We start from the raw sequence: 53,870 nt of genomic DNA on the forward strand, positions 1-53,870 counted from the left end.
AAAGACACCCAGACCACCACCTGTACCGGTGTTGAAATGTTCCGCAAGCTGCTGGATTCCGGCGAAGCTGGCGACAACATCGGCGCCCTGCTGCGTGGTATCGACCGTGAAGCGGTTGAGCGTGGTCAGGTTCTTTGCGCACCTGGTTCCGTGAACCCGCACACCAAGTTCGAAGCAGAAGCCTATATCCTGACCAAGGATGAAGGTGGCCGTCACACGCCGTTCTTCGCGAACTACCGTCCGCAGTTCTACTTCCGGACCACTGACGTGACCGGCACTGTTGAGCTGCCTGCGGGCACCGAGATGGTGATGCCTGGCGACAACCTGAAGTTCAACGTTGAGCTGATCGCACCGATCGCGATGGAGCAGGGCCTGCGCTTTGCTATCCGCGAAGGCGGCCGCACTGTTGGTTCCGGTGTTGTGTCCAAAATCGTTGAGTAAGGGTGGCTTTGCGTAAGCAAAACGCCCGTTAGGCGACCGGGGCTTTCAAGCCAGCTTGAAAGCGCCCGAAAGCCAAGACGGTTGAAATACGAAAGAGCCGCCCCAAGGGGCGGCTCTTTTGCTTTGGGCGGAGAGTTTGAGATCCTTACTCTGCGACTGAATTGTGCTAGGCTCCCCTGTACTCAAACGAGCAAGTCCTTGGTGTGACATTTGAAAAGCAGATTGTTGGAACCTCGACATTTGTCATGCGCTGCCATTGGCGCAATAGTTGGCCTGTTGGCGACACACGGTCCTGCGCAGGCCTGCGGGTTTCATGTCTACGCGCCAACCGAAACACTTGTGGAGCGCCTGATGGATGCGCCGAGCGTGGTTTTGGCCGGAGCTGACCGAGAATCTCCGTTTCGGTTCGCCATTGAGAGGACACTGGTGGGCGCAAATGAGAGGCAGACGCTGCCGGGACTCGTGGATAGCCGCACGCGGCGGGTGATGAAGGTCAATCCTGACGCGAAGGTTTTGTTTCTTAAGGATGGCGAAACTGACGATTGGGAGCGGTCTATACTGGTCGATGCCAGCAACCGCGCTGTTGTTGAGCAAGTGGTGCATCGCCTTGCTGAGTGGCAGCAGGGGCAGGACGAAGATATGTTCCGGCTGTTTTCTGCCTTGTTGCTGCACCGCGATGAAAGGGTTCATCAATGGGCGCTGCGTGAGTTGGATCGCGCCGAATACAGCACTTTGCAGGCTTTAATGCCGGTTGTTCCGACCGCCTTGTTGCTGAGGGATTTGAACCTGCCGACAGAACGCGGTCTTAAGCCGATCAGATTGCTTCTTCTAGGGCTGAATGGTGGCGCTGAGCATGCGGCATTGTTTGAGGCTGGTGTGGCGCGAAATCTGACCTCGATTGGTCCACTTGCCGGAGTGAACTCGGTGGCTTGGATGGAAGTCGCCGGTGTTGCGGCGGTGGAAGCCTTGGTGGACCGGTATCTTGTATCGGAGGCCGCCTTGCCTGTGGCGCAGGAATTGATTGTCGAAGCACTCGCGATTCAAGCACAAACCCCGACCGGTGAGCTGCGTGCTGCGATTGAGGGTGCTTTGACTGAGGCGGTGCAATCGCACCCCGAGATCGCGCCCATGGTGGCGCGTCAGTTCGGAGCGCGTCTGGACTGGTCAATGGGCGAGGCGCTGGCCAAGTTGAATGTTTCGGGCGTTTCTATCGAAGACATGGAAGCGGTTGAGCGCTATGTGACCTTTGGTGCAAAACGTGGTGTATTTGACTAAGGGGCTCCAAGCCTCGGCCACATTCAGCGATTGCGAGACCCTTTGGCGTCCGTCGGTCTTTGAACGTTATTAAGAGTGAGCCGCCAACGCGACGATATCCCAAACAGACATTAACCCCTTGCCACTCGCGTCAGCCCCCGATATATCGCGCGAGTTCTCATTGAGAATTTGAAGGCGGGGTGATTCCCGCCTTTTGGGTTCGATGAGGGTTTGCGGTGGTCGCAGGTCCTCCTCTCAACTCCCACGCCTACAAAAGGCTGACGTAATGCAAAGTCAAAATATTCGCATTCGGCTGAAGGCTTTTGATTACCGTGTCCTGGATGCCAGCACACAGGAAATCGTAGCAACCGCAAAGCGCACAGGCGCAACGGTTCGCGGCCCGATCCCGCTTCCGAACAAAATCGAGAAGTTCACCGTTCTGCGTGGTCCCCACGTTGACAAAAAATCCCGCGATCAGTTCGAGATCCGTACGCACAAGCGTCTGCTCGACATCGTTGATCCGACCCCGCAGACCGTGGACGCGCTGATGAAGCTCGACCTCGCGGCCGGCGTGGACGTTCAGATCTCGGTATAAGGAGAGTATCAGATGCGCTCCGGTATTATCGCGAAAAAAGTGGGCATGACCCGCTTGTTCATGGAAGACGGCAAGCAGATCCCTGTGACCGTTCTCCAACTCGACGGCCTGCAGGTTGTTGCACAGCGTACCATCGAGAAGGACGGCTACACCGCTGTTCAGCTCGGCGCTGGCTCCGCCAAGGCCAAACGCACCTCCAAAGCCATGCGTGGCCACTTCGCAAACGCGAAAGTGGAACCCAAGCGCAAGCTGGCCGAGTTCCGCGTGTCCGAAGATGGCTTGATTGAAGTGGGTGCGGAAATCTCCGCAGAGCACTTCCTTGAAGGTCAGAAAGTGGACGTTGCGGGCACCTCGATCGGTAAAGGTTTTGCCGGTGCCATGAAACGCCACAACTTCGGCGGCCTGCGCGCGACACACGGTGTCTCGATCAGCCACCGTTCGCACGGCTCGACTGGTCAGTGTCAGGATCCCGGTAAGGTTTTCAAAGGCAAGAAAATGGCCGGTCACATGGGTGCAGTCCGCGTGACCACGCAGAACCTGGAAGTCGTCAAAACCGACGCCGACCGTGGTCTGCTGTTCATCAAAGGCGCCGTACCTGGTCCGAAATCCGGTTGGGTTTCCGTCAAAGACGCCGTGAAGAAAAAAGCGCCTGAAGGTCTGCCTTTCCCGGCTGGTCTGAAAGTTGCTGCAACTGAAGCACCTGCGGAAGAAGTTGCCGCGGAAGGTGGTGAAGCATGAAACTTGACGTGATCAAACTTGACGGTTCCAAAGCCGGCTCTGTTGAACTGTCTGAAGACCTGTTCGGTCAGGAGCCCCGCGCGGACATCCTGCACCGTGTGGTTCGCTGGCAGCGTAACAATGCTCAGGCTGGTACTCACAAAGTGAAAACCCGTTCTGAAACTTCTTACTCGACCAAGAAGATCTATCGCCAAAAAGGCACCGGTGGCGCACGTCACGGTGACCGTAACGCGCCGATCTTCCGCGGTGGTGGCATCTACAAAGGTCCGGTTGTGCGTTCGCACGGTCACGACCTGCCGAAGAAGTTCCGCAAACTTGGCCTGAAGCATGCTCTGTCTGCGAAAGCCAAAGCGGGTGAACTGGTTGTCATCGAAGACGCTGCGACTGAGGGCAAGACTGCTGCTCTGGCCAAACAGGTGAAGAACCTGGGCTGGAAACGCGCTCTGGTCATCGACGGCGCATCGGTCAACGAAGACTTCCTGAAAGCATCGCGCAACATCGAAGGTCTGGACATCCTGCCGACGATGGGTGCGAACGTCTACGACATCCTCAAGCGTGACACTCTGGTGATCACCAAAGCGGGGATCGAAGCTCTGGAGGCTCGTTTGAAATGAGTGCGAAGGCAGAACATTACGACGTGATCCGCGCGCCGGTCATCACCGAGAAATCCACCATGGCGTCCGAAAACGGCGCAGTGGTTTTCGAAGTGGCGATCGACAGCAACAAACCGATGATCAAAGAAGCTGTTGAAGCGCTCTTTGGTGTAAAGGTCAAAGCGGTCAACACCACCATCACCAAGGGTAAAGTCAAACGTTTCCGCGGCCAGCTTGGCAAGCGTAAAGACGTGAAAAAGGCTTACGTGACCTTGGAAGAAGGCAACACAATCGACGTGTCCACCGGTCTGTAATAGACGGTCTTCTTTGAGAAATTGAAAAGCCCCCTGCCAGAGATGGCGGGGGGCTTTTTGTTTGCGGCACGTTCTTGCGGAGTGATTGGAGGCTCCGCCCTTTAGGTGTCAGCTTACGCGGCCATAAAATGTCAGTCTGGCTTCTTCGGACAGGGATACTCCGGGCTCTGAGTTGTATGCCAGAACCGCGAGCATTCTGGTGCGTTCTCCTTCGTTGGGAGCGACCCGATGCATCGAATTGCGGCCACGGAAGAAGACCAACGTTCCGGCCTCTGCGATCAGTTCCTTGACCGGTGTGGTGCCGTCCAGAATGTCGCCGACGGCGTCAAAGTTCATGTCACCCGCGTCAGCATCCCGAACGTTTTCCACATATTCGAACTGCCCGCCTTTTTCGGGCGCTTGTACCATGAGTGTGATCGCAAAAGACGAGTTGTCGAAATGCCAGCCCAGCTCTTGGCCTGTGCGCGCGAAATGCAAATTGATCGACGAAAGCGGGTCGGCGTATTGATAGACCGCCTCTTCGCCCAGCACCTCACAGAGAAAGCTTCGGAAGTCCTCGGAGTTATAGAGTGACCGGAGGGCGGAGTCCTGCGGGATCAAATCGTCGGTGATGCAGCCCTTGGAGGAGACAACCAGCCGATTGCGGGGATGGTCCTTTGCGTAGGCCGGATCAGGTGCGCTTAGATATACGGTGTGTTCCTCGGTTTTGGCGTAGACCTTGTCCTGATTTACGTCGCCCTCTTTGCGAATGGTGTCGATTGCCATCGGAGTCACAAAGCCGGGCATGGATAGCACGCCGGTTTGGTCGAAGGTGTCTTTGCAAGATTGGCGGAACGCTTGGTCCGCGAGCGGGTAAGTCTTGAGGTCGACAATAGCATCAAGGTTCATAGAGGTCTCCGGCAAGGTCGCAGTGTCGGTTTCGCAGATGTTAGCGGAAATCCCGCGGTCGAGCATACCCAAAAGCGGCAGGGCGATGTGGGCGAGTTTTGGTGTTGAGTACAAAGCGGTCAACACCACGAACACCAAAGGGAAAGTCACACGTTTCCGCGGCCAGCTTGGCAAGCGCAAAGACGTGAAAAAGTCTTATGGGACCAAGGAAGAAGGCAATACGATCGACGTGTCCACCGGTCTGTAATTGATGGTCTTATTTGAGAAAAAGAAAAGCCCCTACATGAGATGGCAGGGGGCTATTTTAGTGCTTATCTTAAGGGGTGTGTAGTGGTAAATTACAACCAATTGTTGATCGGAGTTTACCATGAGACCCAATATTCTTACTATCGCCATTTTGCCTGCGGCTGTAGCAATCGTCTCTATATGTATCGCCGACCTATTGCTAAGGCAGGACTTTATCCAAAGTTTCAAAATTGACGGATCTTTCGCAACGTTGACTGAAAACGGAGGGGGCAATGAGGAGACTTCTCACACCGGCTCTCAGACAACGTCGCCGAGTGTGCATACAAGCTCAGGAATTGTTGAGTTGTTAAGGGTGCTTATTTGGCCTTTGACTTTGATCTTGGGCCTGATTTTCGTGGCATACAACCGTCGCCTCGGTCGAGTCCTCGGATTGGGAACTCAACTGATCAGGAAAATCAGTGCAGGTGGAGTCGAGATTGAAATCAATTCGGAAACGCTACAACTTGTTCAGCGCGAACTAAGGGGTACTTTCCAAGAACTCGTTGATGGTTCGGCCGAAGAATATGAACGACTATCTTTAATTCAAGATATTGGAGAGCACCTTAAGAACGTGGTGATTGAAAATGGTTTGAAAGATACCCAGGATATGCGTGCAACCGTTCATGTAAACGATGTGATCTTTCCCGAGTATCTATATCAGCTAGTTGACTATTACCCTAAGGGAGGAGGGGCTCATCGTAGAAATTCGCAACGGTTCGGCATTATCGGGCGTACTTGGCGTACCGGAAAGTCCCACGGTACTGGGAATGCCCTTTTCGGCTACGTTTCTGTTGATGCATTGGTTGAGAATTGGGGGATGACCGAGGAGGAGGCTAGAGGACAACTCAGTGGGCGGCCTTCAAGCTTAAGCATAGTCGTCAAACATGAGGGAATCCCGGTCGGGATCGTTTTTGTTGACTCAACTGCCCAGGACGCTTTTGGTAATGATATCGAGGCGACGGAGAAATCGAAGAAAATTGAGGAATCAACTTCGGTTAAAGGGCTGGCCAAAGCGTTAGCGGCGGTTCTAGCGCCGCTCAGAACAGCCGCGCCGAGTTTGAGTATTCTCGGTAAGAAAGGTTAGCGCAATGAACGCCTATGAGGCCGTGGCAAAAGAATACTATGATCCTGGACTACATCCGACCTGTGCGGCTTTGAGGGATTTAAGTCTGCAAGCAGTCAATGCTTGCGTTTTAAAGCTTCCTACACAGGGTGTGTTAGTTGAAATTGGGGCCGGAGATTCCATTTTAGCTCCGATCGCCCTGAAAGGAGAAGCCCTGCATCGCGTAGTTTTGTTAGATGGATCAGAAACTATGCTGACTTATTCGCAAAAATGGGGGCAAATGGGAGCAAAGTTGCAACGCTCAGACGCAAGCGAAACCTCTCTCCAATCCTCTTCTGCCGCTCTTGTGATTGCCTCTTTGGGAGACCCATACAACACCCCTTCTTTTTGGGACGAAATGCGACGGGTGTTGCGGCCTGACGGTCGGCTAGTTTTTACTTCACCTGCGCATGAGTGGAGCTCTAGATTTCGCTTGGGAGGAAAGGACGACGTTGCCGAGTTCGTAACCTCGAACGGCAAAAAATTTGAAATGCCATCGTTTGTATACCCTTATAAAGAGCAGCTTGAACTTATTGGTAGGTCCGGATTGAGTTGTCGAGAGTATTTCGCTCTAACAGTCTCATCGCTGAGTGGCAGAACACCTCCCAAATTGTCGCTACTTTCAAACGATACGCCGGCTGTAGCTTGCTATGACTTGGTACTTCGCGAATAGCAACATGCAGCTGTCCAGCTGAATCATTTCCCAGCCCAACAAAAACAGCCCTTCCACTTGCCACCACCCCGCAACCCCGCTATATCGCGCAAGTCGTGTGGCCTCAGATTCGTTCTGGGGCTGCATGCCTTTTTGAGCTGGGCACCTACGGGGGCCTAAAAACTTGGCACCTTAGTAGTTGGATTTGGTAGCAAAACCAGCGAGCAGGGGCCTTCATCTACGCAGAGAGCACGCTCTTTGCATGCACACGGAAGACAGAAAGCATGGCACTTAAGTCGTATAAGCCGACGACGCCGGGCCAACGTGGGTTGGTGCTGATCGACCGTTCGGAACTTTGGAAAGGACGCCCTGTCAAAGCCCTCACTGAGGGTCTGACGAAGTCGGGCGGCCGGAACAACACCGGACGGATCACATCGCGTCGCCGCGGTGGTGGGGCAAAACGCCTCTACCGGATCGTTGATTTCAAACGCAACAAATTTGATGTCGCAGCAACCGTTGAACGGATCGAATACGACCCGAACCGGACTGCGTTCATCGCACTCGTGAAATATGAAGATGGCGAGCAGGCCTACATCCTTGCTCCTCAGCGTCTGGCAGTAGGTGATCAGGTGATCGCGTCTGCAAAGGCCGACATCAAGCCGGGCAATGCAATGCCGTTCTCGGGCATGCCGATCGGTACCATCATTCACAACATCGAACTGAAACCGGGCAAAGGCGGCCAGATCGCCCGTGCAGCTGGTACTTACGCTCAGTTCGTTGGTCGTGACGGTGGCTACGCTCAGATCCGCCTGTCCTCGGGCGAACTGCGCCTCGTGCGTCAGGAATGCATGGCCACCGTTGGTGCCGTGTCCAACCCTGACAACTCCAACCAGAACTTCGGTAAAGCCGGTCGTATGCGCCACAAAGGCAAGCGTCCGTCGGTCCGTGGTGTTGTTATGAACCCGATCGATCACCCGCACGGTGGTGGTGAAGGTCGTACATCTGGTGGTCGTCACCCTGTGACACCCTGGGGTAAGCCGACCAAAGGTGCACGCACCCGCAACAAAAACAAAGCGTCGCAAAAGCTTATTATCCGCTCGCGTCACGCCAAGAAGAAGGGACGTTAATCTATGTCTCGCTCTGTATGGAAAGGCCCCTTTGTTGACGCCTATGTCTTGAAAAAGGCAGAAGCTGTTCGCGAATCCGGCCGCAACGAAGTGATCAAAATCTGGTCCCGTCGTTCCACCATTCTGCCCCAGTTCGTGGGTCTGACTTTTGGTGTGTACAACGGCCAGAAGCACATCCCTGTCAACGTCACTGAAGACATGATCGGTCAGAAGTTTGGTGAGTATTCGCCATCCCGGACCTATTACGGTCACGCAGCTGACAAAAAAGCGAAACGGAAGTAAGTCATGGGCAAGGCAAAGAACCCCCGCCGCGTGGCTGAAAACGAAGCAATGGCGAAAACGCGCATGCTTCGCACCAGCCCGCAGAAACTGAACCTCGTAGCCGGCATGATCCGCGGCAAGAAAGTTGAGAAGGCTCTGACCGACCTGACTTTCTCCAACAAGCGTATCGCAGCAGACGTGAAGAAATGCCTTCAGTCCGCAATCGCCAACGCCGAGAACAACCACAACCTGGACGTTGACGAGCTGATCGTTGCGGAAGCGTATGTTGGTAAGAACCTGACCATGAAACGCGGTCGCCCGCGGGCCCGTGGTCGTTTCGGCAAGATCATCAAGCCGTTTTCGGAACTGACGATCAAGGTGCGTCAAGTTGAGGAGCAAGCCTAATGGGTAACAAAGTCAATCCGATTGGCATGCGCCTTCAGGTGAACCGCACCTGGGACAGCCGCTGGTATGCTGACACCAAGGACTACGGCGATCTTCTGCTGGAAGATCTCAAAATCCGTGAGTTCATCAAAACCGAGTGCAAGCAAGCCGGTATCGCACGCGTGATCATCGAGCGCCCCCACAAGAAATGCCGTGTGACTGTTCACACTGCACGTCCGGGCGTGATCATCGGTAAAAAAGGCGCGGACATCGAGACACTTCGCAAGAAGATCGCTTCGATGACCGACTCCGAGCTGCACCTCAACATCGTTGAAGTGCGTAAGCCGGAACTCGACGCAACGCTGGTTGGCGAGTCCATCGCTCAGCAGCTGGAGCGCCGTGTGTCTTTCCGTCGCGCGATGAAGCGTGCCGTTCAGAACGCAATGCGCATGGGCGCCCTGGGTATCCGGGTGAACGTCGCTGGTCGTCTGGGTGGTGCCGAGATCGCACGTACCGAATGGTATCGCGAAGGTCGCGTTCCGTTGCACACTCTGCGCGCGGACATCGATTACGCACACGTGGAAGCCACGACCGCTTACGGGATCATTGGTATCAAAACCTGGATCTTCAAAGGCGAGATCATGGAACATGATCCGCAGGCGCGTGATCGTCGTGCGCAAGAAGCCCAGGACGGCCCGGCACCTCGCGGTGCAGGCGGTCGTCGCTAAGGGAGACTGAACAATGCTTCAACCAAAGCGTACAAAATTCCGCAAACAGCACAAAGGCCGTATCAAAGGTCTGGCTAAAGGCGGTTCGGACCTGAACTTCGGTTCCTACGGTCTGAAGGCGACCACACCTGAGCGTGTGACTGCCCGTCAAATCGAAGCGGCGCGTCGTGCAATGACCCGTCACATGAAACGTCAGGGTCGTGTATGGATCCGTATCTTCCCCGACGTGCCTGTGACCGCGAAGCCGATCGAAGTTCGTATGGGTAAAGGTAAGGGTTCCGTGGACCGTTGGGTCTGCAAAGTGAAGCCTGGCCGCGTCATGTTCGAAATCGACGGTGTGTCCGACGACGTCGCACGTGAGGCCCTGCGTCTCGCAGCCATGAAACTGCCGGTGAAAACCCGCGTTGTGGTGCGTGAAGACTGGTAAGTCTTTGTCAGGTTCGCCTGTCTGAAAATTGAAAACCCCGTCGTGAACACGGCGGGGTTTTTCTTTTGGGGAACGGCGCCTTGAGGGTGTGAATTGTCGTTTTGCGATGCAAAGCACTTGTGTTACGCTGCGTCAGTCGAGCGGAGGCGCCTAACATGGCTGCGGTAGAATTAAAGGTATCGGAGATCATCCGAGACTTTCCAGATTGTCCTCAACGGGAAATGGCGCTGCGGGCGTTGCGTAAGGGACATTCCGATTTAGCGCAAGAATGGTTGGCGGCGTTGGCTCAAATGATCGACGAAGGTCGCGCATCAAACGTGCATCATAGTCTTGTGGACAGCAAGCGGCGCGCCTGACGATGTCGGGACGCGATGATAGTCTGTTTGACTAATTTGGCGCTGCGCTATCTGGTGCGGAACTTCGCGGCTTCTTCTATGCGCATTTGGTCGTACCTCAAAACAAGTCTGCTTGTGTTCTATCTCGCTTATTTCAAGGTGCTGCGATAGGAGAAGGCATGAGCCAGATCGAATCTCTCTTTGTGACCCGCCTGTATCGCGCCCGCCTTTCCGAATTCGGCCCCAAGGTCGATGCTCAGGAGTTGGAGGCGTCTTGTTATTCCATCGCTGAAGATGATGAAGCCGGACAGGCGTGGTGCGAAGAAAAGGGGTATCCGGGCTATACCTCCTATGCGTCGTTGACCGACCTTCCGTGGCGGTTTCCGGTTTTTGCCGATATTGTCGAAGCGCTGGACAAGCATGTGGCAGCTTTTGTCGAGGACCTAGAGTTCGATCTCGACGGACGCAGTCTTGTTCTGGAAGACCTTTGGATCAACATCCTGCCGGAGGGGGGGATGCATTCGTCTCATTTGCATCCGCATTCGGTGATCAGCGGGACCACATATGTGGCAATGCCTGATGGGGCGAGTGCCTTGAAGATCGAAGACCCACGATCCGGTCGCATGATGGCGGCACCTGTGCGGCGCAAAGGTGCGCGCCGTGAGTTGGAGCCTTTTATTTATGTTAAACCCGATGTCGGGGACGTGCTCTTGTGGGAAAGCTGGCTTCGGCACGAAGTCCCGATGAACATGTCCGAAGATGAGCGTATTAGCGTGAGCTTCAACTACAAATGGGAATAAAGTTTCCCTTTGGTCAGCTTTCCGCCGTGAAAACTAGATAAAAGGTCGCGCATGTTCTTCCGGCGCCATAGGCTTCACCGATAGGGGTTGGGGAAATCCCGATACCTTTAGGAGGTCCAGATGGCGGAAGAAGACACTGACTATGAAGTTGGTCAGGACAATGTTCAGGTTTTCGGACTCGACATTCACAACCCGGTTTTTGCGATCTCCGGGCTTACCATCGTAGCATTCGTGTTCTTCTCGCTGGTGTTCCAGGAACAGGCTGGCGCGTTTTTTGGTTGGTTGCGGCCAGCGTTGACCAGCAACTTTGACTGGGTGTTCATGATTGCCTGCAACTTTTTCGTGGTGTTTGCCCTGTTCCTTGTGGTGTCGCCATTGGGCAAAATCCGGCTGGGCGGCGATGACGCCAAGCCCGACTATAGCTATGTCGCGTGGATTTCGATGTTGTTTGCTGCGGGCATGGGCATCGGATTGGTGTTTTGGGGCGTGGCCGAGCCGATCTCGCACTATGGTGCGTCCGTTGGGGGCGTGGTGATCGGCGATGACGGTTTGCGGACAGATTGGGCTCCGCTTGGTGCCGCGGCAGGCAACGTTGAAGCGGCGCATGATTTGGCACTGGCTGCGACGATATTCCATTGGGGTCTGCACCCATGGGCGATTTATGCGATCGTGGCGTTGGCACTGGCCTTTTTTAGCTTTAATCGCGGGCTGCCGTTGACGATGAGATCGGTGTTTTATCCGCTTTTTGGGGAAGCGACATGGGGGCCCATCGGGCATATCATCGACATCCTTGCCGTGTTCGCAACGATCTTTGGTTTGGCAACCTCCCTTGGGCTGGGAGCCAGTCAGGCTCTTGCCGGTTTGAACTATTTGTTCGGGGTGCCGATCAGCGACGGAATGAGCGTGCTTTTGATCGTGCTGATTACGGCCTTTGCCCTGGTATCGGTGATTGCCGGTCTTGAGAAAGGCGTCAAGCGTCTGTCGGAAGCCAACATGATCCTTGCGGCGACGTTGTTGGTGCTTGTTTTGCTTGTTGGCCCAACGGTGGCCATTGTGACCGGCTTCTTTTCGGGGATGGCGAACTATGTCACCCATTTGCCGGCTCTGTCGAATTGGGTTGGTCGGGAAGACACGAATTTCATGCAGGGCTGGACGACATTCTATTGGGCTTGGTGGGTCAGTTGGTCACCGTTTGTTGGGATGTTCATCGCACGCATCTCTCGCGGACGTACAATTCGCGAATTTATCATCTGCGTCTTGCTGATCCCGACCCTTGTTGGCGCGCTATGGATGAGCGTTTTTGGCGGGGCCGCACTTGAGCAGGTTATCGGTGGCGCCGGTCAAGCAATGAGTGAGGCAGCCCTTGAGCTTAAGATGTTCAAAATGTTCGAAGCCTTTCCTTTGACGGGTGTATTGTCTTTCATCGGCATTGTTCTGGTGGTGGTCTTCTTTGTCACCAGTTCGGATTCAGGCTCGTTGGTCATCGACACGATTACGGCCGGAGGCAAGACAGACGCACCAACCGCCCAGCGGGTGTTCTGGTGCATTCTAGAGGGCGCGATTGCGATTGTTTTGCTGTTGGGCGGCGGCTTGGGTGCGCTTCAGGCGGCATCGATTGCGACAGGGTTCCCGTTTGCGATCGTGCTAATGCTGATGTGTGTTTCGGTCACGATTGGCTTGATCAGAGAGCGTCGCAGCTAAAACACTGGCACCCCCGAGGCAAAGAGCCTACGGGGGTGCTGTCGTTAACCATGTTTTGGATTTCAGCTTGAGCGCGCGGCCTGCGCAGTTCAGGACAATTTTAGTCAAAGGCTAGAGGCCATTGGCTATGGGGACAATGAAATCAACGGAACTAATATGAAGACGACACTTTGGGCGGTGGGGTTTCTGCTGTCGTTTGGCGTGACACAGACAACCACAGCTGAAACCCGGATGTTCGGGGAACTCGGGCTTGAATTTGGGGGCTACAACGCAGGTGGAAACGGGGTGAACACCACGGGGTTTCCATTTGATGAGCCAGGCAGCTTGAATGCTCTGAATGCCTTTGGCGACATCGGTGCGGTCTATAACGGAGGATTTGCGTGGCGTTTTTCGGCGCAAACGGCGCGCACAGATACACCCTTGTTCAATGGCTTTGGCGTGCCGACCAATGAGGGCCCCAAGGCAGCATCGCAAGCGGTGATCACACTTGGTCAACTGCAGTCTCGCCACTTTGTCGGAGGCTTCGCCGGGCTAGGGTCCGTGGGATTTGTTGGTGACGACAGCGACCAGAATGCCACTTATCGGTTGCTGGGAATTGGCGGAGCCTATCAGGCAGGCGCATGGAGCCATGGAGCAAGTCTAAGCTTCATGGACGTGATTGAAACGGCTGATCCGGAAACGCTGAGCGACGCGGGGGTTCTCAAGCTTCAAAGTGAATACGCCTTGGATGCTGACACCCAAGTCGGGGTATTTGCCGCGTATTTTCGCGGCGAGATGGATTGGGATGGCGCGACCGCAGATCCGGTCGATGGCGGCGGGTTCGGCGTCTATGTGCGCCATAGGGTAGGGCAGGTAGGGGGTCGCCCGCTGATGCTAAATGCCGGTGTGTCACGGACGCTTTTGAACGAAATGCCCCCGTCTGCGGATCACAGCCTTTGGGTGACAAGGTTGCATGTCGGGATAAGCGTCGTTTTCGGCAAAGGAGGTGTGCCGGCCTTGATGCGGGTTGGCGGTGCGCCAGACATGACCACAACACAGATGTTCAATCCGATGCTGGATTGATCTTCGCTCCGGCGAAATGAAGATGAAAACGCCGTTCCATGGGGAGCGGCGTTTGCTTTTTGGCTAGTCTCCAAAGAGAAACCGCAACTCGTCCCAAATTCCAATGTGTTCGTCCCAAATTCCCACGTCACACGGCGGTGAGCACCCCATTTTTATTTCATCAAGCAACACCAAACAGTCACACGAAAGGACTTAAAAATGCTCACCAAAATCGCTTCCGCCGCCGTTGTTCTCGCCCTCTCCGCGCCGCTGGCATTTGCCTATTCGGCTGCCAGCACCACTGGCCCTGCGGATGCGGTGGTGAGTGAAAGCTATCAGGTGGCAGACACCGTTGGCATGGACCGCCGTCAGGACCGTCGCGACGACCGCCAGGATTGCCGTCAGACCGAAGGCGCAGCGGGCGCTGACAAACGCAACTGCAAACAGAATAGCCGCAACGGATAACTCCGGGGCGCACAAGTGAGGGAGGCTGGAGCCTCGCCTGTATAGCAGGCGGGGCTTTGGCTTTGTTTTGGCGGCAACCTCGGTATGCTGACACCATGAAAGAGATAAAAAGTGTTCGGTTCGGTCATGTGAGCAAATGTGTGCGGCGTCAGCTGGGGGCGCAGACAGAAGATCGTTTGCTTGCGCGGGTCGGGCGAAATCCGAAGATGAGAACAGCGGCCACTATAAACCAGGAGGCGGCTCTGGTGCGTGAAGCGTGTTTGACTGCTTCGGACCCAACTTTGGGCGCCCAATTTGGCATGGCCTATTCGGACGCGCCTTCACTTTCTGCATATATCGGGTCCAATTCCGCGACGCTGCGGGAGGCGATCCTGAGTGCGGGACGTTTTTTTCGGCTCTCGGATCCGACGACGATTTTTGACCTTTTGTCCACTGAGGACGGCGCGACCTTGTCGGTGGGAAGTACCCTTGCCGGATTGCGGTCCAATGACAGGTATCAAGAGTTTCTGGTGTTTGGCACGTTGGCGCGGATTCAAAGCATTTCGCAACGCACCACCCGTCCGCAGAAGGTTGTGTTCCAGCACCGTCTTTTGGGAGAGTTGCGCGACTTTGAGCGGATCGCAGGTGGTCCTGTGAGATTTGGAGGCAGCTTCACCGGTCTGAAGTTCTCATTGATGACGCTGGATACACGTTTGGCGCGGTTCGATCCCGATCTGCTTGCCCATTTGACGGACTTGGCAGAGGCACAATTGACACATCATGGTGCGCAGGACCGCACGACACGCGACAGGGTGGAGCGGATGCTTCTTGACGCGTTGCCCGGGCGGTTTCTGACCGCTGATGAGGTTTCTTCCAATATGGGCACCACGCGCCGTACGCTGACGCGCCGACTGAGCGCAGAAGGCGTCACCTTTCGGTCGTTGTGCAACGACTTGCGGTTCAGGTTGGCAAAGGCCTATTTGCAGGAGGGCCGAACGGTTACGGAAACGGCCTTTCTTCTTGGCTATGGAGAGCAAGCAACGTTTTCCAGCGCATTCCGCGGCTGGAGTGGTGTCAGCCCGACCGAGTTTGCAGCAACGGCTGAGGCCACATAAGGCGAGGCGCCCTTTGTTTTATTCGCGTTTGGATGCCAACGGCCCTTGCCATCCCCGCGACTCCCCCGTATAGAGCGCCATCTCGCGGATTCCGTTGTTACGGGATTCGTGTTTTTATCATTTGTCCATCAGGTCAAAAGGTAACCTCGCACATATCTCGGGGGCCTTCTGATGTATGAGAAAGGAAGAGGCGATGAACGCCAACGAACTGCGTGAAAAAACGCCGGATCAGCTTCGTGAAGAGCTGGCCAACCTCAAGAAAGAATCGTTCAACCTGCGTTTCCAGCAAGCCACTGGCCAACTGGAAAACCCGGCTCAGATCCGTGCAGCGCGTCGCAACGCTGCTCGCGTGAAGACCATCCTGAACGAAAAAGCCAAGTCGGCAGCAGAGTAATAGGAGCTAGATAGATGCCCAAACGTATCCTGACAGGCACCGTTACTTCGGACGCCAACGCCCAGACCGTAACCGTGTCCGTGGAACGCCGTTTCACACACCCCGTTCTGAAGAAAACCATTCGTAAGTCCAAAAAGTACCGGGCTCACGATGAGAACAACGCCTACAAAGTAGGTGACTCTGTTCGCATTATCGAATGCGCTCCGCGTTCGAAAACCAAACGCTGGGAAGTTCTGGAAGCCTAAGAGTCTCTGTAAAGAGACTCCTGGCGACTGAAACTTTTTAGTTTAGTCGAAACCCTGGGGACCACAGCACGCATCGCTGCCCCATAGGTCGGGAGAAACCACATGATCCAGATGCAAACAAACCTGGATGTTGCTGACAACTCCGGCGCTCGCCGAGTTCAGTGCATCAAGGTTCTGGGTGGCTCCAAGCGTAAGTACGCATCCGTAGGCGACGTTATTGTTGTCTCGGTTAAGGAAGCCATTCCTCGTGGTCGCGTTAAAAAAGGTGACGTCCGTAAGGCCGTCGTCGTTCGCACCGCTAAAGAAGTCCGTCGTGAAGATGGCACCGCGATCCGTTTCGATCGCAATGCAGCTGTTATTCTGAACAACAGCAACGAGCCCGTAGGTACACGTATCTTCGGCCCGGTTGTTCGTGAGCTGCGCGCCAAGAACTTCATGAAGATCATCTCGCTCGCGCCGGAGGTGCTGTAAGATGGCTGCTAAGCTGAAAAAAGGCGACAAGGTCGTCGTATTGGCCGGTAAGGACAAAGGCAAAGAGGGCACTATCTCCTCTGTTGACCCCAAAGCCGGTAAAGCTGTTGTGGATGGCGTGAACATCGCAATCCGCCACACCAAACAAAGCCAAACCGCACAGGGCGGTCGCATCCCTCAGGCGATGCCGATCCAACTGTCGAACCTGGCTCTGCTGGACGCAAACGGTAAAGCAACCCGCGTCGGCTTCCGTATGGAAGGCGACAAGAAAGTACGCTTTGCAAAAACCACGGGGGACGTGATTGATGCTTGATAATGCAGACTACACCCCGCGTCTGAAGTCGCTCTACAAGGATTCCATCCGGGCCGCTCTCAAAGAAGAGTTCGGCTATGAGAACGACATGCAGATCCCGAAGCTGGAAAAGATCGTGCTGAACATCGGCTGTGGCCGTGCAGCCGTGAAAGACAGCAAGAAAGCCAAGTCAGCACAGGCTGATCTGACCGCAATCGCGGGCCAGAAAGCTCTGACCACCGTGGCGAAGAACTCCATTGCCGGCTTCCGCGTTCGCGAAGGCATGCCGATGGGTGCCAAGGTGACCCTGCGTGGCGACCGTATGTACGAATTCCTCGATCGTCTGATCACCGTTGCGATGCCCCGCATCCGCGACTTCCGTGGTGTGAAGCCGAGCTTTGACGGCCGTGGCAACTTTGCCACCGGTTTGAAAGAGCACATCGTGTTCCCGGAAATCGACTTTGATAAAGTCGACGAAAACTGGGGCATGGATATCGTCATCGCCACCGATGCTGAAACCGATGCCGAAGCGAAGAGCCTGTTGAAGCATTTCAACATGCCGTTCACCTCGTAAGGCGGGAAGGATTACGACATGGCTAAAAAAGCAATGATCGAACGCGAGAAGAAGCGCGAACGTCTGGTAGCGAAATACGCCGCCAAGCGTGCCGAGCTGAAAGAAATCGCAGCCGATGAGTCTAAGCCGATGGAAGAGCGTTTCAAAGCGCGTCTGAAACTGGCCAAACTGCCGCGCAACAGCTCGGCAACACGTCTTCACAACCGTTGTCAGCTGACCGGTCGTCCCCACGCTTACTACCGTAAGCTGAAGGTCTCCCGTATTGCGCTGCGCGAGCTGGGTTCTGCAGGTCAGATCCCCGGCATGGTCAAATCTAGCTGGTAAGGAGAGAGAATTATGAACGATCCTATCGGTGATATGCTGACCCGTATCCGTAACGGCCAGATGCGTGGCAAGTCTGTGGTTTCGACCCCAGCTTCCAAACTGCGCGGCTGGGTTCTGGATGTTTTGGCCGACGAAGGCTACATCCGCGGCTACGAGGCGTCTGAAGAGAACGGCCATCCGGCGTTCGAAATCAGCCTGAAGTACTACGAAGGCACTCCTGTTATCCGTGAGCTGAAGCGTGTTTCCACGCCCGGTCGTCGCGTATACATGGGCGCTGATGACATCCCAACCGTCCGTCAGGGCCTGGGTGTGTCGATTGTCTCCACCTCTAAAGGTGTGATGTCGGATGCAAGCGCACGCTCCAACCATGTTGGTGGCGAAGTGCTCTGCACGGTCTTCTAAGGAGAGCTGTAATGTCTCGTATTGGTAAAAAACCGGTCGAGCTGCCCAGCGGCGTAACTGCTTCTGTCTCCGGCCAGACCATCGAAATCAAAGGTCCGAAGGACACCCAGTCTTTCACTGCAACTGACGACGTCACCGTTGCAGTAGAAGACAACGTTGTGAAAGTGACACCGCGCGGCTCGTCCAAGCGTGCACGTCAGCAATGGGGCATGTCCCGCACCGTCATCTCAAACATGGTGACTGGTGTAACCTCGGGCTTCAAAAAAGAACTCGAAATCAACGGTGTTGGTTATCGTGCGCAGATGCAGGGCAACACCCTGAAGCTGTCGCTCGGTCTCTCGCACGAAGTGAACTTCGAAGTTCCGGCCGGTATCACTGTGACCGCGCCGAAGCCGACCGAAATCATCGTTGAAGGTACTGACAACCAGCTGGTTGGCCAGGTTGCGGCGAACATCCGCGAATGGCGTAAGCCCGAGCCCTACAAAGGCAAAGGTATCAAGTACAAAGACGAATATATCTTCCGCAAGGAAGGTAAGAAGAAGTAAGGACCAGACAGATGGCAAACAGCAAACGGACACTGTTCCTCAAGCGCCGCCTGCGCGTCCGGAACAAACTTCGCAAGGTCAATGGCGATCGCAAGATGCGTCTTTCGGTACACCGCAGCAACAAGAACATCAGCGTTCAGCTGATCGACGACCGTGCTGGCGTGACCGTAGCGGCAGCTTCGTCGCTCGAGAAAGATCTTGGCGTTGTCGGCAAAAACAACATCGAAGCAGCCACCAAAGTGGGTGCCGCGATTGCCGAACGTGCCAAGAAGGCTGGCGTGAGCGAAGCTTATTTCGATCGCGGCGGTTTCCTCTTCCACGGCAAAGTGAAGGCCCTGGCCGACGCTGCGCGTGAAGGTGGCCTGAGCGTATAAAAACTTGCGGGGGACGTGCTGCGATGTGGCGCGTCCCCCCGATGATCCGGGAGGTTGGGTTTCGGCCTGACTTCACTGGGATCGGACAGAATTAGGCGCCACGCGCCAGTAGATAAAGGAATGCCAAATGGCAGAACGTGAAAACCGCCGGGGCCGCGGTCGCAACCGCGAAGAAGAAACCCCGGAATTCGCCGATCGTCTCGTAGCGATCAACCGTGTTTCGAAGACCACCAAAGGTGGTAAGAACTTTGGCTTCGCAGCTCTGGTTGTTGTCGGCGATCAAAAAGGCCGCGTAGGCTTCGGCAAAGGTAAAGCGAAAGAGGTCCCTGAGGCCATCCGCAAAGCCACCGAGCAAGCCAAGCGTCAGATGATCCGCGTGCCGCTGCGCGAAGGTCGTACCCTGCACCACGATATGGAAGGCCGTCACGGCGCCGGTAAAGTGGTTATGCGTACCGCACCTGAAGGTACCGGTATCATCGCAGGTGGTCCGATGCGTGCCGTTTTCGAAATGCTCGGCGTCAAAGACGTTGTTTCGAAATCGATCGGTTCGCAGAACCCCTACAACATGATCCGCGCAACCATCGACGGTCTGAAAAAAGAAGCCAGCCCCCGTCAGGTTGCTGCTCGTCGTGGCAAGAAAGTTGCTGACATCCTGCGCAAGGATGAAGCACCTGCCGAAGCTGCAGAGTAAGGAGACTGAGTTATGGCTAAAACCATCGTAGTAAAACAGGTCGGTTCGCCGATCCGTCGCCCCGCAGACCAGCGCGCCACTCTCGTGGGCCTGGGCCTGAACAAGATGAACCGCACCCGTGAACTGGAAGACACACCTTCCGTTCGTGGCATGGTTAACAAGATTCCGCATCTTGTGAAAATCATCGAAGAAAAGGGCTGAGCTAACCGCTCATAAGCTTTTAGAAGACGCCTCCGCTTTTGCGGGGGCGTTTTTTTGTGGCCTGACCCGCCGCCTTCGGAGCGAAATTGTTGTTTGCGCTACCGGAGTTAACCTCGACATTCGCAAACTGCATAACGGGCATGCGGATTTTTGCGTTGTCTGCACAATTTTTCAGCCTATTTGAGCTTCAGAATTTGAAACAACGCGCTTGGCACCGGCGTGGCGCACCGGAGCTCTTAAGGACACTTACAATGCAACATGCACATTCTTTGTACATCGAACCCATCGACGTCGTAGGCCGCATCCAGCGCGCCATCGAGGATTTCCGCACCAGCCGTGTGCAGGCAAAAGCCTTCAAGAATACCGTTCGCGAACTGTCGAACCTGACCGACCACGAACTGGCTGATATTGGCGTAGATCGCGCCGACATCGTGGCTGTTGCCCAACAGGCCGTTTCTGCCGCCTAACACTCACGGACCGAGCAGACCAAAGAGCCTCGGACACCGGTCCGGGGCTTTTTATATTCACGACCGACGGAGAGGGCTCCGCGGCACGTTAAATAACAAAAAGGAACAAACAACGTGGCAATGATCGAAACAACCTCCCGCACTGCACCGACTTTTTTTGCGCGCCTCAAAGATTTGTGGCGGTCCAACCGTGATGCCTACATCGTGCGCATCAGAACCAACGCAACGGTGCGTCGCCTCAATAGTATGACCGACCGCGAACTCTCAGACATTGGCGTGTCGCGGTACAATATCTATGACGTAGCCGAAGACGCTGCACGCCGCGGCTAAAGGCGCAACAAACCAAGCTGCCACGCCTCCGCTCTGCGGGGGCGTTTTGGTTTTTGGGGAATGGTGACTGAGCGTAAGTCCTTTCGCTTGATCCCGGCAGACAACCAGTCTATACGCGCCCAGTGGTCAGTCTGACTGCAAGAATCAAAACCAAGAAAAGCCGTGTTTGGCCCGATACGCTTCGTGGGTCAGTTCCGGCAAGGAGAAGCGAAATGAAACTGCACGAACTCCGTGACAATGAAGGCGCAACCAAAAAACGTATGCGCGTTGGCCGTGGCCCCGGTTCCGGTAAAGGTAAAATGGGTGGCCGTGGTATCAAAGGTCAGAAATCCCGTTCGGGTGTGGCTATCAACGGCTACGAAGGCGGTCAGATGCCTTTGTACCAACGTCTGCCTAAGCGTGGCTTCAACAAGCCGAACCGCAAGGCATTTGCCGTTGTAAACCTGGGCCTGATCCAGAAATTCGTCGACGAGAAAAAGCTGGACGCATCTGCTGCGATCACCGAGGACGCGTTGATTGCATCCGGTCTGGTACGCCGCAAACTGGATGGTGTCCGCGTTCTGGCAAAAGGCGAAGTTTCCGCCAAGCTGAACATCGAAGTGACCGGCGCCTCCAAGGCAGCAGTGGCTGCTGTCGAGAAAGCTGGCGGCTCTCTGACAGTCAAATCCGCGACAGCGGCTGAATAAGAGGTTGTGAGCGGGCGGATACCCGCTTACATAATCTTGAAAGTTTTCCAGACGCCGCCAAACCGGGAAACGGTTCTGGCGGCGTTTTTAGTCTAAGAGAGATCCTAAATGGTATCTGCAGCAGAGCAAATGGCGGCCAACACGAGCTGGGCCGCACTTGGAAAAGCCACCGACCTGCGCAACCGCATCCTGTTCACGCTGGCGCTTTTGATCGTCTATCGTCTGGGCACATGGATTCCGGTTCCGGGCATTGACGGTGTAGCGCTTCGTGAATTCATGGAGAGCGCGTCGCAAGGCATCGGTGGCATCGTGTCGATGTTCACGGGCGGCGCATTGGGCCGAATGGGCATCTTTGCTCTGGGCATCATGCCTTATATTTCTGCCAGCATTATCGTTCAGCTTCTGGGCTCCATGGTGCCTTATCTTGAGCAACTCAAGAAAGAAGGCGAGCAGGGTCGCAAGAAAATGAACCAATACACCCGCTACGGCACGGTGGCATTGGCGGTTTTGCAGTCCTATGGCCTCGCGGTCAGCCTTGAGGCCGGTGAACTGGCGACTGATCCTGGTCTCTATTTCCGACTGAGCTGCATGATCACACTGGTGGGCGGTACCATGTTCCTGATGTGGCTAGGTGAGCAAATCACCGCGCGCGGTCTCGGCAATGGTATTTCGTTGATCATCTTTGTTGGCATCATCGCGGAATTGCCTGCGGCGATGGCACAGTTCTTCATCTCCGGCTCGACTGGCGCCATCAGTGGCGCAGTGGTTGTCGGGGTGATCGTCATGGTCATCCTAACGATCGCGTTTGTTGTGTTTATGGAACGTGCCTTGCGCAAGATCCATATTCAGTATCCGCGTCGTCAGGTGGGCATGAAAGTCTATGACGGCGGCTCCAGCCACTTGCCTGTCAAAGTGAACCCCGCAGGCGTGATTCCGGCGATCTTTGCAAGCTCCTTGCTGCTGCTGCCGACCACGATCTCGACCTTCTCCGGCAGCCAGACCGGCCCGATCATGTCGACTTTGCTGGCGTACTTCGGTCCGGGTCAGCCTCTCTATCTGCTGTTCTTCGCTGCGATGATCGTTTTCTTTGCGTACTTCTATACGTTCAACGTCAGCTTCAAACCTGACGATGTGGCCGACAACCTGAAGAACCAGAACGGTTTCGTGCCGGGCATCCGTCCGGGTAAGCGCACTGCGGAATATCTGGAATATGTGGTGAACCGCGTGCTTGTGCTGGGTTCGGCCTACCTTGCGGCAGTTTGTCTCCTTCCTGAAATTCTTCGTGGCCAGTTTTCGATTCCCTTCTACTTTGGCGGGACTTCGGTTCTGATTGTTGTGTCGGTGACGATGGACACCATCCAACAGGCGCAGAGCCATTTGCTGGCCCATCAGTATGAAGGGCTGATTGAGAAATCGCAGCTGTCTGGCAAAGGCCGGAACAAGCGCAAACGCAAAGGACCCGCTCGTCGATGAATATTATCCTGCTTGGCCCGCCGGGTGCCGGTAAAGGCACTCAGGCTGGCCGTCTTGTTGAAAAGCGCGACATGATCCAGCTTTCGACCGGTGACATGCTGCGTGCGGCAAAAACTTCGGGCACTGAAATGGGCAAGAAAGTTGCTGCGGTCATGGACCGTGGCGAGCTTGTCACCGACGAGATCGTGATCGGCCTGATCCGCGAGCAGCTTGAAGGCGACAAGAAGGGTGGTTTCATCTTTGACGGCTTCCCGCGCACGTTGGCACAGGCGGACGCTCTTGCGGCTCTGCTGGAAGAGTGTGGCGAGACGCTGGACGCCGTGATCGAGATGCAGGTAGACGACGAGGTTCTGGTGGACCGCATCGTTGGCCGCGCCAAAGAGGCGGTTGCCGCTGGCGGCACAGCCCGTGCGGATGACAACGAGGAAAGCCTGAAGGTGCGCCTGATGGCGTATTACAAACAGACTTCGCCGCTGATCGGCTACTATCATGCCAAAGGCGACCTGAGCTCGATTGACGGATTGGCGTCGATGGATGAGGTCGAGGCGTCGATTGCGGGTGTGTTGGGATAGGGTCCTGACCAAGTCATGAATTTGAAACCCCGTCGGCTTCGGCGGGGTTTTGTTTTTGGATACTCCCGACAGGTGTTGACACCCCCTGCAAACCCCCATAAATCACCTCATCTCCTACCGGAGAATCAATTCTTTGCTTGTGGGTCGCACCCGCACTGCAAGACCACCTGATCAGCTGAGGCCCGATCGCTTAACGCGTCGGGCTTACGTTGTGAAAAAAGGTTCCGGAGTTACGGAACCGCAACGAAAAGGAAAGTGACACGTGGCACGTATTGCCGGCGTAAACATCCCGACCCACAAACGGGTCCCGATCGCCCTCACATATATCACTGGTATTGGCCCGGCCTCTGCCAAAGAAATCTGCACCGCAGTCAACATCGACGAAACTCGTCGCGTGAACGAACTGTCCGACGCAGAAGTGCTGTCCATCCGTGAGCACATCGATGCAAACTTCACCGTTGAAGGTGACCTGCGTCGTGAAGTTCAGATGAACATCAAACGCCTGATGGACCTCGGCTGCTATCGCGGTCTGCGCCATCGTCGTAACCTGCCCGTTCGCGGTCAGCGTACCCACACCAATGCTCGTACCCGCAAAGGCCCCGCAAAGGCCATCGCTGGCAAGAAGAAGTAAGGGAGGGTTTGATCAATGGCACGCGATAAGACTCGTACGAAGAAAAAAGAGCGCAAGAACATCGCTTCCGGTGTTGCTCACGTGAACTCTTCTTTCAACAACACCAAAATCCTGATCTCCGACGTTCAGGGCAACGCAATTTCCTGGTCCTCCGCTGGCACCATGGGCTTCAAGGGCTCTCGTAAGTCCACGCCTTATGCTGCTCAGATGGCTGCAGAAGATGCAGGCAAAAAAGCGCAGGATCACGGCGTTAAGACGCTGGAAGTTGAAGTGCAGGGTCCCGGTTCTGGCCGTGAATCCGCACTGCGCGCGCTGGCAGCAATCGGTTTCAACATCACATCGATCCGTGACGTGACCCCGATCGCACACAACGGCTGCCGCCCGCCGAAGCGCCGCCGCGTCTAAGCGACAGCAATACTACCCTGGGGCTGTGATACTCACGGCCCCAGTTCGTCATTTTGAAACCTCGGGCGTCTGGTTCTTTCGGACATGGGAAACAGACAAGTATGGAGGGACGCATGATCCACAAGAATTGGGCTGAATTGATCAAGCCGACCCAGCTTGAAGTGAAACCGGGCAACGACCCCGCGCGTCAGGCAACTGTTGTTGCTGAGCCGCTGGAGCGTGGCTTTGGTCTTACGCTGGGCAACGCGCTGCGCCGCGTACTCATGAGCTCGCTGCAAGGTGCAGCGATCACCTCTGTTCAGATCGACAACGTTCTGCACGAGTTCTCGTCTGTTGCAGGTGTGCGTGAAGACGTCACCGACGTGATCCTGAACCTCAAGGGCGTGAGCCTGCGTATGGAAGTCGAAGGCCCTAAGCGTCTGTCGATCTCCGCCAAAGGCCCGGGTGCCGTGACTGCCGGTGATATCTCCGACAGCGCCGGCATTGAGGTTCTCAACAAAGACCACGTAATCTGTCACCTTGACGATGGCGCTGACCTGTATGTTGAGCTGACCGTGAACACCGGCAAAGGCTATGTCTCCGCTGACAAGAACAAGCCGGAAGACGCACCTATTGGTCTGATGCCGATCGACGCGATCTATTCGCCGGTCAAGAAAGTGTCTTATGACGTTCAGCCGACCCGTGAAGGTCAGGTTCTGGACTATGACAAACTGACCATGAAAATCGAAACCGACGGATCTGTTACGCCGGAAGATGCCGTGGCGTTTGCTGCGCGTATTCTTCAGGATCAGCTGTCGATCTTCGTGAACTTCGATGAGCCGGAATCGGCTGGTCGTCAGGAAGAAGACGATGGTCTCGAGTTCAACCCGCTTCTGCTGAAGAAAGTGGACGAGCTGGAACTGTCTGTTCGTTCGGCAAACTGCCTGAAGAACGACAACATCGTTTACATCGGCGATCTGATCCAGAAAACCGAAGCGGAAATGCTGCGCACACCGAACTTCGGCCGCAAATCTTTGAACGAGATCAAAGAAGTGCTGTCGGGCATGGGTCTGCACCTTGGCATGGACGTCGAGGACTGGCCGCCGGACAACATCGAAGATTTGGCCAAGAAGTTCGAAGACAACTTCTAAGAGTTTCGGGCGGGGGCAACCCCGCCCAATTCTACAAATGCCCGGAATTGCCGGGGAACACATGGGCAAATGCCCCAAGGAGAGTGGCTGACACGCATCGGCCGCCAGACAAAGCAAAAACGCAAGTAGGAGAATTCAAATGCGTCACGCTCGTGGTTATCGCCGCCTGAATCGTACACACGAACACCGTAAGGCATTGTTTGCCAACATGGCGGGTTCGTTGATCGAACACGAACAAATCAAAACCACCCTGCCCAAGGCCAAAGAACTGCGCCCGATCGTTGAAAAGATGATCACGCTGGCCAAACGTGGTGATCTGCACGCGCGCCGTCAGGCCGCAGCACGTCTTAAAGAAGACCAGTATGTCGCGAAACTGTTCGACATTCTTGGCCCGCGCTACAAAGACCGCCAAGGCGGCTATGTCCGCATCATGAAAGCCGGTTTCCGTTATGGCGACATGGCACCGATGGCGATCATCGAATTCGTGGATCGTGATGTCGACGCAAAAGGCGCAGCCGACAAGGCACGCGTTGCAGCAGAAGAAGCTGCTGAAGAATAAGAGGTTTCCGGTTTTTCCGGTCCTTGCAAAGCCCTCGCCCATCGGCGGGGGTTTTTTTTGTGGGTGCAATCTGTTGCCGGCCGATCAATTGTCCTATGGCGTTTGGTTGAAAACTTGGACCTGCCCGCGCATATGCTTTGAAAGCAAAAAAAGGACTCCTGTATGCTCCGCCCCCTCGCGATTGCCCTGTCACTGGCCGTAGCCGCGCCTGCTCTGGCCGAAACACAAATTCCGCAGTCCCAAGCTGAAATCAGTCTTGGTTTTGCACCTCTGGTGAGGGAGGCCGCGCCGGCAGTGGTGAATATTTACGCCAAACAGGTCATCCAGGCCCGTCAGACCCCGTTTTCCGGCGATCCGTTTTTTGACCAGTTCTTCCGGAGCTTCGGCGACACCAAACCACAGGTTCAGAACTCTTTGGGCTCGGGAGTGATTTTGTCTGAGGACGGGATTGTCGTGTCCAACTATCATGTTGTGGGTATGTCGACAGACATTCGGGTGCAGCTGAAAGACCGGCGGGAATACAAGGCGCGGGTTCTGCTGGCCGATGAAGAAAGCGATCTGGCGATCATGCAGCTTGAAGGAGTGGACGGCCTGCCGTTTCTGAACCTGCGCGACAGTGATGGCGTCGAAGTTGGTGAATTGGTTCTGGCGATCGGCAACCCGTTCGGTGTGGGGCAAACAGTGACCAGCGGTATTGTGTCGGGATTGGCACGGTCCGGTGTTTCCACAGGCAACGCGCGGGGCTATTTCTTGCAAACCGATGCGGCAATCAACCCCGGCAACTCGGGCGGAGCGCTGGTGGATGTGAACGGCGATCTGGTTGGTATCAACACGTCGATTTTGACGCGCTCTGGCGGTTCTAACGGGATCGGTTTTGCCATTCCTTCGAAACTGGTTGGCCAATTCGTTAAACAAGCCCGCGACGGGTTTGACAGCTTTCAGCGCCCTTGGGCCGGCATGTTCGGCCAGCCCGTTGATGCGGATATGGCGGACGGCCTTGGCCTTGACCGGCCAGGTGGGATCGTGGTGTCGGACATGCATGCCGTCAGCCCGTTCCTTGCTGCCGGTCTTGAAGCCGGAGACGTCATTCTGGAAGTTGACGGTCAGCCGGTGAACACACCCGCCGAAATGGTATTCCGTATGTCTGTTGTGGGCTTGGGACAAGAAGCGGACGTGCTGGTTGTGCGCGATGGTGAAGAACAGGTTTATAGCGTTCCTTTGAACACAGCGCCGGAAGAGCCATCGCGGGAGACCGTGGAGACCGGCGAACGGTCCGCGATTCCTGGGTTGGTGGTGAGCAATGTGAACCCCGCCGTTGTTGGGCAGTTTGGCCTGCCGCTAGGTATTTCCGGAGTGGTTGTGGAGAAGCCGGGACCAGTCGGTGCGCGGTTGGGATTGAATCCAGGTGACGTGCTGCGAGCGGTTGATGGCAAAGACGTTGGCACAACAAAAGAGGTTGATCAGGCTTTGCGCAAGGCCAAGAAACGCCTTACGCTAGAGGTCCAACGCGGCACGCAACGTGTCACGATGCGGTTTCGACTCTGAGGACTATGGCCGACCTTTTTGACATTCCCAATTCCGGTGGTGGGACCACCAATGAGGGCGCGGGCGAAAGCAACGCGCCCCGTCCTTTGGCGGACCGTTTGCGGCCCAAATCGCTGGGCGAGGTGATCGGACAAGAGCAGGTTTTGGGGCCCGAAGCCCCCTTGGGCGTGATGCTGTCGTCGGGGTCTTTGTCATCGCTGGTGTTCTGGGGGCCGCCCGGCGTGGGCAAAACCACAATCGCCCGGCTTTTGGCGGATGAGACCGACCTGCATTTTGTCCAGATCAGTGCGATTTTTACTGGCGTTCCTGAGCTTAGGAAAGTGTTTGAGGCCGCCAAAGTGCGGCGTGCAAACGGCAAAGGCACTTTGCTGTTTGTGGATGAAATCCACCGGTTCAACAAAGCGCAGCAGGACGGATTTTTGCCCTTCATGGAGGACGGCACGATCCTTTTGGTGGGCGCGACAACCGAGAACCCATCGTTTGAACTTAACGCTGCGGTTATCAGCCGGTCACAGGTTCTTGTTTTACAACGCCTGAGCCTCGCCGATTTGGAGCGATTGGCCCAAAGGTCGGAAAAAGAGCTGGGCCGGGCATTGCCCTTGGACGGGCCAGCACGCGAGGCGCTGTTGGAGATGGCGGATGGCGACGGGCGGGCTTTGCTGAACCTGATCGAACAGGTCATGGCGTGGCGTGTGGAGGGTAAGCTCGATACCGATGCCTTGTCGACGCGACTGATGCGCCGGGCGGCAAAATACGACAAGTCGGGTGATGAGCATTACAACCTGATTTCCGCGCTGCACAAATCAGTGCGGGGCTCTGATCCGGACGCAGCGCTTTATTGGTATGCGCGGATGCTGGAAGGTGGGGAAGACCCTCGGTTCTTGGCGCGGCGGATCACGCGGATGGCTTGCGAAGACATCGCGCTGGCAGACCCGCAGGCGCAGGGTGTGTGTCTGGATGCTTGGGAAACCTATGAACGGTTAGGAAGTCCTGAAGGCGAATTGGCGCTGGCGCAGGCGGTGATTTATCTGGCGCTCGCGCCCAAAACCAACGCAGGCTACATGGCCTACAAAGCCGCGCGGAGATTGGCAAAAAAGACGGGCTCCGAGCCGCCGCCCAAACATATCCTGAACGCGCCGACGCGTCTGATGGAGGAGCAAGGCTATGGCGATGGGTATGAGTATGACCACAACGCCGAAGGTGGTTTCTCTGGACAGAACTACTTTCCGGACGGTGTGAAACGGCCGGTGCTCTATTCCCCGGTCGAGCGCGGGTTCGAGCGAGAGCTGAAGCGGCGTTTGGACTATTTCACCAATCAGCGACTGAAAAAGCAATGATCATGAACGTTGCATATGTGGCGTTTGGCGGCGCTATTGGGGCGGCCTTGCGCTATCTCGTTGGCCTGAGTGTGATCCGCGCCATAGGGCAGGGGGCCTTGGGCGGTTTTCCAGTGGCAATTATCACCGTGAACATCCTCGGCTCGTTTCTGATGGGTGTTTTTGTGGTCGCTGCGGCTCAACGCGGGCTGACACATCTGTCGCCATTGGTGATGACTGGCCTTTTAGGCGGGTTTACGACGTTTTCAGCCTTCTCTCTTGAGACTGTAACGCTGATTGAGCGTGGACAATGGGGCGCGGCTGGTGTTTATGTCGCGCTTTCCGTTATTGGGTCGGTTGGCGCGTTGTTTTTGGGTGTGTTGATCGCGCGTGGAGTATTCGCATGAGCCGGGTTCAGACCATCATTATCGAAGAAGACGACGCGGATCAGCGTCTTGATCGCTGGTTCAAGCGGGTGTTTCCGCATATCGGGCAGGGCCGTGTCGAGAAGTTGTGCCGCAAAGGCGAAATCCGTGTGGATGGTGGGCGTGTAAAGGCTTCGACTCGCCTTGAAGCTGGCAACGAAGTGCGCATTCCGCCGCTTCCGGCCCCGGGCGAGATGCCTCCGCGACCCGTGGACATGCGAATTTCCGACAAGGACGCCAAGATGATCCGCGACTGCGTGATCTACAAAGATGACCATGTGATCGCGATCAACAAACCGGCGGGGCTGCCCACGCAGGGCGGCAGCAAGCAGACCAAACACGTAGATGGCCTTGCAGAGGCCCTGCGGTTTGATTTTGAGGAAAAACCGCGTCTGGTGCACAGATTGGACAAGGACACGTCTGGTGTTCTGTTGCTCGCGCGGACCCGCAAGGCAGCGCAGTCCCTGACGGCCGCGCTGCGTCACAAAGAAACGCGCAAGATATATTGGGCGGTCGTGGCCGGAGTGCCGACGCCTTATTTGGGTGAGATCAAATACGGGCTGGTCAAAGCAGCCGGGCATGGCAAACGCGGCGAAGGTGAAAAAATGCACGCGGTGCATCCACGCGACGTCGACGCAACGCCTGGAGCCAAGCGAGCACATACGCAATACGCGACGTTGTACCGAGTGGCGAGCCGCGCAAGCTGGGTTGCGATGGAGCCTTTGACAGGCCGCACGCATCAGCTTCGGGCCCATATGGCCGAGATCGGTCATCCGATCATTGGTGATGGCAAATATGGCGGTTCAGGGCAGGAAAACCTTGGTGATGGCTGGGGGGCACAGTTGGGAGGCATCATTTCTAACAAATTGCACCTGCACGCCCGCACCATGGCCTTTGAACATCCTGAGACCCGCAAGCCGGTGACAATCCATGCGGAGTTGCCCCCGCACATGGCGCTCACATGGGATACCTTCGGCTGGACTCCGGATCTTGCAGACGAAGATCCCTTTGAAAGCCTGCGCTGAGCTTGACGCCCTTTCGTTCACGTGGTGAAGCATCGCTTGAGCGCGAAGGGACAGGCTATGCGGCTAAAGCTGGTGATATTTGATGTGGACGGCACGCTGGTGGACAGCCAAGCCGACATTTTGGGGTCGATGCAGGGGGCCTTTGACGGGCTTGGGCTGGCGCCGCCGCCAAAGGATGCAATCCTCAGTATTGTTGGCTTGTCATTGGATGTGGCGATGTTGCGGTTGGCGCCACAGGTCGATGCGGTGACACGCGCGGCCTTGGTAGAAGGCTACAAGCAAACCTATATGCAGCGCCGCGAAGCGGTGGGCACCGAGGAAAGTTCCCCGCTTTACGCTGGCGCACGGGACGCTTTGGATCGATTGAAAACGCGTGACGACATTTTTCTTGGCGTGGCGACCGGAAAATCTCGCCGCGGGCTGGACAAGTTGATCGAGGGTCACGGGCTTGAGGGGTATTTTCTGACGCGGCAAGTGGCCGATGATCATCCAAGCAAACCAAACCCGTCTATGATCTTGGCAGCACTTTCCGAGATGGGTATGGAGCGTGCCGACGCGGTGATGATTGGCGACACTTCTTATGACATGGAGATGGCGCAGGCTGCGGGGGTCGCGGGCCTTGGTGTCGGTTGGGGGTATCATCCGACATCGGCACTCAACGCGGCGCGACTGGTTATTGAAGACTACGCAGCGCTGGACGGCGCTTTGGCAGAGATATTCGGAGACACGTCATGAGCGGCTGGGCAAAGAAACGATTTTGGAAAGACACTGCAGTTGTTGAAACCGAACAGGGTTTCGGCATCGCTTTGGACGGGCGCTCTGTAACAACTCCGGCAAAGACCTCCCTTGTGATGCCGACCCGCGCCATGGCCGAAGCTGTGGCCGCAGAGTGGGATGCCCAGGAAGATGTAATTGATCCCGCTAGCATGCCGGTGACGCGCTCAGCGAACGCGGCAATTGACAAAGTGGCCACTCAGCACGGCGAGGTGGCAGATATGTTGGCGGAATACGGCGGCAGTGACTTGCTGTGCTATCGCGCAACGTCGCCGTCGGAGTTGATCGCGCGTCAGGCAGAAGGCTGGGACCCTTTGCTGGTCTGGGCGAAGGACACTTTCGGCGCCGATCTTGAAACGGTTTCCGGCGTCATGTTCAAGGCGCAGGACCCTGAAGCGTTGGCACGTTTGAGCGAGCAGGTTCACGGATTTGACAATTTTCAGCTCGCGGCCTTTCACGATCTGGTCGGGATCTCCGGTTCTCTGATCATTGGCCTTGCTGCGGTGCACGATTTGCATCCGATTGAAACGCTTTGGCAATTGTCGCGAATCGATGAGCAGTGGCAAGAAGATCAATGGGGTGTAGATGAAGAGGCGGCTGCCGAAGCCGCACAGAAAAAACATGCGTTTGTGCATGCCTACAATTTCTTTAAAATGACTGGCAACTAACCGCTTTGGAGGCCAAACTGGCCAATTTGGTCAGCCACGCAATCATTGATTGATAAGCGTGATGGGCCTCTTGACGTTTGGCGATGAATGCGAGCAAACTGCCTTTGATGCATGGGGGGTGTAATCTCCGCACATCTATTTCGGCCCCTTGGGCCAGATGAACCACCCGAGAAGGGTGGACAACAGGAAGAGGTAAAAATGAAAAAATCCGTACTCTTTGGTGCACTGACGGTTGCTGGCCTGGCGGCCGGTGCTGCGGCTGCTGGCACGCTGGATGACGTGAAAGCACGCGGCAAACTGAACTGTGGTGTGACCACCGGTCTGGTCGGCTTTGCCGCGCCCGACGCAAACGGCGAATGGGAAGGCTTTGACGTTGGCGTATGCCGCGCAGTTGCCGCCGCCGTTCTTGGCGATCCGAGCGCAGTTGAATTCGTGCCGACCACCGGCAAGACCCGCTTCACCGCGCTGGCGTCTGGCGAAATCGACGTGCTGGCACGTAACACCACTTGGACGTTCTCCCGTGACGTTGACCTCAAGTTCACCTTTGTTGGCGTGAACTACTATGACGGTCAGGGCTTCATGGTTCCGAAGGAACTGGGTGTTTCCTCTGCGAAAGAACTGGACGGCGCGACTGTTTGTATTCAGACCGGCACCACCACCGAGCTGAACCTGGCGGACTTCTTCCGCTCCAACAACATCAGCTATGAGCCGGTTCCGATCGAAACCAACGCTGAAGCTCAGCAGCAGTACCTTGCAGGTGCGTGCGACGTGTACACCACCGACGCATCCGGTCTGGCCGCCACTCGCGCGACCTTTGAAGATCCGGCCGCACACGTTCTGCTGCCTGAAATCATCTCCAAGGAGCCGCTCGGCCCGCTGGTTCGTCATGGCGACGACAACTGGGGTGACGTGGTACGCTGGTCCCTGAACGCTCTGATCACTGCAGAAGAGCTGGGTGTGACCTCCGCGAACATCGAAGAGATGGCTGCTGGCACCAACAACCCTGAAGTAAACCGCCTGCTGGGCACCGAAGGCACACTGGGCGAGATGCTCGGTCTGGACGCCGGTTGGGCCAAAGCAGCCATCATGGCTGGCGGTAACTACGGTGAGCTGTTTGAAGGCAACATCGGTGAGTCCACCCCGATCGGTCTGGCCCGTGGCCTGAACGCTCAGTGGACAAACGGCGGCCTGATCTACTCCCCGCCCTTCCGCTAAACACATCTCGGAAAGGGCGCGGTTCATACCGCGCCCTTTTCGCTTTAGACCGACCCACAACAATAATCGGCCACGGCGCAACGACGCCTTAAAAACAGGCCGAACAACGGGGAAGATCCCATATGACTACTTTGACCGACCCTCCCAAGGAGTCGTTCCGGCTGTCTATGCTGATCAATGACACGCGCTACCGCTCGCTCACGTTCCAAGCGATTGCGGCCATCGCGTTGACATTGGCCATCTGGTATCTGGGCAACAACTTGATCCAGAACCTGCGCGCCGCCGGATTGAATATCTCCTACGCATTTCTTGGCGATTCCGCTGGATACGATATCAACCAGCGCCTGATAGAATACGATAGCCAATCCAGCCACGCCCGAGCGGCACTGGTTGGTTTGCTGAACACACTGTTGGTGGCCTTTCTAGCCTGCATCACCGCAACAATCTTTGGCGTGGTCGCCGGCGTTTTACGCCTGTCCAACAACTGGATCGTGTCCAAGTTGATGGCCGTCTATGTGGAAATCTTCCGCAATATTCCGGTTCTGATCTGGATCATCATTATCTTCACCATCATGACCGCTGTGATGCCGGGGCCGCGTGAATTCCGCGGCGACAACGCCACATCGAGCATGGTTCTGGACCTTTTTGCCTTCACCAACCGAGGCGTTTACGTGCCGATGCCGTTCTTTGAGAACGGATTGTTCGGCAACGCGACGCTGAACTGGGTGCTTGTCCTGCTGGTGGCTGTTGGCTCTTGGTACGCAACCCGTGCAAACAATGCCCGCGCGGCCAAAGTGCAGGCCGACACTGGTGTTCGCCCGAACACGCTTTGGGTCAATCTGGCGATTTGGCTGGTGCCGTTTGTGGTTCTGATGTTCATCATGGGGCTCGCATGGGAAGTGCCTGCGCTGAAGGGCTTCAACTTCAAAGGCGGCATCAAGATCGGTGGTCCGCTGATCGCGCTGTGGTTCGCCCTCTCAATCTACACGGGTGCCTTCATCGCGGAAAACGTTCGCGCCGGTATTCAGGCGGTCTCCAAAGGCCAGACTGAAGCGGCCTCTGCTTTGGGTCTGCGTCCCAACAAGGTGATGAACCTTGTGATCCTGCCACAGGCTCTGCGGGTGATCATTCCGCCGCTGATTTCGCAGTATCTGAACATCACAAAGAACTCGTCGCTAGCGATTGCCGTGGGCTATGCGGATATCACCGCTACGCTGGGGGGCATCACGCTCAACCAGACGGGCCGCGCGATCGAATGCGTCCTTCTGCTGATGTTGTTCTATCTCACCGCGTCGTTGCTCATTTCGATGGCGATGAACGTCTACAACGCATCCGTTAAGTTGAAGGAGCGCTGAGATGGCTGATCAAGACAATAACTCCATCGCGTTCGTTGCCACCGAAGTCATTCCGGAAAGCCCGCCTCCCGCGCGCGAAACCGGCGTGGTCAAGTGGCTCCGTGAAAACCTGTTCTCCTCTGTCACCAACACCATCCTGACGGTGCTGGCACTGGCGCTGATCTATCTGGTGCTGAAAAGCACCATGCCCTGGATTTTGAACGGTCTCTGGACGACCTCTTCGCTTGCGGAATGTCGTGAGATTTTGGACGGAACCACGGGGGCGTGTTTCTCTGTCCTGACGGAACGTTGGAACCAGTTGATTTACGGCTTCAAGTATCCGGTTGAGGAATACTGGCGTCCGAATTTGGCTTTCCTGCTGATGCTGGTTGCCATTGCGCCGGTGCTGTTCTTCGACCTGCCGCGCAAATTGTTGATTGTGACTGCACTCTTCCCGTTTGTGGCCTTTTGGCTGATCTGGGGTGGCACCATTCTTGCGCCGCTGATCGCCCTGATCGGGTTTATTGTGGCCGGAGCCTTCTTCCAGAAGTTCGGACGCAACAACTTTGCTCTGGGCTTTTTCGGCGCGATTGTGATTGCGCTGGCGATTTGGTCCATTGGTGGCTCGATGATCCCTGAAGGGGCGTCTGAGAATGCCTTGCTTCCTGCAGTGCCGTCCCGAGATCTTGGTGGCTTCATGCTCAACATGATGCTGGGTCTGACCTGTGTGTCTTTGTCGGTGCCTTTGGGCATTGCTCTGGCACTTGGGCGTCAGTCCAACATGCCGCTGATCAAGGGCATCTGCGTGGTCTTCATCGAATTTGTGCGGGGTGTGCCGCTGATTACGCTGCTGTTTGTGGCCTCTGTCATGCTGTCCTACTTTTTCCCGCCGGATGCGACCGTCGACCTCTTCCTGCGCGTTGTGATCATGATCACGCTTTTCTCGGCGGCCTATATTGCCGAGGTGGTGCGCGGTGGTCTCGCCGCCCTTCCCAAGGGGCAGTATGAGGCGGCCGACAGCCTTGGTCTGGACTATCCGCAGGCCATGCGTTTGATCATTCTGCCGCAGGCGTTGAAGATCTCGATCCCGGGCATCGTCAACGTGGCAGTGGGCCTGTTCAAGGACACCACCCTCGTATCGGTCATCTCGATGTTCGATCTCGTGGGTATGATCCGCGGACCGATCCTCGCATCGACCGAATGGAACGGCGTCTATTGGGAGCTATTCGGCTTCGCCGCTGCTCTGTTCTTCGTCGTTTGCTACGGCATTTCACAATATTCCCAGTGGCTTGAGCGCAAGCTGCACAAAGGCCACTAAGAAGGGGTTCATAATATGTCTGAACTTATGTCTGATCGCGAAATCGACCGCTCCAAAATGCACGTGGGCAGCGAAGTCGCCATTCAAATCGCTAACATGAATAAGTGGTACGGATCGTTTCACGTACTGCGCGATATCAACCTGACGGTTCACGAAGGCGAACGTATCGTCATCGCCGGCCCGTCCGGCTCGGGCAAGTCGACCCTGATCCGCTGCATCAACCGTCTGGAAGAGCACCAGTCCGGTGACATCGTGGTGGACGGGATCGAATTGACCAACGATCTGAAGAACATCGACAAGATCCGGTCCGAGGTTGGGATGTGCTTCCAGCACTTCAATTTGTTTCCACATCTGACGATTCTGGAAAACTGCACGCTGGCGCCGATCTGGGTACGCAAAACACCCAAGAAGGAAGCCGAAGAAATCGCGATGCACTTCCTTGAGAAGGTCAAAATCCCGGAACAGGCCGACAAATACCCAGGTCAGCTTTCGGGTGGTCAGCAGCAGCGTGTGGCGATTGCCCGTTCGCTCTGCATGAAGCCGCGCATCATGCTGTTTGATGAACCAACCTCGGCGCTTGACCCCGAGATGATCAAAGAGGTTCTCGATACAATGATCGAGCTCGCGGAAGAGGGCATGACCATGCTCTGCGTGACGCACGAGATGGGTTTTGCCCGTCAAGTGGCCAACCGCGTGATTTTCATGGACCAAGGCCAGATCGTGGAGCAGAACGAGCCGGAAGAGTTCTTCAACAATCCGAAGAGCGAACGTACGCAGCTGTTCTTGAGCCAGATTCTGGGCCACTAAGGTTCCAGTCAAAAAGAGTGATGAGGCCACGGTGGAAACGCCGTGGCCTTTGTCTTTAAGTGGGGTAGTTGGTGAAAGGGTTGAATATGACCAAAACGATTTTGATCACAGGCGCGACGGACGGTATCGGGTTTGAGACTGCGAAGCTGTTGGTGTCAGAGGGACACAAAGTCCTTGTGCATGGGCGCAGTCCGCAGAAGCTGGATCGGGTGACTTCAGAGCTTGGCGTACAGGGATATCTGGCAGATTTGTCATCGTTTTCTGCGACGGCGGCATTGGCTGATGCGGTGAAAGCAGATCATGCGCAGATCGATGTTCTGATCAACAACGCCGGAATTCTAAAGGCACCACAGGCCGAAACCGCGGATGGGCTGGACCTTCGGTTTGTGGTGAACACGTTGACGCCTTATCAACTTACCAAAGCGCTTTTGACGGTGATGCCAAAGGACGGGCGGGTGGTGAACCTGTCCTCGGCCGCGCAAGCGCCGGTGGATTTGCGTGCGATGGCTGCCTACTCCGGTCAGGGGGCAATGGACGCCTATGCACAAAGCAAGCTGGCGATCACGATGTGGAGTCGGGAACTTGCCGCTGAAATGCCCGATGGCCCAATGATCGTGGCTGTAAATCCCGGCAGCTTGTTGGCATCTAAGATGGTCAAAGAAGGCTTTGGCGTGGCCGGTAGCGATCTTGGGATCGGCGCGGATATTCTGCGGCGCGCGGCGTTGTCTGACGAGTTTATAGGTAAATCAGGCGCCTATTTTGACAATGATTCCGGGCAGTTTGCCTATCCTCACAGTGATGCCATGAACGCGGCCAAATCGGCAGCGGTCTATGCCAAAATCAAGGAATTGGTTGCGCATTACACCTGACGTCAGCTGTGGCTTGCGAAGACTTCAGTGCTGCCGTCTTGGCGGATCAGTAGAGTATCGTAGGGCTCCACCTCGTCGCCCATTTCCATCCCAGGCGAGCCGATCGGCATGCCGGGGACAGTCAGGCCAACAGCGTCGGGGCGTTCAACCAAAAGGCGGCGAATGTCAGCGGCTGGTACGTGGCCCTCGATCACGTAGCCGTCGATCATTGCGGTATGGCAAGAAGAGGTGTCGTCAGTGAGGCCAAGGCGTGCCTTGAGCGCCCAGAGGTTTTCATCGGGTATCGCTTGGCTGTCGACGCTGAAGCCGCTCATGCGCAAATGGTCTTCCCATGCGCCACAGCAGCCGCAGGTGGCTGATTTTGCGACTTGTATGATCGGATCAGCGGCGAGAACGGGCAGTGAAGCCAAGGGACTGAGGGCGGCGGCGATGAGTAAGGATCGACGGTTCATGGCGGGGCTCCTTTGAGATTTGCCGAAGATAGGCTCATACTGGCTCGGAAAAAATTGACCTAAACCAAATTATCCGCCTAGGTCGCTCAAAAGTTCGCGAGGTAGGCCGAAGGCAAGGACGTCACCCTGACCGAAAGACACGTCAGCCCACGAGGCCGTATCGAAGGTGAAGACGGTTGTTGCACAGGTCGGGTAGTCAAGAAAGCGGGGATGATCCGGGGCTTGGCGGGCCATCAGCTCTGCACAATGTCCGATGCCCGGGTTGTGGCCGAGCATAAGGACGGTTTTGCCGCGAGCGCCTTGTAGGACGCGAAGCATTATGTCTGCACTGGCATGATAAAGTGCGTCCGAAAAGGTGGTTTCGGGCGCAACCAACCCAAGGCGAGCGTAGGTTTCGCGGGTGCGCTCCGCGGTGGAGCATAGCAATTCATCAGGCAAATACCCGTTCTCGGCCAGCCATTTCCCCATGACAGAGGCCGAGGCCCGTCCCCTTTTGTTGAGTGGGCGAGCATGGTCGGATTGCAGCGGGTCGTCCCAGCTTGATTTTGCGTGCCGCATCAGGATCAGTTTGAGGGTCATGGATGAAAAGCTTTCATATGAAGCGCGGACTGCGCGTCCGGTCGGTGAGCACCGGCACTTAGAGGGCAGGCGCGGCGGGCAATGCAGCCGCGTGACATACAATCTGTGCCGTCGGGACTGTCAAGAAAGGTGTGGCAGGCCTTGAGGTCATAAGCTTTTGAGGCGTTGAGGGCGCTGACAGGACAGCCTGTTGTACAAGGCGCGGGGCAGGCCTCGCAAGGTGAGTTGGACGATGGGGCGGTCAGCGAGATTTCGAAAGGCAGATGCAGTGCGCCGCGCAATGAGATCATCAGGCCAACGGTGTCGTGCACCATCATTCCGACGGGACTTTGGAAAAACCGCCCAGTGGCAAGCGCCCATGAGATAAACGGCGGATAGGGAGGCCCGTCGGAGGGAAATGACGCCGTTGCCCCAAGAGGGTCGGCGATCGTCTTCAGGACCCGTTTGGACCAGCGGTCTATGGGATCTCGCAAATCGTCGCTATATTCGGGCGCACGAGTGAAAGCCGGCCAAAATGCCGGACCGGTCCCCAGCAATACCGTTGTACCCGCCGGCGCATTCTGAGCATTGTTGAGAGCACCCATCACAAGCAAGCCGTGAGACTGCGCAATCTCCGCGATTTTTTCCAAAGTCACAGAGGATGTGACGCCCATTCTAACACACTCCGACATGCGTTGCGGTTGCTGCGGCGCAAAGTGCGTTGCCCGCATTTCACCCAGAGTGACAACGCTATCGAGAGGTGGCAAGAGCCCTGTTAGTCGGCGCGGATCAGAGAGCCAGCGCCATGTTCGGTGAAGAGCTCCAGCAAGCAAGCGTTTGGCGCGCGTCCGTCAAGGATAACCACAGCCCGCACACCTTGATTGATTGCATTCAGCGCGGTTTCCGTCTTGGGAATCATGCCGCCGGCGATTACGCCTTCGGCGGTCAAGTCCTTGATCTGTTGTGCTTTCATCTCGGTCACGACTTCGCCGCTCGCGTTTTTTACGCCGGCCACATCGGTCAGCAGCAGCAGGCGGTCCGCCTTGAGTGCGCCGGCGATGGCACCGGCGGCCGTGTCGCCGTTGACGTTGAAGGTTTCGCCGTCGCGGCCTGCACCCAGTGGAGCAATGACAGGGATTGTGTCGTTATTGAACAACTCGGTTAGGAGGGAGGCATCCATCTCGGCTGGCGTGCCGACAAATCCGAGGTCGGGGTTGGTTTGATCGCAGACCATCAGATTGGCATCTTTGCCCGACAGACCGACTGCCTTGCCGCCCTGACGGTTGATCGCCTGAACGATGCGTTTGTTGACCACACCGGAAAGAACCATCTCGACAACTTCAACAGTGGCGGCATCAGTGACGCGCTTTCCGTTCACGAATTCTGATTTGATATCAAGGCGTTCCAGCATCGCATTGATCATAGGACCGCCGCCGTGAACGATCACGGGGTTGATGCCGACTTGTCGCATGAGAACCACATCGCGGGCGAAGTCGTCCATCGCCTCGTCGCTGCCCATGGCGTGACCGCCAAGCTTGATCACGACGATCGCTCCGGCATAGCGCTGTAGATACGGCAACGCTTGGGAGAGTGTGCGGGCGGTGGCGATCCAATCGCGGTTCATGTCTTGCTTCTTCATCTCTGGGACCTCTTCTGGGAAACGTTGTTACCCGCTTGAATTGGACCTGCCAAGTGTGCCGACGCCTGGATGTCAAATAGGCCGCAGCCCACAGAAAGGGCCGTCGGTATCGCGTCGGTATGACGTCGGTATTTTGTCGGTGCCCCACGGCGCCCTGATCGGCCGGGGTTATTTCCTTTAGAGCGACCAGTTAAATCCCGTGGCGTCCTCTGAAACCGACCAGAGGCGGCTCATGGTTGTTTTGTCGTAGGCGTGCGGCTCCAGAGTTCCACGCCCCACAGGCCCGACGGCCTCCATGCGGCCCGTCGGACCATATAGGGCACGTTGTTCGGTCAGCGCGGCTTCGGTTGCGCACATCACTTCGGGATAAGAACCCTGTTCGGCAGTTTGCACCATCGGTGTCTTGGTCATCATCCACCATATGAGACGTGTTAGGCGATTGCCGCTTGTACTGATCAGGGAGGTTGCGGAGGCGCCGGGATGGCATACAAAGACCCCGACGTTTTTGTTGGCGGCTTTGATGCGGTCCTGAAGTTCATAGGCGAACATCATTTGCGCCAGTTTGCTTTGGCTATAGACCGGATTGGCGCTGTAGTTGTTGTCCCAGTTCATGTCGTCAAACTGAATGGTGCGACTTCCCAGTTTGTAGCCGAGGCTGGCCACCACCACGATCCGACCTCCGGCGGCATCGATGCGGTCAAACAACATCCCGCATAGGACAAAATGGCCGTAGTGGTTGGTACCGAGCTGGCTTTCGAAGCCGTCGACGGTGAGTTCTTGGTTGGGCACCTGAGCAATGGCGGCATTGCAGATAAGGGCGTCGATCTGCGGCGCCGTTTGCAAAACGACCTCTGCCGCAGCACGCACGCTTGAGAGATCCGAAAGATCCATACGCACGAAACTGACGTCGGCGTTTGCACCGAACTCCTTTTTTAGTTCATGGATCGCAGCTGTGGATTTTTCAGCGCTTCGGTTGAGCATCACGACTTTTGCGCCTTTCCTCAACAGGGCGCGGGTTGCTTGAAAGCCGGCACCCGCATTGGCGCCCGTGATGACGTAGGTTTTGGTTGCCAGCGACGGGAGGCGGTCGGGTGTCCATCCCTTGGATCCGAAAGTGGTATCTGCCATTGTCTTGCTCCTGATCGGTTGCGCCTTGTTGCGCGATTGTGAGCTTATTTGAGTTGACAGTATGTCTTGATTGCCATTCGAAGAAGCCGTGAAAATCGCGATTAATTGCCTGATTGTATCAATGAAGGCGGGTAGAATGTTTTGTGCGTCCCGGAGGCGCGGCATTAAGGGGGCTAAAGTCTTGGCGCATTGCGCACCCAGAGGCAAAGCCCGCTTGACTCCCCAAGAATCCAGCGTATAAGCGCGGCTTCATTGGTGTTGGTGGCCCTCGCAAGAGGAACCCTGTCATGTCGGCAAAATCCGACAAGAGGACAACGCCCTTCGAAACCTAAACGAAGGAGAACAGCCGTGACCAAACGCACGACTGCCAAGTACAAAATTGATCGCCGCATGGGCGAAAACATCTGGGGTCGCCCCAAATCTCCCGTAAACCGTCGTGAATATGGCCCCGGCCAGCACGGTCAGCGCCGTAAAGGCAAAATGTCTGACTTCGGCACGCAGCTGCGCGCCAAGCAGAAGCTGAAGGGTTACTACGGCGATATGACCGAGAAAATGTTCCGCCGCATCTATGCGGAAGCGGAACGTGTAAAAGGCGACACCGGTGAAAACCTGATCGGCCTGCTGGAGCGTCGTCTGGACGCGGTTGTTTACCGTGCCAAGTTCGTACCGACCGTCTTCGCAGCACGTCAATTTGTGAACCACGGCCACGTTCTGGTGAACGGCAAGCGCGTGAACATCGCATCCTACCGCGTCAAAGAAGGCGACGTGGTTGAAGTTCGTGAGAAGTCCAAGCAACTGGCAGTTCTGCTGGAAGCTGTTGCTCTGCCCGAGCGTGACGTTCCGGACTACATCGACGCCGACCACTCCAAAATGACCGCAACTTTCGTGCGCGCCCCGGGCCTCTCGGACGTGCCGTACCCGGTTGTTATGGAACCGAACCTCGTCGTGGAATTCTACGCGAAGAACTAATCTTCGCCGATATCGCCAGAAATTTGGAAAACCCCGTCCCTGTGGCGGGGTTTTTTGCGTTAGCCGCCCGGCAAAATTCAGACAAGTCTAAGGGTCTGGTTGTTTCTTAAGTCTTTCTGAACTCTGCTGTGGTTCGAAACACAGTGGGGGAATGGGGCAAGAACTGCCTGTTCATGAAATCGTCGTGAAGGGGAAATCCGATGGCAGTTGCATTGCAGTCAAATTTTATTTCGAACGCAGGCACACCGCGCGTTGTTGTGTTGACTGCGGTACAAAGCGCTATGGTGAAAGCCGCGTTGTCCCATTACGGCGGGCGCGAGACCGGCAAAGTGGAAAAGCCGGAGCCAACCAAAGTGTCACGCGGATTGGATTCGCAGGGCGAACGGGCGCCGGGCGGAGCCGCGGCGGATAGAGCGGCACAGCGGAGCGTTGGATCACAAACACTGGATAGTTCCGTGCAGCGTATGATTGGCAACGCTGTGTCGACGTTTAACAACAGTGCCCAAGGGCGCAGCTTTGCCCAGGTGATGATGGCGGAACTTGAGGCCAATGGTGTGGACAGTTCACAATCGTTTATCGACTACTACGTCTGAGGTCCGTCGCTTTGAGCGGGGAAGATGTCGCGGTTTGCGGTCAAGCGTTGCCGTGAAGGCGCATTTTGGCGCAATGCTGTCGATGTGGGTTTTAAATGACAAACTGCGCAGCTAAACACCACTTCGTAAGTGGAGGATGTTATGTCAGTTATCGCGCCGCAGCCGGGCATTATGGATATTGAGCTTTATGTCGGCGGCTCTTCGACGGTGAAGGGCGTGACCGAAGTGGTCAAACTGTCGTCCAATGAAAACCCCCTCGGGACAAGCGACGCCGTCAAGGCAGCGCATGGCAAAACGGGGCACAATTTGCACCGTTATCCATCGACCGATCACGCCGCGTTGCGTGCGGCAATTGCCGAGGTTCACGGTCTGGATGCCGAGCGTATTATTTGTGGTCAGGGCAGCGATGAAGTGCTGCAATTTGTGACGCAGGCCTATGCCGGCGTTGGGGATGAAATCGTCTATCCGGAGCACGGATTCTCGATGTATCCGATTCTGGCCAAGATGGTCGGCGCGACGCCAATTGCGGTTCCCGAGCGGGAGCGCACTGTGGATGTTGACGCGATGCTTGCGGCCTGCACGGACAAGACCAAGATTGTCTTTATCGCCAATCCCGGAAACCCGACCGGAACAATGTTGGGTGGCAATGACGTGGCGCGTCTGGCGGATGGTCTGCCTGAGGGCTGTATTCTTGTGCATGACGGGGCCTATACCGAATATGTTCAAGGTTTTGACGGCGGTGCCTCGCTGGTGGAAGCCTTGGACAACGTTGTGATGACGCGAACCTTCTCCAAGATTTATGGCCTTGGTGGTTTGCGGGTCGGTTGGGGCTATGCCTCCAAGGACATCATTGGCGTGCTCAACCGTGTGCGCCAGCCGTTCAACCTGTCGACTGTTCAGCTTGCGGTGGCTGAGGCCGCAGTGCGCGATCAGGAATGGGTGACAAAATGCCGTGCTGAAAATGCCCGTTTGCGGGCTTGGTTGGCCGAGGCCCTTGCGGAGATCGGTGTGCCGTCTGACACGTCGACTACGAACTTTATTCTGGCGCGGTTCGCGGATCAGGCAGAGGCGGAAGCCTGTGACGACTACCTTAAGGCCGAAGGGCTGATCGTGCGGCGTGTGACAGGCTATGGCCTGCCGAACTGTTTGCGCATCACGGTAGGGGACGAGCCGTCCTGTCGCCGCGTTGCGCACACCATTGGTAACTTCAAAGTTGAATATCACGGCGGCTCCAAGTGAGCGGGCCCGTCTATGAACGGGTGGCCCTGATCGGGCTGGGGCTGATTGCATCGTCCATGTTCTGGGCGATGAAGCGGGGCGGACTGGCCGGCGAAGTCACGGGCTTTGCGAAATCCGAAGGCAGCCGCGAGACCGCCCGCAGGATCGGGCTTTGTGATCGGGTGTGCGACAGCGCGGCCGAGGCCGTTGAGGGCGCTGATCTTGTGGTGCTTTGCGTACCGGTTGGCGCAATGGGGGCTGTGGCCGAAGAGATTGCGCCCGCGTTGAAATCAGGAGCAACCGTGACCGATGTGGGATCGGTGAAGCGTCACGTGATCGACGTTGTGGCACCCCATTTGCCTGAAGGCGTGCATTTTGTGCCTGCGCACCCTCTTGCAGGCACCGAACATTCCGGCCCCGAGAGCGGATTTGCCGAGTTGTTTGACAACCGCTGGAGCTTGCTTGTGCCGGTGGAAGGCAGTGATCCAAAGGCCGTTGCAAGGTTGCGGACCTTGTGGGAAGGGATGGGCGCGAATGTCGATGAGATGGACGCGGACCATCACGATCTTGTTTTGGCGGTCACCAGCCATGCGCCGCATTTGATTGCCTATACGATGGTGGGCGTTGCCGATGATCTGCGACGTGTCACCGACAGCGAAGTCATCAAATATTCTGCTGCCGGTTTCCGGGATTTCACACGGATTGCGGCCTCTGATCCGACGATGTGGCGGGATGTGTTTCTGACCAACAAAGACGCCACGCTTGAGATATTGGGCCGTTTTACCGAGGAGTTGTTTGCATTGCAGCGGGCAATCCGGACGGGGGATGGCGAGCATCTACATCAGTATTTCACCCGCACCCGTGCGATCCGGCGTGGCATTATTGAAGCTGGGCAAGACACCGCGGCGCCAAACTTTGGCCGCGGGGGCGGTAGCGAGTGACACTTCGGGGCGGCATATTGACCGCCTTTGCGGTGGGCGCGTTGCTGGCTGGCGATCTGGCCACGGCCAATGCGCCGGAGAAAAGTTTGCGCCCAGTTTTGCGTGGCGATGTTTTTCCTCAGGCTTTGCCGTCGCTGGCTCCGGATCAGTCCTTGCGTCCCCGGGTCCGTCCCGGGTGGATCGATAGGGCTTGGAATAAGACACGTCGCGAGGCCGATCCGCTTGCGGCCGCTCCGCAGGTTGCCGCCGCTGCCGTGGTGCCGACGTCTGCTAAGCCGGCGAGAGTGCTGCTGCCAAAAAACACTTCCAAAGCCACACCTGCCTCTTTGCCGACAGGGCGGGATGCGGTGGAAAACGGTGTCACCACGACGCAACGACTGCGGCGGAGCCGGTTGCCCGACGGAATGGCCTATTTGTGCTCTAGCAAGGTCATTATCGGCAAGACCCATGCGCCCGTGGCCGCCGCCTTGCCGGGATGCGGGATTCCGAAAGGGGCGATCAAGCTTTATCAGGTGGCCGACGTCAAACTTTCTACGCCCGCTGTCATGACCTGCGAAACGGCACTTGCTCTGCATCGCTGGGTCGATAACGGTGCCAAGGAGGCGGTGAAGAATTATGGTGGTGGGGTCAGCAAGTTGAAGGTTGCGGCAGGGTACGCCTGCCGGACGCGCAACAACCGACCTGGCGCCAAGATCAGTGAACATGGTCGCGGCAAGGCGATTGATATTTCTGCCATCTATACCAAAAGCGGGGAACCGATTTCAGTTCTCAGCGATTGGGGAAAAGGCAAGAAGGGGCGGATGCTCAAGAAAATGCACAGGGCGGCCTGTGGGCCGTTTGGCACAGTCTTGGGGCCAAATGCCGACCGCTATCACAAAGATCATTTCCACTTTGACGTCGCCAACCATCGCAGCGGGCCGTACTGCCGTTAGCGGAGATTGAGGCGTGGTGCAGGGCCAAGCGGGATTGGACCGAACCGCGTTGTGCCGCCCTTGAAGGTGAGTGGAATGTCCAGTTGATTCCGGTTGCCGGACAGGCCCGCTACAAATGTCAGCGCCTGTTCCAGAGTGTCGAGGACCTTGGGAGAAATACGGGCATTGCTGCGTGCGACCGCGATCATGTCTTGCCAGTTCACCAACCGGATGGTGATATCGCCAGTCGGGTAGCCGAGTTTGTCGACAGAGACTGTCCCAGCGGCGTTGAATTGCAAATCTCCCCAGACAATGTCCGCGCGCTTAAGGTGCAGTTGCGTCGGTTGGGGGCGGGAGTCCTCGATCGCGGATAGGTCCCATGGCCGTGAAAAGCTGGCTTCGAGATCGGCTTGGAAAATCTCAATTGTGCGGGGTAGGTCGATGTCGTCGGGAATCGCGAATGCGGCGGCGGGAGCGAAATCTGTGGCTCGCAGGGCGAGGCGATACGTGGCGCTGGGCGTGCCGGTTTCATCCGGTTGGCGATGTAGGGCTAGATCAAGACCCGAGGCTGTCATTTGCCAATCCAGAGAAGAGGACAGAGCCAAGGTGTCGACGTCTAGATTGATACGGTTCAGCGCCAGATCCGTTCCAGGTTCCAGCACCAAGGACGCACGCATCTTTTCTGAGGTCAGGGAGAGTTTTTCGGTGGGAACCGCAAGCGTCTGTGTGTTGGGCCAGACCGCGATCAAGTGGTGCGGTTTATAGGTGAGCGCAAAAAGCTGAAAGAACGGGGCTTCCCATGCGAGGCCGGATTCTGGGTCGGCCAGCGTGATGTTGTCAAACGTGGTGTCGATCCGGTTCGGGAAGCCCGAGACCGAAAGATCATTATATTCGGCAACCCAGCCATCGGCGCGACGGTCCTCAAACCAAGCGGCGAAACCGGTTTTAGCGCCGTAAGACCCTGCCAGCCAAACCCCGCCCCAAACGAGCGCAAACAGCACCAGAAATCTCGCCATCCATTTCATCATCATGCCCGCCCTTTAAGTCATGGTGTGTTTGGTGTTTAACCTCGGCTCATTCAAGGCACCAGCAAAAGGCGCAAAGGCAGATGTGGGTATTCGGATACGGGTCTCTGTTGTGGAACCCCGGTTTTGAGGTGAGCGAACAGATGGTCGGCACTTTGCAGGGCTGGCATCGCAGTTTCTGTATGCGCTCCATCCATCACCGCGGCACTGACGCGCATCCCGGTCTGGTGCTGGCGTTGGACGCGGAGGCTGGCGCGCATTGTCAGGGAGTCGCTTTGAAAGTGGCTGAGGGGCAGGAAGCCAAGACGTTGGCCTATCTGCGCGAGCGCGAGTTGGTGAGCTCTGCCTATTTGGAAAAGACGCTGGATGTCGCCCTTACGGACGGTCGCTCTGTTGAGGCGGTGACCTATGTGATCGACCCCCATCATGTGCAGTATTGCCATCTTGAGTTGGAAGAGCAGGCGCGGATTATTTCAACGGCGGTTGGCGGGCGCGGGCCAAACACGGAATACCTTTATAACACGGCAAGCCATCTGGCCGAATTGGGCATTGAAGATGCGGATCTGGACTGGTTGTCGGCACGGGTGCGCGCGATGGTGGCTGCCTGACGCATGGTCGTGCGGGGATTTAGGGAATTTCCTTGGCAGATTCGGTGCTTGCAAGTAGTGTGACGCCAGAAAAACAAGTGTCAGGACAGGCGCCCATGGAGCAGCCGGACCGTAAAATCGAGCCGCATTTCAAACGACCTTGGACCCAGATCGTCTATATGGTCTGCGTTGTCATAGCGACTGCCGCCGGTGCTGTGGTGGCCTTGCCCAATGTGCAGGACGTGTTCCTGTCCAATGTTTACCTCAACGGGTTTATCTGCGTCGTTTTCCTGATTGGTGTTCTGGCCACATTTGGTCAGGTGCTGTCTCTGGTGTCTTCGGTGAACTGGATCAAAGGGTTTGCCGGTGAGCGGGAATATGACGTGAATGCACCTCCGCGTCTTTTGGCGCCTTTGGCGGCGTTGCTGCGCGAACGGGGGGCCAACGGGCAAATCAGCGCGTCCTCGACCCGATCCATTCTTGATTCCGTTGCAACCCGCATTGATGAAGGCCGCGAGATCACGCGGTATTTGGTCAACACACTGATTTTCCTTGGGCTTTTGGGGACGTTCTACGGTCTGGCGACAACGGTGCCCGCCGTGGTGGACACCATTAAGAGTTTGAATCTGAAAGAAGGCGAAACCACGGTTGCCGTGTTCCAGCGCCTGATGACCGGATTGGAAAGCCAGCTTGGCGGTATGGGCACGGCGTTTGCTTCTTCTCTGTTGGGGTTGGCGGGTTCGCTGATCGTGGGGCTCTTGGAACTTTTTGCGGGACATGGGCAGAACCGGTTTTACCGTGAACTGGAAGAATGGCTGAGCTCGATCACGCGGGTTGGGTTCAGTTCGGGCGAAGGTGAGGGCGACATCCACGTGCTTGGCGCTGCCTTTGAACATATGTCATCCCAACTCGACGAGTTGCGGGAAACGATGGTAGCGACGGCGCAGATGCGCAACGAGAGTGGCGGATCTTTCTCCGAGTTGTCGGAAGCCATTCACCGTATGACAGACCGGATTGAGACACAGGCCCCCACAACGCAAGCATTGTTGCGCGTGGCGGAGGGGCAGGAGGCCTTGATCCACCAGCTTGAGGCGCGCGGAGAAGAGGGCGAAGGCGGCGTAGACGCTGAAAGCCGGATGCGCTTGCGGTCGATAGATGTCCAGATGCTGCGTATTTTGGAAGAAATCAGCGCGGGCCGGCAAGAAAGCATGGCCGAACTGCGAACCGACCTTGCGGCGCTGAACCGGACTTTGCGGCAGATGGGTCGCGCGGCCGAGGGTGGCAAAGCCAAGCCCGTGGCCAAGGTGCGTCGCGTGACGCCGACCGATGGCGGCGGGCAGGAGGGCTGATCAATGGCCCTAAGCCGCCGCACAGGACAACGTCTTCAAGGTTCAATCTGGCCCGGTTTCGTTGATGCGATGACTGGGCTTTTGCTTGTGCTGATGTTTGTGCTGACCATTTTCATGGTGGTGCAATTTGTGCTTTCGGACACAATTACCGGACAGGAGACCGAGCTTGATGCATTGGAATCCGAGGTCGCGGCGTTGGCTGATGCTTTGGGTTTGGAGCGTACACGGTCCAGCGCGCTTGAGGGTGAAGTGGGCGGTTTGCAAGCGACGTTGACAGACACACAGGCCGCCCTCGTTGAGCGGGATGCGTTGATTGCGTCGCTGTCCGCCACGCGAGACCGACAGGCGGCCGAGTTGGACAGCGCACGCGCGGAGATCACCTCGTTTGAAGCGCAGGTTGCGGCCTTGTTGGCCGATCAGGAGCGCGCTCGCGGGGAAATCACCTCGTTGGAGGGCGCGCGGGATGCGTTGCAGGATGAGCGCGATGCGCTGAATTTGGCGCTGGCGCAGGCTCGTGGCGAGATCGACGCGCAGGTCGAAGTGGCGCGGTTGGCGGCGGCGGAAGCCGATGCCATGCAGGCATTGATTGAGAGCTTGCGATCAGAGGTGTCGGAAGGGCAGGCCGTTGTGGCCGACCTTGAGGCGCAATTGTCAGATGAAGAGCGCGCGCGACTTCTGGAAGCGGCGGCTGCCGAAGAATTGCGCAAGCGGTTGGAGAATGCTGACGCGGAGTTGACCGCGATGACGCTGGCGCTGGAGCAGCAGCGGCAGGAGGCCGAAGATACGTTGACGTTGCTGGCGGCTGCAAAGGCGGCACAGGATGATCTGGAGGTTCGGCTGGCGGCGGCTTTGGTTGAAGGAGAAAGCGTTGGAGCCGATTTGGCGGAGACCGTATTGAAACTCGCGGCTATGGAGGCGGAGTTGGACACGCGTGGTGGCGAATTGGCCAGCGTGAAGGCCGAATTGGCGGCGGCTCTTTTGGGCCTTGAGACAAGTAAGACCACGATTGAGCAGCTTTTGACGCAGGTGGCCGAGGCCGAGGCGGCCAAGGCGGGCACCGAGGCGCAGGCGGTGAGTGACCTTGCGGTTTTGGAGGCGCAATTGGCTGAAGCATTGGCCGCCAAGTTGGCCGAAGAAACCCGTGCTTCGCAGGCTGAGGTCGCCCGGGACGGATTGCAGGCCACAGTGGCCACCCTGGAGGAGCAGCTTGCGGCCGCCGTGGTGGCGCAGACCGAAGCCGAAGAAAACGGCAGTTCACTGCGCGAACGGCTGGCAACGGCTTTGGCTGCGAAGTTGGCAGCAGAGAATGCGCTGGGCGATACGGGCGATGTCCGCGAGAAACTGGCCGCGGCTTTGGCAGCACAGCGGGCGGCGGAACTGGCCGGACGCGAGGCGATGACCGAGGCAGAGCGGCGCGACGCCTTGTTGGCCGAGGCCAATCGCGCATTGTCCGAAGAAGAAGCGAAGTCGGCGGAAAGCCTGCGCAAAGTCGAGGCGCTCAACCAGCAGATTGCGGCGTTGCGCACGCAGTTAGGCTCGCTTCAGGCATTGCTGGATGACTATCAAGATCGCGATGTGGCCGCCAAAGTACAACTAGAAGCTCTTGGGTCGGATTTGAATGCGGCGCTGGCGCGGGCCGCGGCAGAAGAACGCAAACGGCGACTGCTGGAAGAGGCCGAACGGGCGCGGCTTGAGGCGGAAAAAGCGGAGTTGGAGGCCAGGACGCAGGATCTGGCGCAATACAGGTCCGAGTTCTTTGGCCGCTTGCGCAGCCTGTTGGGCACTCAGGAAGGGGTGCGCATCGTTGGGGACCGCTTTGTTTTTAGCTCGGAAGTGTTGTTTGACGTGGGCGCCGCCGGACTGTCGCCTGAAGGCGAGCAGGAGCTTGCCAAGGTGGCAGCGATTTTGCAGAGCGTGATCGATGATATTCCAGCCGAGATCAATTGGATCCTTCGGGTGGATGGGCATACGGATAACCTGCCGATTTATGGCGGGCAGTTTGCCGACAACTGGGAATTGTCGCAGGCGCGGGCCCTGTCTGTGGTGCGATACATGATTGACGATCTGGGTTTGCCGCCGGATCGGTTGTCGGCCAACGGGTTTGGCGAGTATCAACCGGTTGATACGGCGGACACGCGCGAGGCGCGTGCAAAGAACCGGCGCATCGAGTTGAAGTTTACCGAGAAGTAGGACCAAAGCGGATTGGCACACGTCCTGTGTGGCCCATCACTTGACGGTCAGTGCCACCGTGGTTTGATCCAGTGGCATGCCGTCGCGCATCAACGTGATGTCCCCGCGATAGTCCCCTTTGGGCCATCCGCGCGGCGGGGTGCGTTTGCCGGTGGCGCGAAAATACTGGGCCTGCACCTTGTCCAGGGTCACCTGTTGGGACAATACCTCACCTGAGGGGCCGGTGATGGTGATGTCGAGGGTGTCGCCGGGCTGGCTGCCATAGCCGAAGGCGAACACGACAAGGGCTTCGGCATTTGAAGCAATTTCCGTTTTTCCCGCAGCACCGGATTTGACGTCGCCATAGTCGGGAATTCCGGTTTCAAAGCCAGCGCGGATTAGGCCACCGGCCTCATATGCCAGCGGATCAGCCCACATTGTATCGCGAGCTTCGCCGCAGCGATCCGACCCGCGATCAGGAAAGAAAGGGTCGACAACACGTCCGCCTTGTCGAACAGAAATGTGCAAATGGGGAAACTGGGTGCGCCCCGAGAGTCCGATTTCCCCAAGGACGGTGCCGACGGTAATCTTGTCCCCTTGCGCGACCTGCACCGAGCCTTGTTTGAGGTGGCAATATTGGGTTTCCCAACCCTGACCGTGGTCGATAACCACACCATTGCCACAGTCGCGGCCTTCGACATAGGCGGCATTTTCGGCGGTTAGTATCTGATCCTTCATGCCGTCACGCGTGCCTTTGACCACACCGTCGGCGGAGGCGAGGACGTCGACGCCGATTTCCATGGCTCGCCGTGTCGGCAACGCAAAGTCTGTGCCCTTGTGGCCGTTATAACTCAGTGGGCCGCAGGTGAAGTCGAGGTAGCCGTCACCGGAGTTGTGATCGACGTAGTTCTGGATGTAGCAGGTGTCGCCGACGGTGCAGTCCACAGGGGTCTCTAAAACAGGCGCGCCCGCGGCTGGAAGGGCCGCGAGCGCGCAAAGTGTCGTGAGCGTTAGACGCATTTAGTCGGCGGTCAGCAATGGTGGCTTGTCGCCGGAAATCCGGCGCTTCTCGGGGCCGGAGATGTCCAACACCAGATCGCCGTCCTTGACCTTGACCTTGACCACACCGCCTTTGGCCAACTTGCCAAAGAGGAGTTCCTCGGCCAGAGGTTTTTTGATGTGCTCCTGAATGACGCGGCCCAGCGGGCGGGCGCCCATCTTTTCGTCATAGCCCTTGTCACCCAGCCATGCGGCGGCTTTCGGCGTAAGTTCGATGGTCACGCCACGATCCAGAAGCTGTACCTCAAGCTGCATGACGAATTTCTCGACCACCTGCATGATCACTTCTTTGGGCAGCGGCGCGAAGGAAATCACCGCATCCAGACGGTTGCGGAATTCTGGCGTAAAGGTGCGCTCGATCGCGGCGGTGTCTTCACCCTCGCGGCGGTCACGGCCAAAGCCGATGGCGGCCTTGGCTTGTTCAGCGGCGCCAGCGTTGGAGGTCATGATCAGAACCACATTGCGGAAGTTCACGGTGCGACCGTTGTGATCGGTCAGCTCACCGTGATCCATCACCTGCAACAGGATGTTGTAGACATCGGGGTGGGCTTTCTCGATCTCGTCCAGCAGAAGGACACAGTGCGGATGCTGATCCACACCATCAGTAAGCAGGCCGCCCTGATCAAAGCCGACATAGCCCGGAGGCGCGCCGATCAGGCGGGAGACCGCGTGTTTCTCCATGTACTCGGACATGTCAAAGCGCAGCAGTTCGACACCCAGAGTGTCAGCGAGCTGTTTGGCGACCTCGGTTTTGCCGACGCCGGTGGGGCCCGCAAAGAGGTAGTTGCCGATGGGTTTTTCCGGCTCGCGCAGACCGGCGCGGGCCAGTTTGATGGCAGAGCTGAGCGACTCGATGGCGTTGTCCTGACCAAACACCACGCGCTTGAGGGATTTTTCCAGATCCTTAAGCACTTCTGCATCGTCTTTGGAGACGCTTTTGGGGGGGATGCGGGCGATCTTGGCCACGACGGCCTCGATTTCCTTCACACCAATGGTCTTTCGGCGCTTGGAGGCAGCCACCAAGTGCTGCGCGGCGCCTGCCTCGTCGATCACGTCGATGGCTTTGTCGGGCAGCTTGCGGTCGTTGATATAGCGTGCAGCCAGTTCCACGGCGGTTTTGATCGCGTCGGCGGTGTATTTCACCGAATGGTGGGCCTCGAAGTATTCCTTGAGACCTTTGAGAATTTTGATGGAGTCCTCAACCGTTGGCTCGGCCACGTCGATTTTCTGGAACCGGCGCGACAGGGCGCGGTCTTTCTCAAAATGCTGGCGGAATTCTTTGTAGGTGGTGGAGCCCATGGTGCGCAGCTTGCCACCTTGCAACGCTGGTTTGAGCAGGTTGGAGGCATCCATCGCACCGCCAGACGTGGCGCCGGCACCGATCACGGTGTGAATTTCGTCGATGAACAGAACCGCGTCGGGGTGATCCTCGAGCTCTGTCACCACAGCTTTCAGCCGTTCCTCAAAATCACCGCGATAGCGGGTGCCTGCAAGAAGGGCGCCCATGTCGAGGGAATAGATAGTGGTGTTTGCCAGAACTTCTGGAGTTTCACCCTGCACAATTTTGCGCGCGAGACCTTCGGCGATGGCGGTTTTGCCCACACCCGGGTCGCCCACAAGCAGCGGGTTGTTTTTGCGCCGGCGGCAGAGCACCTGAATGCAGCGTTCGACTTCGTGGTCCCTGCCAATCAGCGGGTCAACGTCGCCTTTGCCAGCCTTCACATTCAGGTCGACGCAGTATTTCGCCAAAGCAGAATCGTCTTTCTGCTCTTCGGCAACGCCTTCGATGCGCGGGCCGGAGTCGCCGTCTTCTTCCTCGGCGCCGGAAACCGGACGCTGTTCACCAAAGGCGGGGTCTTTGGCAACGCCGTGGGCGATATAGTTGACTGCGTCGTAGCGGGTCATGTCCTGTTCTTGCAGGAAATAGGCCGCGTTGGATTCCCGCTCGGCAAAAATGGCGACCAGTACGTTGGCGCCGGTCACTT

General features: G+C 56.8%; 68 protein-coding genes (1 of these 68 running past the window's edge). 59 read left to right on the forward strand and 9 right to left on the reverse strand.

Annotated elements, in window-relative coordinates; genetic code table 11:
• The 6 genes from BM069_RS18190 to BM069_RS18215 all read left to right on the forward strand — a co-directional run.
• Nucleotides 1-441: EF-Tu C-terminal domain-related protein (locus BM069_RS18190; RefSeq protein WP_342028878.1), on the forward strand; the 441-nt coding region annotated here is incomplete at its 5' end.
• A gap of 276 nt (nucleotides 442-717) precedes the next feature.
• A complete protein-coding gene (locus tag BM069_RS18195; protein WP_212611565.1) occupies nucleotides 718-1,716 on the forward strand; it encodes a hypothetical protein in 999 nt (332 codons plus the stop codon).
• 265 nt (nucleotides 1,717-1,981) lie between these two features.
• Nucleotides 1,982-2,290, forward strand: coding sequence for a 30S ribosomal protein S10 (rpsJ, locus tag BM069_RS18200; RefSeq protein ID WP_054003514.1), 309 nt, complete (start codon nucleotides 1,982-1,984; stop codon nucleotides 2,288-2,290).
• Between the two features lie 12 nt (nucleotides 2,291-2,302).
• A complete protein-coding gene (rplC, locus tag BM069_RS18205; RefSeq protein ID WP_093325837.1) occupies nucleotides 2,303-3,028 on the forward strand; it encodes a 50S ribosomal protein L3 in 726 nt (241 codons plus the stop codon).
• Nucleotides 3,025-3,642, forward strand: a complete 618-nt coding sequence (gene rplD / locus BM069_RS18210; protein ID WP_093325839.1) for a 50S ribosomal protein L4 — start codon at nucleotides 3,025-3,027, stop codon at nucleotides 3,640-3,642. Before rplC ends, rplD begins: the two co-directional genes overlap by 4 nt.
• Entirely contained in the window at nucleotides 3,639-3,935 is a 297-nt protein-coding gene (locus BM069_RS18215) for a 50S ribosomal protein L23 (RefSeq protein WP_093325840.1), read from the forward strand. Before rplD ends, BM069_RS18215 begins: the two co-directional genes overlap by 4 nt.
• Nucleotides 3,936-4,043: 108 nt before the next feature.
• Here BM069_RS18215 and BM069_RS18220 read toward each other — a convergent pair whose 3' ends face one another.
• Nucleotides 4,044-4,823, reverse strand: a complete 780-nt coding sequence (locus BM069_RS18220) for a HalD/BesD family halogenase (RefSeq protein ID WP_093325842.1) — start codon at nucleotides 4,821-4,823, stop codon at nucleotides 4,044-4,046.
• A gap of 37 nt (nucleotides 4,824-4,860) precedes the next feature.
• Between BM069_RS18220 and rplW the strand changes: the two genes are divergently transcribed.
• The 45 genes from rplW (at nucleotide 4,861) to BM069_RS18440 (ending at nucleotide 37,287) form a co-directional block, all read left to right on the forward strand.
• Nucleotides 4,861-5,070 carry a 50S ribosomal protein L23 gene (gene rplW, locus BM069_RS18225; protein WP_093325843.1) on the forward strand — a complete coding sequence of 70 codons (210 nt, stop codon included), beginning with the start codon at nucleotides 4,861-4,863 and terminating at the stop codon, nucleotides 5,068-5,070.
• Nucleotides 5,071-5,190: 120 nt separating this feature from the next.
• Nucleotides 5,191-6,192 carry a hypothetical protein gene (locus BM069_RS18230; RefSeq protein WP_093325845.1) on the forward strand — a complete coding sequence of 334 codons (1,002 nt, stop codon included), beginning with the start codon at nucleotides 5,191-5,193 and terminating at the stop codon, nucleotides 6,190-6,192.
• Between the two features lie 4 nt (nucleotides 6,193-6,196).
• Complete coding sequence (locus tag BM069_RS18235; RefSeq protein ID WP_093325846.1) at nucleotides 6,197-6,883, forward strand: class I SAM-dependent methyltransferase; 687 nt, start codon at nucleotides 6,197-6,199, stop codon at nucleotides 6,881-6,883.
• Between the two features lie 263 nt (nucleotides 6,884-7,146).
• A complete protein-coding gene (gene rplB / locus BM069_RS18240; protein WP_058238274.1) occupies nucleotides 7,147-7,989 on the forward strand; it encodes a 50S ribosomal protein L2 in 843 nt (280 codons plus the stop codon).
• Between the two features lie 3 nt (nucleotides 7,990-7,992).
• Nucleotides 7,993-8,271: a 30S ribosomal protein S19 gene (gene rpsS, locus BM069_RS18245; RefSeq protein ID WP_093325848.1), complete on the forward strand. Its 279-nt coding sequence runs from the start codon at nucleotides 7,993-7,995 to the stop codon at nucleotides 8,269-8,271.
• 3 nt (nucleotides 8,272-8,274) lie between these two features.
• Nucleotides 8,275-8,655: a 50S ribosomal protein L22 gene (rplV, locus tag BM069_RS18250; RefSeq protein ID WP_093325849.1), complete on the forward strand. Its 381-nt coding sequence runs from the start codon at nucleotides 8,275-8,277 to the stop codon at nucleotides 8,653-8,655.
• Nucleotides 8,655-9,362 (forward strand): 30S ribosomal protein S3, encoded by a 708-nt coding sequence (gene rpsC, locus BM069_RS18255; protein WP_093325850.1) that lies wholly within the window; start codon nucleotides 8,655-8,657, stop codon nucleotides 9,360-9,362. The genes rplV and rpsC overlap by 1 nt, the downstream gene beginning before the upstream one ends.
• Nucleotides 9,363-9,375: 13 nt before the next feature.
• Nucleotides 9,376-9,789, forward strand: a complete 414-nt coding sequence (rplP, locus tag BM069_RS18260; RefSeq protein ID WP_093325852.1) for a 50S ribosomal protein L16 — start codon at nucleotides 9,376-9,378, stop codon at nucleotides 9,787-9,789.
• Between the two features lie 155 nt (nucleotides 9,790-9,944).
• Nucleotides 9,945-10,145, forward strand: coding sequence for a hypothetical protein (locus BM069_RS19700; protein WP_139216246.1), 201 nt, complete (start codon nucleotides 9,945-9,947; stop codon nucleotides 10,143-10,145).
• 158 nt (nucleotides 10,146-10,303) lie between these two features.
• Nucleotides 10,304-10,924, forward strand: a complete 621-nt coding sequence (locus tag BM069_RS18265; protein WP_093325853.1) for a 2OG-Fe(II) oxygenase family protein — start codon at nucleotides 10,304-10,306, stop codon at nucleotides 10,922-10,924.
• Nucleotides 10,925-11,044: 120 nt separating this feature from the next.
• Entirely contained in the window at nucleotides 11,045-12,625 is a 1,581-nt protein-coding gene (locus tag BM069_RS18270) for a BCCT family transporter (RefSeq protein WP_093325855.1), read from the forward strand.
• Between the two features lie 156 nt (nucleotides 12,626-12,781).
• A complete protein-coding gene (locus tag BM069_RS18275; RefSeq protein WP_093325856.1) occupies nucleotides 12,782-13,687 on the forward strand; it encodes a hypothetical protein in 906 nt (301 codons plus the stop codon).
• Nucleotides 13,688-13,885: 198 nt separating this feature from the next.
• Nucleotides 13,886-14,131 (forward strand): hypothetical protein, encoded by a 246-nt coding sequence (locus BM069_RS18280; RefSeq protein WP_093325858.1) that lies wholly within the window; start codon nucleotides 13,886-13,888, stop codon nucleotides 14,129-14,131.
• A gap of 95 nt (nucleotides 14,132-14,226) precedes the next feature.
• Entirely contained in the window at nucleotides 14,227-15,225 is a 999-nt protein-coding gene (locus tag BM069_RS18285) for an AraC family transcriptional regulator (RefSeq protein ID WP_093325859.1), read from the forward strand.
• A gap of 193 nt (nucleotides 15,226-15,418) precedes the next feature.
• Nucleotides 15,419-15,619, forward strand: coding sequence for a 50S ribosomal protein L29 (gene rpmC / locus BM069_RS18290; protein WP_093325860.1), 201 nt, complete (start codon nucleotides 15,419-15,421; stop codon nucleotides 15,617-15,619).
• A 14-nt stretch (nucleotides 15,620-15,633) separates the two neighbouring features.
• Nucleotides 15,634-15,864 carry a 30S ribosomal protein S17 gene (gene rpsQ, locus BM069_RS18295; RefSeq protein ID WP_058238287.1) on the forward strand — a complete coding sequence of 77 codons (231 nt, stop codon included), beginning with the start codon at nucleotides 15,634-15,636 and terminating at the stop codon, nucleotides 15,862-15,864.
• 102 nt (nucleotides 15,865-15,966) lie between these two features.
• A complete protein-coding gene (rplN, locus tag BM069_RS18300; protein ID WP_093325862.1) occupies nucleotides 15,967-16,335 on the forward strand; it encodes a 50S ribosomal protein L14 in 369 nt (122 codons plus the stop codon).
• A 1-nt stretch (nucleotide 16,336) separates the two neighbouring features.
• Nucleotides 16,337-16,648: a 50S ribosomal protein L24 gene (rplX, locus tag BM069_RS18305; RefSeq protein ID WP_093325863.1), complete on the forward strand. Its 312-nt coding sequence runs from the start codon at nucleotides 16,337-16,339 to the stop codon at nucleotides 16,646-16,648.
• Nucleotides 16,641-17,201 (forward strand): 50S ribosomal protein L5, encoded by a 561-nt coding sequence (gene rplE, locus BM069_RS18310; protein ID WP_093325865.1) that lies wholly within the window; start codon nucleotides 16,641-16,643, stop codon nucleotides 17,199-17,201. Before rplX ends, rplE begins: the two co-directional genes overlap by 8 nt.
• Before the next feature lie 18 nt (nucleotides 17,202-17,219).
• On the forward strand, nucleotides 17,220-17,525 hold the full coding sequence (rpsN, locus tag BM069_RS18315) for a 30S ribosomal protein S14 (RefSeq protein ID WP_093325866.1): 306 nt from the start codon (nucleotides 17,220-17,222) through the stop codon (nucleotides 17,523-17,525).
• A 12-nt stretch (nucleotides 17,526-17,537) separates the two neighbouring features.
• Nucleotides 17,538-17,927: a 30S ribosomal protein S8 gene (rpsH, locus tag BM069_RS18320; protein ID WP_093325868.1), complete on the forward strand. Its 390-nt coding sequence runs from the start codon at nucleotides 17,538-17,540 to the stop codon at nucleotides 17,925-17,927.
• Between the two features lie 11 nt (nucleotides 17,928-17,938).
• Nucleotides 17,939-18,472, forward strand: coding sequence for a 50S ribosomal protein L6 (gene rplF / locus BM069_RS18325; protein WP_093325869.1), 534 nt, complete (start codon nucleotides 17,939-17,941; stop codon nucleotides 18,470-18,472).
• Between the two features lie 11 nt (nucleotides 18,473-18,483).
• The gene (rplR, locus tag BM069_RS18330; protein WP_093325871.1) at nucleotides 18,484-18,846 is read left to right on the forward strand and encodes a 50S ribosomal protein L18; all 363 of its coding nucleotides are present in this window, start codon (nucleotides 18,484-18,486) and stop codon (nucleotides 18,844-18,846) included.
• Between the two features lie 127 nt (nucleotides 18,847-18,973).
• Nucleotides 18,974-19,537, forward strand: coding sequence for a 30S ribosomal protein S5 (rpsE, locus tag BM069_RS18335; protein ID WP_093325872.1), 564 nt, complete (start codon nucleotides 18,974-18,976; stop codon nucleotides 19,535-19,537).
• 12 nt (nucleotides 19,538-19,549) lie between these two features.
• Nucleotides 19,550-19,738 (forward strand): 50S ribosomal protein L30, encoded by a 189-nt coding sequence (gene rpmD / locus BM069_RS18340; protein ID WP_093325874.1) that lies wholly within the window; start codon nucleotides 19,550-19,552, stop codon nucleotides 19,736-19,738.
• Between the two features lie 251 nt (nucleotides 19,739-19,989).
• Nucleotides 19,990-20,205, forward strand: a complete 216-nt coding sequence (locus BM069_RS18345) for a DUF1127 domain-containing protein (RefSeq protein ID WP_139216247.1) — start codon at nucleotides 19,990-19,992, stop codon at nucleotides 20,203-20,205.
• Between the two features lie 120 nt (nucleotides 20,206-20,325).
• Nucleotides 20,326-20,535 carry a DUF1127 domain-containing protein gene (locus tag BM069_RS18350; protein WP_093325878.1) on the forward strand — a complete coding sequence of 70 codons (210 nt, stop codon included), beginning with the start codon at nucleotides 20,326-20,328 and terminating at the stop codon, nucleotides 20,533-20,535.
• Between the two features lie 212 nt (nucleotides 20,536-20,747).
• Complete coding sequence (gene rplO / locus BM069_RS18355; RefSeq protein ID WP_093325879.1) at nucleotides 20,748-21,221, forward strand: 50S ribosomal protein L15; 474 nt, start codon at nucleotides 20,748-20,750, stop codon at nucleotides 21,219-21,221.
• Between the two features lie 108 nt (nucleotides 21,222-21,329).
• Nucleotides 21,330-22,694 (forward strand): preprotein translocase subunit SecY, encoded by a 1,365-nt coding sequence (gene secY, locus BM069_RS18360; RefSeq protein ID WP_093325881.1) that lies wholly within the window; start codon nucleotides 21,330-21,332, stop codon nucleotides 22,692-22,694.
• Complete coding sequence (locus BM069_RS18365) at nucleotides 22,691-23,266, forward strand: adenylate kinase (RefSeq protein ID WP_093325882.1); 576 nt, start codon at nucleotides 22,691-22,693, stop codon at nucleotides 23,264-23,266. The genes secY and BM069_RS18365 overlap by 4 nt, the downstream gene beginning before the upstream one ends.
• 262 nt (nucleotides 23,267-23,528) lie before the next feature.
• Entirely contained in the window at nucleotides 23,529-23,897 is a 369-nt protein-coding gene (rpsM, locus tag BM069_RS18370) for a 30S ribosomal protein S13 (RefSeq protein ID WP_093325884.1), read from the forward strand.
• A gap of 15 nt (nucleotides 23,898-23,912) precedes the next feature.
• Nucleotides 23,913-24,302: a 30S ribosomal protein S11 gene (rpsK, locus tag BM069_RS18375; RefSeq protein ID WP_093325885.1), complete on the forward strand. Its 390-nt coding sequence runs from the start codon at nucleotides 23,913-23,915 to the stop codon at nucleotides 24,300-24,302.
• Between the two features lie 113 nt (nucleotides 24,303-24,415).
• Nucleotides 24,416-25,432, forward strand: coding sequence for a DNA-directed RNA polymerase subunit alpha (locus tag BM069_RS18380; RefSeq protein WP_093325961.1), 1,017 nt, complete (start codon nucleotides 24,416-24,418; stop codon nucleotides 25,430-25,432).
• 139 nt (nucleotides 25,433-25,571) lie between these two features.
• On the forward strand, nucleotides 25,572-25,991 hold the full coding sequence (gene rplQ / locus BM069_RS18385; RefSeq protein ID WP_093325887.1) for a 50S ribosomal protein L17: 420 nt from the start codon (nucleotides 25,572-25,574) through the stop codon (nucleotides 25,989-25,991).
• Nucleotides 25,992-26,153: 162 nt separating this feature from the next.
• Nucleotides 26,154-27,536, forward strand: a complete 1,383-nt coding sequence (locus BM069_RS18390; protein WP_093325888.1) for a trypsin-like peptidase domain-containing protein — start codon at nucleotides 26,154-26,156, stop codon at nucleotides 27,534-27,536.
• Between the two features lie 5 nt (nucleotides 27,537-27,541).
• Nucleotides 27,542-28,873 (forward strand): replication-associated recombination protein A, encoded by a 1,332-nt coding sequence (locus BM069_RS18395; protein WP_093325890.1) that lies wholly within the window; start codon nucleotides 27,542-27,544, stop codon nucleotides 28,871-28,873.
• Nucleotides 28,870-29,259, forward strand: a complete 390-nt coding sequence (locus tag BM069_RS18400) for a fluoride efflux transporter FluC (RefSeq protein WP_093325891.1) — start codon at nucleotides 28,870-28,872, stop codon at nucleotides 29,257-29,259. Before BM069_RS18395 ends, BM069_RS18400 begins: the two co-directional genes overlap by 4 nt.
• Entirely contained in the window at nucleotides 29,256-30,302 is a 1,047-nt protein-coding gene (locus BM069_RS18405; protein WP_093325892.1) for an RluA family pseudouridine synthase, read from the forward strand. Before BM069_RS18400 ends, BM069_RS18405 begins: the two co-directional genes overlap by 4 nt.
• Nucleotides 30,303-30,359: 57 nt before the next feature.
• Entirely contained in the window at nucleotides 30,360-31,037 is a 678-nt protein-coding gene (locus tag BM069_RS18410) for an HAD-IA family hydrolase (protein ID WP_093325894.1), read from the forward strand.
• On the forward strand, nucleotides 31,034-31,744 hold the full coding sequence (locus BM069_RS18415) for an ATP12 family chaperone protein (RefSeq protein WP_093325895.1): 711 nt from the start codon (nucleotides 31,034-31,036) through the stop codon (nucleotides 31,742-31,744). Before BM069_RS18410 ends, BM069_RS18415 begins: the two co-directional genes overlap by 4 nt.
• Before the next feature lie 198 nt (nucleotides 31,745-31,942).
• Nucleotides 31,943-32,959, forward strand: a complete 1,017-nt coding sequence (locus BM069_RS18420) for an amino acid ABC transporter substrate-binding protein (protein ID WP_093325897.1) — start codon at nucleotides 31,943-31,945, stop codon at nucleotides 32,957-32,959.
• Nucleotides 32,960-33,081: 122 nt separating this feature from the next.
• On the forward strand, nucleotides 33,082-34,314 hold the full coding sequence (locus BM069_RS18425; protein WP_093325898.1) for an amino acid ABC transporter permease: 1,233 nt from the start codon (nucleotides 33,082-33,084) through the stop codon (nucleotides 34,312-34,314).
• Between the two features lies 1 nt (nucleotide 34,315).
• Nucleotides 34,316-35,611, forward strand: a complete 1,296-nt coding sequence (locus BM069_RS18430) for an amino acid ABC transporter permease (RefSeq protein WP_093325900.1) — start codon at nucleotides 34,316-34,318, stop codon at nucleotides 35,609-35,611.
• A gap of 15 nt (nucleotides 35,612-35,626) precedes the next feature.
• Nucleotides 35,627-36,418 (forward strand): amino acid ABC transporter ATP-binding protein, encoded by a 792-nt coding sequence (locus tag BM069_RS18435; RefSeq protein WP_093325901.1) that lies wholly within the window; start codon nucleotides 35,627-35,629, stop codon nucleotides 36,416-36,418.
• Between the two features lie 86 nt (nucleotides 36,419-36,504).
• The gene (locus BM069_RS18440; RefSeq protein WP_093325902.1) at nucleotides 36,505-37,287 is read left to right on the forward strand and encodes an SDR family NAD(P)-dependent oxidoreductase; all 783 of its coding nucleotides are present in this window, start codon (nucleotides 36,505-36,507) and stop codon (nucleotides 37,285-37,287) included.
• Nucleotides 37,288-37,289: 2 nt separating this feature from the next.
• Here the strand turns inward: BM069_RS18440 and BM069_RS18445 are convergent, their stop codons facing one another.
• The 5 genes from BM069_RS18445 to BM069_RS18465 form a co-directional block, all read right to left on the reverse strand.
• Entirely contained in the window at nucleotides 37,290-37,739 is a 450-nt protein-coding gene (locus BM069_RS18445; protein ID WP_093325903.1) for a DUF411 domain-containing protein, read from the reverse strand.
• A gap of 69 nt (nucleotides 37,740-37,808) precedes the next feature.
• Nucleotides 37,809-38,318 (reverse strand): SixA phosphatase family protein, encoded by a 510-nt coding sequence (locus BM069_RS18450; RefSeq protein WP_093325904.1) that lies wholly within the window; start codon nucleotides 38,316-38,318, stop codon nucleotides 37,809-37,811.
• On the reverse strand, nucleotides 38,315-38,971 hold the full coding sequence (locus BM069_RS18455) for a ferredoxin (protein WP_244503663.1): 657 nt from the start codon (nucleotides 38,969-38,971) through the stop codon (nucleotides 38,315-38,317). The genes BM069_RS18450 and BM069_RS18455 overlap by 4 nt, the downstream gene beginning before the upstream one ends.
• A 101-nt stretch (nucleotides 38,972-39,072) precedes the next feature.
• Nucleotides 39,073-39,936, reverse strand: coding sequence for an acetylglutamate kinase (gene argB / locus BM069_RS18460; RefSeq protein ID WP_093325905.1), 864 nt, complete (start codon nucleotides 39,934-39,936; stop codon nucleotides 39,073-39,075).
• A 177-nt stretch (nucleotides 39,937-40,113) separates the two neighbouring features.
• On the reverse strand, nucleotides 40,114-41,064 hold the full coding sequence (locus BM069_RS18465) for an SDR family oxidoreductase (protein WP_093325906.1): 951 nt from the start codon (nucleotides 41,062-41,064) through the stop codon (nucleotides 40,114-40,116).
• 348 nt (nucleotides 41,065-41,412) lie between these two features.
• On the opposite strand from BM069_RS18465, the gene rpsD reads away from it, so the two are divergent.
• From rpsD to BM069_RS20095, 5 genes are all read left to right on the forward strand, one after another.
• A complete protein-coding gene (gene rpsD / locus BM069_RS18470; protein WP_093325907.1) occupies nucleotides 41,413-42,033 on the forward strand; it encodes a 30S ribosomal protein S4 in 621 nt (206 codons plus the stop codon).
• Nucleotides 42,034-42,233: 200 nt separating this feature from the next.
• Nucleotides 42,234-42,626 carry a hypothetical protein gene (locus BM069_RS18475; protein WP_093325909.1) on the forward strand — a complete coding sequence of 131 codons (393 nt, stop codon included), beginning with the start codon at nucleotides 42,234-42,236 and terminating at the stop codon, nucleotides 42,624-42,626.
• 141 nt (nucleotides 42,627-42,767) lie between these two features.
• Nucleotides 42,768-43,865 carry a histidinol-phosphate transaminase gene (gene hisC / locus BM069_RS18480; RefSeq protein WP_093325910.1) on the forward strand — a complete coding sequence of 366 codons (1,098 nt, stop codon included), beginning with the start codon at nucleotides 42,768-42,770 and terminating at the stop codon, nucleotides 43,863-43,865.
• Nucleotides 43,862-44,785, forward strand: a complete 924-nt coding sequence (locus tag BM069_RS18485; RefSeq protein ID WP_093325912.1) for a prephenate/arogenate dehydrogenase family protein — start codon at nucleotides 43,862-43,864, stop codon at nucleotides 44,783-44,785. The genes hisC and BM069_RS18485 overlap by 4 nt, the downstream gene beginning before the upstream one ends.
• Nucleotides 44,782-45,717: an extensin-like domain-containing protein gene (locus tag BM069_RS20095; protein ID WP_244503664.1), complete on the forward strand. Its 936-nt coding sequence runs from the start codon at nucleotides 44,782-44,784 to the stop codon at nucleotides 45,715-45,717. The genes BM069_RS18485 and BM069_RS20095 overlap by 4 nt, the downstream gene beginning before the upstream one ends.
• On the opposite strand, the gene BM069_RS18495 is transcribed toward BM069_RS20095, so the two are convergent.
• Nucleotides 45,714-46,727, reverse strand: a complete 1,014-nt coding sequence (locus BM069_RS18495) for a DUF2125 domain-containing protein (protein WP_093325913.1) — start codon at nucleotides 46,725-46,727, stop codon at nucleotides 45,714-45,716. The two genes, BM069_RS20095 and BM069_RS18495, sit on opposite strands and share 4 nt — an antisense overlap.
• Nucleotides 46,728-46,804: 77 nt before the next feature.
• Here BM069_RS18495 and BM069_RS18500 point away from each other — a divergent pair, with 77 nt between their 5' ends.
• The 3 genes from BM069_RS18500 (at nucleotide 46,805) to BM069_RS18510 (ending at nucleotide 50,847) form a co-directional block, all read left to right on the forward strand.
• Nucleotides 46,805-47,329: a gamma-glutamylcyclotransferase gene (locus BM069_RS18500; RefSeq protein WP_093325915.1), complete on the forward strand. Its 525-nt coding sequence runs from the start codon at nucleotides 46,805-46,807 to the stop codon at nucleotides 47,327-47,329.
• A 95-nt stretch (nucleotides 47,330-47,424) separates the two neighbouring features.
• Nucleotides 47,425-48,657, forward strand: coding sequence for a biopolymer transporter ExbB (locus tag BM069_RS18505; RefSeq protein WP_093325916.1), 1,233 nt, complete (start codon nucleotides 47,425-47,427; stop codon nucleotides 48,655-48,657).
• A gap of 3 nt (nucleotides 48,658-48,660) precedes the next feature.
• Nucleotides 48,661-50,847, forward strand: coding sequence for a peptidoglycan -binding protein (locus tag BM069_RS18510; RefSeq protein WP_093325918.1), 2,187 nt, complete (start codon nucleotides 48,661-48,663; stop codon nucleotides 50,845-50,847).
• 36 nt (nucleotides 50,848-50,883) lie between these two features.
• On the opposite strand, the gene BM069_RS18515 is transcribed toward BM069_RS18510, so the two are convergent.
• Complete coding sequence (locus BM069_RS18515) at nucleotides 50,884-51,771, reverse strand: M23 family metallopeptidase (RefSeq protein ID WP_244503665.1); 888 nt, start codon at nucleotides 51,769-51,771, stop codon at nucleotides 50,884-50,886.
• A gap of 75 nt (nucleotides 51,772-51,846) precedes the next feature.
• Nucleotides 51,847-53,870, reverse strand: partial view of an ATP-dependent Clp protease ATP-binding subunit ClpA gene (gene clpA, locus BM069_RS18520; protein WP_093325921.1) — the 3' portion only. It continues 310 nt past the right edge of the window; only the last 2,024 of its 2,334 coding nucleotides appear in the window; the start codon falls outside the window, past its right edge; the stop codon is at nucleotides 51,847-51,849.

It is taken from the genome of Shimia haliotis, from assembly GCF_900114415.1.
In the GTDB taxonomy this organism is placed as follows: Bacteria; Pseudomonadota; Alphaproteobacteria; order Rhodobacterales; family Rhodobacteraceae; genus Shimia; species Shimia haliotis.

Excerpts from the sequence above, each read along its gene's own strand:
- rpsJ (WP_054003514.1), top strand. The coding sequence starts at position 1,982 with ATGCAAAGTCAAAATATTCGCATTCGGCTGAAGGCTTTTGATTACCGT.
- rplC (WP_093325837.1), top strand. The coding sequence starts at position 2,303 with ATGCGCTCCGGTATTATCGCGAAAAAAGTGGGCATGACCCGCTTGTTC.
- rplD (WP_093325839.1), top strand. The coding sequence starts at position 3,025 with ATGAAACTTGACGTGATCAAACTTGACGGTTCCAAAGCCGGCTCTGTT.
- BM069_RS18215 (WP_093325840.1), top strand. The coding sequence starts at position 3,639 with ATGAGTGCGAAGGCAGAACATTACGACGTGATCCGCGCGCCGGTCATC.
- BM069_RS18220 (WP_093325842.1), bottom strand. The coding sequence starts at position 4,823 with ATGAACCTTGATGCTATTGTCGACCTCAAGACTTACCCGCTCGCGGAC.
- rplW (WP_093325843.1), top strand. The coding sequence starts at position 4,861 with ATGTTAGCGGAAATCCCGCGGTCGAGCATACCCAAAAGCGGCAGGGCG.
- BM069_RS18230 (WP_093325845.1), top strand. The coding sequence starts at position 5,191 with ATGAGACCCAATATTCTTACTATCGCCATTTTGCCTGCGGCTGTAGCA.
- BM069_RS18235 (WP_093325846.1), top strand. The coding sequence starts at position 6,197 with ATGAACGCCTATGAGGCCGTGGCAAAAGAATACTATGATCCTGGACTA.
- rplB (WP_058238274.1), top strand. The coding sequence starts at position 7,147 with ATGGCACTTAAGTCGTATAAGCCGACGACGCCGGGCCAACGTGGGTTG.
- rpsS (WP_093325848.1), top strand. The coding sequence starts at position 7,993 with ATGTCTCGCTCTGTATGGAAAGGCCCCTTTGTTGACGCCTATGTCTTG.
- rplV (WP_093325849.1), top strand. The coding sequence starts at position 8,275 with ATGGGCAAGGCAAAGAACCCCCGCCGCGTGGCTGAAAACGAAGCAATG.
- rpsC (WP_093325850.1), top strand. The coding sequence starts at position 8,655 with ATGGGTAACAAAGTCAATCCGATTGGCATGCGCCTTCAGGTGAACCGC.
- rplP (WP_093325852.1), top strand. The coding sequence starts at position 9,376 with ATGCTTCAACCAAAGCGTACAAAATTCCGCAAACAGCACAAAGGCCGT.
- BM069_RS19700 (WP_139216246.1), top strand. The coding sequence starts at position 9,945 with ATGGCTGCGGTAGAATTAAAGGTATCGGAGATCATCCGAGACTTTCCA.
- BM069_RS18265 (WP_093325853.1), top strand. The coding sequence starts at position 10,304 with ATGAGCCAGATCGAATCTCTCTTTGTGACCCGCCTGTATCGCGCCCGC.
- BM069_RS18270 (WP_093325855.1), top strand. The coding sequence starts at position 11,045 with ATGGCGGAAGAAGACACTGACTATGAAGTTGGTCAGGACAATGTTCAG.
- BM069_RS18275 (WP_093325856.1), top strand. The coding sequence starts at position 12,782 with ATGAAGACGACACTTTGGGCGGTGGGGTTTCTGCTGTCGTTTGGCGTG.
- BM069_RS18280 (WP_093325858.1), top strand. The coding sequence starts at position 13,886 with ATGCTCACCAAAATCGCTTCCGCCGCCGTTGTTCTCGCCCTCTCCGCG.
- BM069_RS18285 (WP_093325859.1), top strand. The coding sequence starts at position 14,227 with ATGAAAGAGATAAAAAGTGTTCGGTTCGGTCATGTGAGCAAATGTGTG.
- rpmC (WP_093325860.1), top strand. The coding sequence starts at position 15,419 with ATGAACGCCAACGAACTGCGTGAAAAAACGCCGGATCAGCTTCGTGAA.
- rpsQ (WP_058238287.1), top strand. The coding sequence starts at position 15,634 with ATGCCCAAACGTATCCTGACAGGCACCGTTACTTCGGACGCCAACGCC.
- rplN (WP_093325862.1), top strand. The coding sequence starts at position 15,967 with ATGATCCAGATGCAAACAAACCTGGATGTTGCTGACAACTCCGGCGCT.
- rplX (WP_093325863.1), top strand. The coding sequence starts at position 16,337 with ATGGCTGCTAAGCTGAAAAAAGGCGACAAGGTCGTCGTATTGGCCGGT.
- rplE (WP_093325865.1), top strand. The coding sequence starts at position 16,641 with ATGCTTGATAATGCAGACTACACCCCGCGTCTGAAGTCGCTCTACAAG.
- rpsN (WP_093325866.1), top strand. The coding sequence starts at position 17,220 with ATGGCTAAAAAAGCAATGATCGAACGCGAGAAGAAGCGCGAACGTCTG.
- rpsH (WP_093325868.1), top strand. The coding sequence starts at position 17,538 with ATGAACGATCCTATCGGTGATATGCTGACCCGTATCCGTAACGGCCAG.
- rplF (WP_093325869.1), top strand. The coding sequence starts at position 17,939 with ATGTCTCGTATTGGTAAAAAACCGGTCGAGCTGCCCAGCGGCGTAACT.
- rplR (WP_093325871.1), top strand. The coding sequence starts at position 18,484 with ATGGCAAACAGCAAACGGACACTGTTCCTCAAGCGCCGCCTGCGCGTC.
- rpsE (WP_093325872.1), top strand. The coding sequence starts at position 18,974 with ATGGCAGAACGTGAAAACCGCCGGGGCCGCGGTCGCAACCGCGAAGAA.
- rpmD (WP_093325874.1), top strand. The coding sequence starts at position 19,550 with ATGGCTAAAACCATCGTAGTAAAACAGGTCGGTTCGCCGATCCGTCGC.
- BM069_RS18345 (WP_139216247.1), top strand. The coding sequence starts at position 19,990 with ATGCAACATGCACATTCTTTGTACATCGAACCCATCGACGTCGTAGGC.
- BM069_RS18350 (WP_093325878.1), top strand. The coding sequence starts at position 20,326 with ATGATCGAAACAACCTCCCGCACTGCACCGACTTTTTTTGCGCGCCTC.
- rplO (WP_093325879.1), top strand. The coding sequence starts at position 20,748 with ATGAAACTGCACGAACTCCGTGACAATGAAGGCGCAACCAAAAAACGT.
- secY (WP_093325881.1), top strand. The coding sequence starts at position 21,330 with ATGGTATCTGCAGCAGAGCAAATGGCGGCCAACACGAGCTGGGCCGCA.
- BM069_RS18365 (WP_093325882.1), top strand. The coding sequence starts at position 22,691 with ATGAATATTATCCTGCTTGGCCCGCCGGGTGCCGGTAAAGGCACTCAG.
- rpsK (WP_093325885.1), top strand. The coding sequence starts at position 23,913 with ATGGCACGCGATAAGACTCGTACGAAGAAAAAAGAGCGCAAGAACATC.
- BM069_RS18380 (WP_093325961.1), top strand. The coding sequence starts at position 24,416 with ATGATCCACAAGAATTGGGCTGAATTGATCAAGCCGACCCAGCTTGAA.
- rplQ (WP_093325887.1), top strand. The coding sequence starts at position 25,572 with ATGCGTCACGCTCGTGGTTATCGCCGCCTGAATCGTACACACGAACAC.
- BM069_RS18390 (WP_093325888.1), top strand. The coding sequence starts at position 26,154 with ATGCTCCGCCCCCTCGCGATTGCCCTGTCACTGGCCGTAGCCGCGCCT.
- BM069_RS18395 (WP_093325890.1), top strand. The coding sequence starts at position 27,542 with ATGGCCGACCTTTTTGACATTCCCAATTCCGGTGGTGGGACCACCAAT.
- BM069_RS18400 (WP_093325891.1), top strand. The coding sequence starts at position 28,870 with ATGATCATGAACGTTGCATATGTGGCGTTTGGCGGCGCTATTGGGGCG.
- BM069_RS18405 (WP_093325892.1), top strand. The coding sequence starts at position 29,256 with ATGAGCCGGGTTCAGACCATCATTATCGAAGAAGACGACGCGGATCAG.
- BM069_RS18410 (WP_093325894.1), top strand. The coding sequence starts at position 30,360 with ATGCGGCTAAAGCTGGTGATATTTGATGTGGACGGCACGCTGGTGGAC.
- BM069_RS18415 (WP_093325895.1), top strand. The coding sequence starts at position 31,034 with ATGAGCGGCTGGGCAAAGAAACGATTTTGGAAAGACACTGCAGTTGTT.
- BM069_RS18420 (WP_093325897.1), top strand. The coding sequence starts at position 31,943 with ATGAAAAAATCCGTACTCTTTGGTGCACTGACGGTTGCTGGCCTGGCG.
- BM069_RS18425 (WP_093325898.1), top strand. The coding sequence starts at position 33,082 with ATGACTACTTTGACCGACCCTCCCAAGGAGTCGTTCCGGCTGTCTATG.
- BM069_RS18430 (WP_093325900.1), top strand. The coding sequence starts at position 34,316 with ATGGCTGATCAAGACAATAACTCCATCGCGTTCGTTGCCACCGAAGTC.
- BM069_RS18435 (WP_093325901.1), top strand. The coding sequence starts at position 35,627 with ATGTCTGAACTTATGTCTGATCGCGAAATCGACCGCTCCAAAATGCAC.
- BM069_RS18440 (WP_093325902.1), top strand. The coding sequence starts at position 36,505 with ATGACCAAAACGATTTTGATCACAGGCGCGACGGACGGTATCGGGTTT.
- BM069_RS18445 (WP_093325903.1), bottom strand. The coding sequence starts at position 37,739 with ATGAACCGTCGATCCTTACTCATCGCCGCCGCCCTCAGTCCCTTGGCT.
- BM069_RS18450 (WP_093325904.1), bottom strand. The coding sequence starts at position 38,318 with ATGACCCTCAAACTGATCCTGATGCGGCACGCAAAATCAAGCTGGGAC.
- BM069_RS18455 (WP_244503663.1), bottom strand. The coding sequence starts at position 38,971 with ATGGGCGTCACATCCTCTGTGACTTTGGAAAAAATCGCGGAGATTGCG.
- argB (WP_093325905.1), bottom strand. The coding sequence starts at position 39,936 with ATGAAGAAGCAAGACATGAACCGCGATTGGATCGCCACCGCCCGCACA.
- BM069_RS18465 (WP_093325906.1), bottom strand. The coding sequence starts at position 41,064 with ATGGCAGATACCACTTTCGGATCCAAGGGATGGACACCCGACCGCCTC.
- BM069_RS18475 (WP_093325909.1), top strand. The coding sequence starts at position 42,234 with ATGGCAGTTGCATTGCAGTCAAATTTTATTTCGAACGCAGGCACACCG.
- hisC (WP_093325910.1), top strand. The coding sequence starts at position 42,768 with ATGTCAGTTATCGCGCCGCAGCCGGGCATTATGGATATTGAGCTTTAT.
- BM069_RS18495 (WP_093325913.1), bottom strand. The coding sequence starts at position 46,727 with ATGATGATGAAATGGATGGCGAGATTTCTGGTGCTGTTTGCGCTCGTT.
- BM069_RS18500 (WP_093325915.1), top strand. The coding sequence starts at position 46,805 with ATGTGGGTATTCGGATACGGGTCTCTGTTGTGGAACCCCGGTTTTGAG.
- BM069_RS18505 (WP_093325916.1), top strand. The coding sequence starts at position 47,425 with ATGGAGCAGCCGGACCGTAAAATCGAGCCGCATTTCAAACGACCTTGG.
- BM069_RS18510 (WP_093325918.1), top strand. The coding sequence starts at position 48,661 with ATGGCCCTAAGCCGCCGCACAGGACAACGTCTTCAAGGTTCAATCTGG.